61 protein-coding genes (2 of these 61 only partly in view) are annotated in these 57,671 nt (G+C 38.7%); 48 read left to right on the forward strand and 13 right to left on the reverse strand.

Translation table 11 applies throughout. The annotated features are described in order from the left end of the window. The 4 genes from L3V41_RS12100 to L3V41_RS12115 all read left to right on the forward strand — a co-directional run. A protein-coding gene (locus L3V41_RS12100) for a LysR family transcriptional regulator (protein ID WP_062569256.1) crosses the window boundary here: on the forward strand, window positions 1–80 show its 3' portion. It extends 796 nt beyond the left edge of the window; 80 of the gene's 876 nt are visible here — the last part of the coding sequence; its start codon lies beyond the left edge, outside the window; it ends in the stop codon at window positions 78–80. Between the two features lie 82 nt (window positions 81–162). Continuing rightward, window positions 163–723: an RNA polymerase sigma factor gene (locus L3V41_RS12105; protein WP_062569255.1), complete on the forward strand. Its 561-nt coding sequence runs from the start codon at window positions 163–165 to the stop codon at window positions 721–723. Next, a complete protein-coding gene (locus L3V41_RS12110; RefSeq protein WP_237127816.1) occupies window positions 720–1,790 on the forward strand; it encodes a FecR domain-containing protein in 1,071 nt (356 codons plus the stop codon). Before L3V41_RS12105 ends, L3V41_RS12110 begins: the two co-directional genes overlap by 4 nt. Before the next feature lie 8 nt (window positions 1,791–1,798). Next, window positions 1,799–4,810, forward strand: a complete 3,012-nt coding sequence (locus L3V41_RS12115) for a TonB-dependent receptor (protein ID WP_237118433.1) — start codon at window positions 1,799–1,801, stop codon at window positions 4,808–4,810. Between the two features lie 60 nt (window positions 4,811–4,870). Here L3V41_RS12115 and L3V41_RS12120 read toward each other — a convergent pair whose 3' ends face one another. After that, a complete protein-coding gene (locus L3V41_RS12120) occupies window positions 4,871–5,269 on the reverse strand; it encodes a biopolymer transporter ExbD (RefSeq protein WP_237127817.1) in 399 nt (132 codons plus the stop codon). Window positions 5,270–5,557: 288 nt separating this feature from the next. Here L3V41_RS12120 and L3V41_RS12125 point away from each other — a divergent pair, with 288 nt between their 5' ends. From L3V41_RS12125 to L3V41_RS12185, 13 genes are all read left to right on the forward strand, one after another. After that, a complete protein-coding gene (locus tag L3V41_RS12125) occupies window positions 5,558–6,535 on the forward strand; it encodes a catalase family peroxidase (RefSeq protein ID WP_237127818.1) in 978 nt (325 codons plus the stop codon). 188 nt (window positions 6,536–6,723) lie between these two features. Further along, window positions 6,724–7,173, forward strand: a complete 450-nt coding sequence (locus tag L3V41_RS12130) for a GNAT family N-acetyltransferase (protein WP_237127819.1) — start codon at window positions 6,724–6,726, stop codon at window positions 7,171–7,173. Between the two features lie 347 nt (window positions 7,174–7,520). After that, window positions 7,521–7,823 carry a hypothetical protein gene (locus L3V41_RS12135; RefSeq protein WP_237127820.1) on the forward strand — a complete coding sequence of 101 codons (303 nt, stop codon included), beginning with the start codon at window positions 7,521–7,523 and terminating at the stop codon, window positions 7,821–7,823. 108 nt (window positions 7,824–7,931) lie between these two features. Beyond that, window positions 7,932–8,276, forward strand: coding sequence for a DUF6508 domain-containing protein (locus L3V41_RS12140; RefSeq protein WP_237127821.1), 345 nt, complete (start codon window positions 7,932–7,934; stop codon window positions 8,274–8,276). A 394-nt stretch (window positions 8,277–8,670) separates the two neighbouring features. After that, entirely contained in the window at window positions 8,671–9,696 is a 1,026-nt protein-coding gene (locus L3V41_RS12145; RefSeq protein ID WP_237127822.1) for a hypothetical protein, read from the forward strand. Next, window positions 9,696–10,052, forward strand: coding sequence for a hypothetical protein (locus tag L3V41_RS12150; RefSeq protein ID WP_237127823.1), 357 nt, complete (start codon window positions 9,696–9,698; stop codon window positions 10,050–10,052). The genes L3V41_RS12145 and L3V41_RS12150 overlap by 1 nt, the downstream gene beginning before the upstream one ends. A gap of 419 nt (window positions 10,053–10,471) precedes the next feature. Beyond that, window positions 10,472–10,822 (forward strand): hypothetical protein, encoded by a 351-nt coding sequence (locus tag L3V41_RS12155; RefSeq protein WP_237127824.1) that lies wholly within the window; start codon window positions 10,472–10,474, stop codon window positions 10,820–10,822. 125 nt (window positions 10,823–10,947) lie between these two features. Continuing rightward, window positions 10,948–11,583, forward strand: a complete 636-nt coding sequence (locus L3V41_RS12160) for a DUF4272 domain-containing protein (protein WP_237127825.1) — start codon at window positions 10,948–10,950, stop codon at window positions 11,581–11,583. Window positions 11,584–11,719: 136 nt separating this feature from the next. Then, entirely contained in the window at window positions 11,720–12,154 is a 435-nt protein-coding gene (locus tag L3V41_RS12165) for a GNAT family N-acetyltransferase (protein WP_237127826.1), read from the forward strand. 164 nt (window positions 12,155–12,318) lie between these two features. Continuing rightward, a complete protein-coding gene (locus L3V41_RS12170) occupies window positions 12,319–12,648 on the forward strand; it encodes a hypothetical protein (protein ID WP_237127827.1) in 330 nt (109 codons plus the stop codon). 715 nt (window positions 12,649–13,363) lie between these two features. Beyond that, entirely contained in the window at window positions 13,364–13,783 is a 420-nt protein-coding gene (locus tag L3V41_RS12175) for a hypothetical protein (protein ID WP_237127828.1), read from the forward strand. A gap of 115 nt (window positions 13,784–13,898) precedes the next feature. Continuing rightward, a complete protein-coding gene (locus L3V41_RS12180) occupies window positions 13,899–14,804 on the forward strand; it encodes a hypothetical protein (RefSeq protein WP_237127829.1) in 906 nt (301 codons plus the stop codon). A gap of 240 nt (window positions 14,805–15,044) precedes the next feature. After that, the gene (locus L3V41_RS12185) at window positions 15,045–15,257 is read left to right on the forward strand and encodes a hypothetical protein (RefSeq protein ID WP_237127830.1); all 213 of its coding nucleotides are present in this window, start codon (window positions 15,045–15,047) and stop codon (window positions 15,255–15,257) included. Between the two features lie 237 nt (window positions 15,258–15,494). Here L3V41_RS12185 and L3V41_RS12190 read toward each other — a convergent pair whose 3' ends face one another. The 6 genes from L3V41_RS12190 to L3V41_RS12215 form a co-directional block, all read right to left on the reverse strand. Then, on the reverse strand, window positions 15,495–15,938 hold the full coding sequence (locus L3V41_RS12190) for a PA2169 family four-helix-bundle protein (RefSeq protein ID WP_062569411.1): 444 nt from the start codon (window positions 15,936–15,938) through the stop codon (window positions 15,495–15,497). 198 nt (window positions 15,939–16,136) lie between these two features. Beyond that, window positions 16,137–17,075 carry a LysR family transcriptional regulator gene (locus L3V41_RS12195; RefSeq protein WP_062569248.1) on the reverse strand — a complete coding sequence of 313 codons (939 nt, stop codon included), beginning with the start codon at window positions 17,073–17,075 and terminating at the stop codon, window positions 16,137–16,139. Window positions 17,076–17,091: 16 nt separating this feature from the next. Then, the gene (gene aceK, locus L3V41_RS12200) at window positions 17,092–18,816 is read right to left on the reverse strand and encodes a bifunctional isocitrate dehydrogenase kinase/phosphatase (protein ID WP_237127831.1); all 1,725 of its coding nucleotides are present in this window, start codon (window positions 18,814–18,816) and stop codon (window positions 17,092–17,094) included. A gap of 101 nt (window positions 18,817–18,917) precedes the next feature. Continuing rightward, window positions 18,918–19,391, reverse strand: coding sequence for a DUF4124 domain-containing protein (locus L3V41_RS12205; RefSeq protein ID WP_193987395.1), 474 nt, complete (start codon window positions 19,389–19,391; stop codon window positions 18,918–18,920). Window positions 19,392–19,455: 64 nt separating this feature from the next. Beyond that, window positions 19,456–20,949 (reverse strand): DUF3413 domain-containing protein, encoded by a 1,494-nt coding sequence (locus L3V41_RS12210; RefSeq protein ID WP_130150032.1) that lies wholly within the window; start codon window positions 20,947–20,949, stop codon window positions 19,456–19,458. 5 nt (window positions 20,950–20,954) lie between these two features. Beyond that, entirely contained in the window at window positions 20,955–21,167 is a 213-nt protein-coding gene (locus L3V41_RS12215; protein ID WP_054554702.1) for a DUF1414 domain-containing protein, read from the reverse strand. Between the two features lie 63 nt (window positions 21,168–21,230). Here L3V41_RS12215 and yejK point away from each other — a divergent pair, with 63 nt between their 5' ends. The 4 genes from yejK (at window position 21,231) to L3V41_RS12235 (ending at window position 24,414) form a co-directional block, all read left to right on the forward strand. Further along, window positions 21,231–22,247: a nucleoid-associated protein YejK gene (gene yejK / locus L3V41_RS12220; RefSeq protein WP_193988910.1), complete on the forward strand. Its 1,017-nt coding sequence runs from the start codon at window positions 21,231–21,233 to the stop codon at window positions 22,245–22,247. 184 nt (window positions 22,248–22,431) lie between these two features. Then, window positions 22,432–22,797, forward strand: coding sequence for a cupin domain-containing protein (locus tag L3V41_RS12225; protein WP_237127832.1), 366 nt, complete (start codon window positions 22,432–22,434; stop codon window positions 22,795–22,797). A 211-nt stretch (window positions 22,798–23,008) separates the two neighbouring features. Beyond that, window positions 23,009–23,878, forward strand: a complete 870-nt coding sequence (locus tag L3V41_RS12230; RefSeq protein ID WP_237114152.1) for a PhzF family phenazine biosynthesis protein — start codon at window positions 23,009–23,011, stop codon at window positions 23,876–23,878. Window positions 23,879–24,102: 224 nt separating this feature from the next. Next, a complete protein-coding gene (locus L3V41_RS12235; RefSeq protein ID WP_062569241.1) occupies window positions 24,103–24,414 on the forward strand; it encodes an EthD family reductase in 312 nt (103 codons plus the stop codon). A gap of 109 nt (window positions 24,415–24,523) precedes the next feature. On the opposite strand, the gene rne is transcribed toward L3V41_RS12235, so the two are convergent. Continuing rightward, window positions 24,524–27,670, reverse strand: a complete 3,147-nt coding sequence (gene rne, locus L3V41_RS12240) for a ribonuclease E (RefSeq protein ID WP_237127833.1) — start codon at window positions 27,668–27,670, stop codon at window positions 24,524–24,526. A gap of 617 nt (window positions 27,671–28,287) precedes the next feature. Between rne and rluC the strand changes: the two genes are divergently transcribed. Together rluC and L3V41_RS12250 are read left to right on the forward strand one after the other, a co-directional pair. Further along, on the forward strand, window positions 28,288–29,256 hold the full coding sequence (gene rluC, locus L3V41_RS12245) for a 23S rRNA pseudouridine(955/2504/2580) synthase RluC (protein WP_237127834.1): 969 nt from the start codon (window positions 28,288–28,290) through the stop codon (window positions 29,254–29,256). Beyond that, entirely contained in the window at window positions 29,243–29,935 is a 693-nt protein-coding gene (locus L3V41_RS12250; RefSeq protein WP_237127835.1) for an HAD-IA family hydrolase, read from the forward strand. Before rluC ends, L3V41_RS12250 begins: the two co-directional genes overlap by 14 nt. Here L3V41_RS12250 and L3V41_RS12255 read toward each other — a convergent pair. Continuing rightward, window positions 29,883–30,479, reverse strand: coding sequence for a nucleoside triphosphate pyrophosphatase (locus L3V41_RS12255; protein ID WP_062569237.1), 597 nt, complete (start codon window positions 30,477–30,479; stop codon window positions 29,883–29,885). The genes L3V41_RS12250 and L3V41_RS12255 overlap by 53 nt on opposite strands. 141 nt (window positions 30,480–30,620) lie before the next feature. On the opposite strand from L3V41_RS12255, the gene yceD reads away from it, so the two are divergent. From yceD to L3V41_RS12325, 14 genes are all read left to right on the forward strand, one after another. Beyond that, a complete protein-coding gene (gene yceD / locus L3V41_RS12260; protein WP_062569236.1) occupies window positions 30,621–31,145 on the forward strand; it encodes a 23S rRNA accumulation protein YceD in 525 nt (174 codons plus the stop codon). A gap of 10 nt (window positions 31,146–31,155) precedes the next feature. Next, window positions 31,156–31,326 (forward strand): 50S ribosomal protein L32, encoded by a 171-nt coding sequence (rpmF, locus tag L3V41_RS12265; RefSeq protein ID WP_062569235.1) that lies wholly within the window; start codon window positions 31,156–31,158, stop codon window positions 31,324–31,326. An 11-nt stretch (window positions 31,327–31,337) separates the two neighbouring features. Then, complete coding sequence (gene plsX / locus L3V41_RS12270; protein WP_062569234.1) at window positions 31,338–32,366, forward strand: phosphate acyltransferase PlsX; 1,029 nt, start codon at window positions 31,338–31,340, stop codon at window positions 32,364–32,366. 70 nt (window positions 32,367–32,436) lie between these two features. Further along, entirely contained in the window at window positions 32,437–33,363 is a 927-nt protein-coding gene (fabD, locus tag L3V41_RS12275; protein ID WP_193988904.1) for an ACP S-malonyltransferase, read from the forward strand. Between the two features lie 11 nt (window positions 33,364–33,374). Continuing rightward, window positions 33,375–34,121, forward strand: a complete 747-nt coding sequence (gene fabG / locus L3V41_RS12280; protein ID WP_062569232.1) for a 3-oxoacyl-ACP reductase FabG — start codon at window positions 33,375–33,377, stop codon at window positions 34,119–34,121. 238 nt (window positions 34,122–34,359) lie between these two features. Continuing rightward, on the forward strand, window positions 34,360–34,596 hold the full coding sequence (acpP, locus tag L3V41_RS12285) for an acyl carrier protein (RefSeq protein WP_016707440.1): 237 nt from the start codon (window positions 34,360–34,362) through the stop codon (window positions 34,594–34,596). 117 nt (window positions 34,597–34,713) lie between these two features. After that, a complete protein-coding gene (gene fabF / locus L3V41_RS12290) occupies window positions 34,714–35,952 on the forward strand; it encodes a beta-ketoacyl-ACP synthase II (protein ID WP_054554715.1) in 1,239 nt (412 codons plus the stop codon). Window positions 35,953–36,009: 57 nt separating this feature from the next. Further along, the gene (gene pabC / locus L3V41_RS12295) at window positions 36,010–36,822 is read left to right on the forward strand and encodes an aminodeoxychorismate lyase (protein ID WP_237114147.1); all 813 of its coding nucleotides are present in this window, start codon (window positions 36,010–36,012) and stop codon (window positions 36,820–36,822) included. Beyond that, window positions 36,819–37,799, forward strand: a complete 981-nt coding sequence (gene mltG, locus L3V41_RS12300) for an endolytic transglycosylase MltG (protein ID WP_237127836.1) — start codon at window positions 36,819–36,821, stop codon at window positions 37,797–37,799. The genes pabC and mltG overlap by 4 nt, the downstream gene beginning before the upstream one ends. A 15-nt stretch (window positions 37,800–37,814) precedes the next feature. Then, a complete protein-coding gene (tmk, locus tag L3V41_RS12305; protein ID WP_237114145.1) occupies window positions 37,815–38,441 on the forward strand; it encodes a dTMP kinase in 627 nt (208 codons plus the stop codon). A 1-nt stretch (window position 38,442) separates the two neighbouring features. After that, entirely contained in the window at window positions 38,443–39,336 is an 894-nt protein-coding gene (locus L3V41_RS12310; protein ID WP_237127837.1) for a DNA polymerase III subunit, read from the forward strand. 8 nt (window positions 39,337–39,344) lie between these two features. Then, window positions 39,345–39,671 (forward strand): PilZ domain-containing protein, encoded by a 327-nt coding sequence (locus L3V41_RS12315; protein WP_062569227.1) that lies wholly within the window; start codon window positions 39,345–39,347, stop codon window positions 39,669–39,671. Window positions 39,672–39,684: 13 nt separating this feature from the next. Further along, a complete protein-coding gene (locus tag L3V41_RS12320; protein ID WP_193988899.1) occupies window positions 39,685–40,464 on the forward strand; it encodes a YchF/TatD family DNA exonuclease in 780 nt (259 codons plus the stop codon). Then, a complete protein-coding gene (locus L3V41_RS12325; RefSeq protein ID WP_237127980.1) occupies window positions 40,464–42,320 on the forward strand; it encodes an alkaline phosphatase D family protein in 1,857 nt (618 codons plus the stop codon). Before L3V41_RS12320 ends, L3V41_RS12325 begins: the two co-directional genes overlap by 1 nt. 62 nt (window positions 42,321–42,382) lie before the next feature. On the opposite strand, the gene L3V41_RS12330 is transcribed toward L3V41_RS12325, so the two are convergent. From L3V41_RS12330 to L3V41_RS12345, 4 genes are all read right to left on the reverse strand, one after another. Then, complete coding sequence (locus L3V41_RS12330) at window positions 42,383–43,693, reverse strand: O-antigen ligase family protein (RefSeq protein WP_237127839.1); 1,311 nt, start codon at window positions 43,691–43,693, stop codon at window positions 42,383–42,385. Between the two features lie 64 nt (window positions 43,694–43,757). Further along, entirely contained in the window at window positions 43,758–44,303 is a 546-nt protein-coding gene (locus L3V41_RS12335; RefSeq protein WP_062569225.1) for a hypothetical protein, read from the reverse strand. Between the two features lie 21 nt (window positions 44,304–44,324). Further along, window positions 44,325–46,331: an EAL domain-containing protein gene (locus L3V41_RS12340; protein WP_193988896.1), complete on the reverse strand. Its 2,007-nt coding sequence runs from the start codon at window positions 46,329–46,331 to the stop codon at window positions 44,325–44,327. Then, window positions 46,315–47,013 carry a transglutaminase-like cysteine peptidase gene (locus L3V41_RS12345; RefSeq protein ID WP_193988895.1) on the reverse strand — a complete coding sequence of 233 codons (699 nt, stop codon included), beginning with the start codon at window positions 47,011–47,013 and terminating at the stop codon, window positions 46,315–46,317. The genes L3V41_RS12340 and L3V41_RS12345 overlap by 17 nt, the downstream gene beginning before the upstream one ends. Window positions 47,014–47,272: 259 nt before the next feature. Between L3V41_RS12345 and L3V41_RS12350 the strand changes: the two genes are divergently transcribed. The 11 genes from L3V41_RS12350 to L3V41_RS12400 all read left to right on the forward strand — a co-directional run. Next, window positions 47,273–47,992, forward strand: a complete 720-nt coding sequence (locus L3V41_RS12350) for a sugar phosphate nucleotidyltransferase (RefSeq protein ID WP_346656322.1) — start codon at window positions 47,273–47,275, stop codon at window positions 47,990–47,992. 82 nt (window positions 47,993–48,074) lie between these two features. Next, complete coding sequence (locus tag L3V41_RS12355) at window positions 48,075–49,418, forward strand: UDP-glucose/GDP-mannose dehydrogenase family protein (RefSeq protein ID WP_062569221.1); 1,344 nt, start codon at window positions 48,075–48,077, stop codon at window positions 49,416–49,418. A gap of 15 nt (window positions 49,419–49,433) precedes the next feature. Then, window positions 49,434–50,261: a glycosyltransferase family 2 protein gene (locus L3V41_RS12360; protein ID WP_062569220.1), complete on the forward strand. Its 828-nt coding sequence runs from the start codon at window positions 49,434–49,436 to the stop codon at window positions 50,259–50,261. Window positions 50,262–50,365: 104 nt separating this feature from the next. Then, window positions 50,366–50,683, forward strand: coding sequence for a DapH/DapD/GlmU-related protein (locus L3V41_RS12365; RefSeq protein ID WP_237127841.1), 318 nt, complete (start codon window positions 50,366–50,368; stop codon window positions 50,681–50,683). Beyond that, a complete protein-coding gene (locus tag L3V41_RS12370; RefSeq protein ID WP_062569218.1) occupies window positions 50,676–51,128 on the forward strand; it encodes a hypothetical protein in 453 nt (150 codons plus the stop codon). Before L3V41_RS12365 ends, L3V41_RS12370 begins: the two co-directional genes overlap by 8 nt. Then, window positions 51,128–51,634, forward strand: a complete 507-nt coding sequence (locus L3V41_RS12375; RefSeq protein WP_062569217.1) for a glycosyltransferase — start codon at window positions 51,128–51,130, stop codon at window positions 51,632–51,634. Before L3V41_RS12370 ends, L3V41_RS12375 begins: the two co-directional genes overlap by 1 nt. A gap of 94 nt (window positions 51,635–51,728) precedes the next feature. After that, window positions 51,729–52,802, forward strand: coding sequence for a hypothetical protein (locus tag L3V41_RS12380; RefSeq protein ID WP_237127842.1), 1,074 nt, complete (start codon window positions 51,729–51,731; stop codon window positions 52,800–52,802). Further along, complete coding sequence (locus L3V41_RS12385; RefSeq protein ID WP_062569215.1) at window positions 52,795–53,967, forward strand: O-antigen ligase family protein; 1,173 nt, start codon at window positions 52,795–52,797, stop codon at window positions 53,965–53,967. The genes L3V41_RS12380 and L3V41_RS12385 overlap by 8 nt, the downstream gene beginning before the upstream one ends. Continuing rightward, window positions 53,964–55,871 carry a sialate O-acetylesterase gene (locus tag L3V41_RS12390; protein ID WP_237127843.1) on the forward strand — a complete coding sequence of 636 codons (1,908 nt, stop codon included), beginning with the start codon at window positions 53,964–53,966 and terminating at the stop codon, window positions 55,869–55,871. The genes L3V41_RS12385 and L3V41_RS12390 overlap by 4 nt, the downstream gene beginning before the upstream one ends. 11 nt (window positions 55,872–55,882) lie before the next feature. Continuing rightward, complete coding sequence (locus L3V41_RS12395; RefSeq protein ID WP_237127844.1) at window positions 55,883–56,929, forward strand: acyltransferase; 1,047 nt, start codon at window positions 55,883–55,885, stop codon at window positions 56,927–56,929. A 457-nt stretch (window positions 56,930–57,386) separates the two neighbouring features. Beyond that, window positions 57,387–57,671, forward strand: the 5' end (the start) of a protein-coding gene (locus L3V41_RS12400) for a choice-of-anchor A family protein (RefSeq protein WP_237127845.1). Its footprint extends 1,944 nt past the window's final position; the window shows 285 of its 2,229 coding nt (coding positions 1–285); it begins with the start codon at window positions 57,387–57,389; the stop codon falls past the right edge of the window.

Consider the following 57,671-nt stretch of genomic DNA (forward strand, 5'->3'; position numbering starts at 1 on the left):
GGTTTTTAAAACCTCAAAATAGTTTAGTCACTCGAAAAACAGAGATATTTTATAATTTTATGAAAAGTTTATTTACTTAGAGAACAGAAAATTAACAAATTGTCTTGTAATTAAAATGAAATCTCGTACCCTTAGTTATAAAATAACAAGTGCGAGTTACGGATGACGGAGCAGACAGGAATTATTACCGCATTTACTGATATATCAAGCAAACTCAGACGATTTGTTGCACGTATTGTCAGCCCTGATGATGTTGAAGATATAATTCAAGAAACGTTTATTAAAAGTTACGAGGCTGATCTTAAGCAAAATATTGAATATACCCACAGTTATATGCTTAAAACTGCTAAGCACTTGGCATTAAATCACGTTGCGAAATGGGATAATAAATACAAAGAGTCCCTTGACGAGCATCAACAAGTTACCAATCAGATGCGCTCAATGGCACTTGAAGATGAAGTCACCTCAAAAGAGCGGTTTTTATTTTTTTGTCGCGTGACTAACGAATTGAGCCCTCAAGTTAAAAAGTGTTTTATTTTAAAAAAGGTCTATGGTCTAAGCCAAAAGGAAATCGCAATTAAAATGAAGTTGAGCGAAAGTACAGTTGAAAAGCACATCGCCAAAGGGCTCTTGCATGCATTGCATGCTATGAAAGCACATGACACTCAGCAACTAAATCAATTAAATACCACAGATGTAACCGCCAAAGAGGTGAATAAATGAGTAATGTTCATCCTTTTTCGTCGAAAGATATGATTCAAGCTCAGGCGAGTCGTTGGGTAAGCGCAATTGACAGAGGCTTATCTGATAAAGAGGTGCATGAGTTACAGCAATGGGCAAAACAAAGCAGTATCCATCAAGATGCGTTATTTGAACTCGCTCAACTTTGGGATGAAATGAGTGTGCTCAATGAGCTAAGTAGCCTTTTTCCTGAAAAAACTCAACATAAACAACCTGCGGTTTTTGGCTTGGCAACCGCGGCAAGTTTTCTAGTTGTGATGTTACTAGGTTGTGTTTTACTGATTTACTCAAGTTATTGGCAATCAGCTGAAGACGACCATGCGAAATTTACAAAGATTTATCGAACCAAAGTCGGTGAGCAGGCAACCTATGTCTTGCCAGACAGCACGATTGTTCAGCTTAACACCAATACAAAGCTAGAAGTGGTGTACACGGGCGACCGTCGTCAACTTATATTGAATCGAGGCGAGGGGCGTTTCAATGTTGCCAAGGATGCGAGCAGACCTTTTACAGTCATTGCTGGGGATAAGTCTTTTACAGCCCTTGGCACCGTGTTTAATGTTCAACGCAATACCTCATCAGATCTTGAGTTGGTAGTCACAGAGGGCAAAGTAATGATAGCTGAGCCACACACGCTTGTTGATGCAAATGACTTTGAGCATTTAAAAGATGCTTCAAACGAGAGTCTGTCGATAAAAAAACTCCATGCGAACGTGGTTGTCTCGGGTGAAAAAGCGCTTATAAAACACAGTAAAACAGAGCCTGTTAAACAACTGTCGATGGATGATGTACAACGAGATTTAGCATGGCAGCATGGCATGATTATTTTTAATGGTGAGCCTTTAGGTGAAGCGCTACAAGAGGTTAGTCGTTACACGGCTACCCGTTTTGAATTGACTGATCCTGATTTAACTTCTTTAAAAGTTGCGGGCGTTTTCAAGGCTGGCGATATAAAAGGATTACTTGAGTCGTTACACGCTAATTTAGCGGTTAAACATCAACGCTTAGGCGAGCATCGTGTTAGTTTAAGTTTTGAAAGTAAAAGCTAATTTCCCTCATGAAAAAAAATGATTTTCACGTTGTTAATGTTAATCACAAAAAATTAAATAAAAAAAAGTTAAATTTACATAGTGGATTTTTCTTTCTGAACTGTTTGATTAAGTTGCGCAGTAAACAATTGCATTTATTTCCAGCGTCGATGGCTGTCTACGGCTTATGTATGGGGCAACCAGCCATTGCTGCTGAAAAGCAAATGCTGCAATTTGATATTAAAGCGCAACGAGCAGATTTAGCCTTGATTGAATTCGCTAAGCAAACAGACCAAACGGTTATTTTCTCTTTTGAGCTTGCTAAGCAATATCAAGCACAGTCGGTGTTTGGTTTTTATACCAAGCTAGATGCACTTGAGACCATGCTTCAAGGTACAAAGCTCGATGCGGTTGTTGATCAAACTGGTTTACTGAGTATAAAACTCAAACAAATCAATAGGAAAGATAACAACATGAAAAACCTTTCAGGGGTCAGTGCTGCAGTCGTGCCGTTACTACTTGCAAGCAATAATCAGGCATTTGCAGCAGAACAAGCTGCAGAAGAAAATATCGAGAAAATCGCTGTTGTTGGTAGTCGTGTAGCAGGGCGCTCAGTTGAGGATTTACCGGTACCCGTTGATATTTTAAGTGCGGAGGCACTTGAAAATACAGGACAAACAGAAGTGGGTCGTATGCTTCAAGCTATCGCCCCTTCTTTTAACTTTTCCAGCTCGTCTATCAGTGATGGTACTGATGCGCTGCGTCCGGCAACATTACGTGGTTTAGGACCCGACCAAACCTTAGTGCTTATCAATGGTAAGCGTCGTCACCAAGCGAGTATTATCCACATTAATACGTCAGTAGGTCGTGGTACCGCAGGTACTGACATGAATGCTATTCCTGCGGCATCAATTAAGCGCATTGAAGTTTTACGTGATGGTGCGGCCGCACAATATGGTTCAGATGCGATTGCCGGTGTTATCAATATCGTGTTAAAAGATGCTGAAGAAGGCGGTAAAGCAGCCATTAATTATGGCGAATACTCAGAGGGTGATGGCGAAACCGTTAATATTGATTTTAACAAAGGTTTTGCCCTAGGTGATGATGGTTATTTAAATACCACAATTAACTACCGTGATCGCGCTCCAACCAACCGTGCTGGCCTTCATGGCTCATGTCAATTTTATGGTTGTACGGAGCTTGATGACGGCACTTTACTTGCTGGTGACCCACGCGAACTCACAGCACCGCGTGATACATTTAGAATTGGTGATGCTGATTCTCAGCAATTTGCGCTAACCGTTAATACTGGTTATGAACTTGCTGGTGGTGAGCTGTATGGTTTTATCACTTATTCAAACCGTGAAAATGAATCAGCGGCATTTTTCCGCCACAACGCCAATGCGACTGGTAACCCTGTATTACAAGACGGTGATGCAACAATTCCAATGGGTTTCTTGCCGAAAATTAATACTGTTATTGATGACGTGTCTTATAACGTAGGTTTTAAAAAGTCGTTCGATAATGACTCAAGCATTGACTTATCTTACACCTATGGTGAAAACAGCATTGATTACACCACAAGTGACACAATTAATGGTTCGTACGCAAACTTACTTCGTTATGAGCAAGGTTTATCAGCAGATGAAATTCGTGCCACTATCCCGCGTTCAGCGTTTGCATATGGCCTAGAATTATCTCTACAAACACTTAATCTCGATTACACAAAAGATTACGATAATTTTTCATTAGCATTGGGTGCTGAAATCCGCACAGATGAATTCCGCATCTTAGAGGGCAGTGAATATGCTTATCGTGATTACGACACCGTTGATGGTGTAAGCATTTATTCAGGCCTCAGCGGCGGTGTAGGTAGTGAAGATGCAGCTAGTGGTACACAAGGCTTTGGTGGTTCAGATCCTGCGTCATCTGTGGATGAATCACGTGATGTGATCTCATTTTATGCGGATGCTGAAACTTACGTGATCGATGATGTTATTATCTCAGGCGCGCTTCGTTACGATAACTACAAAGGCTTTGGCGATACTGTTAACTTTAAGCTAGCGGCTAATTGGTCGATTACTGAAGATGTCTCTTTACGCGGTGCATTGAGTACAGGTTTTAGAGCACCGTCTATGCAACAGCTTTACTTTAATAACATAAGTACACAGTTTGTTGTTGGCGATGATGGCAGCTTAGTGGCTGAACAAGTGGGTACCTTTAGAAACGACAGTACACTCGCGCAATCGATTGGTATTCCTAAGTTAAAAGAAGAAAAATCGCAAAACCGTAGTTTAGGTATTGTGTATAACGTGACTGACAATATCAACGTAACCATTGACTACTATTCGATTGATATTGATGACCGTATTGTTATTTCTAACCGTTTAGGTAAAGGTTTATCAGATACACTTGATGCTGCACTTGTCAGCTCTGGCGCAGGGGCTGGTCAGTTTTTCTTAAATGGTGCGGACACAGAAACAGAAGGTGTTGATTTAGTTGCTACATGGAACACTGAAGGCCTTGGCGGCACGCTCGATTTCACTTTTGCTGCTAACTTCACCAAAACAGATGTGGTTGATTTATTTACGCCATCAGGCAGTGGTCTTGAAACGATTCCTGTTGAAGACGTGTTTTCTGCTCAAGAAACGTCAATTATCGAAGAGTGGCAGCCAGAAGATCGCATTAACTTAAGTGCACTTTACCGACTTGAAGACTGGACAGTAAACTTATCACTGAATCGCTATGGTGAGTACACTGTGGAAGACGGTGGACGTCAAACATACGGTGCTGAAATCTTAACGGATGTGAAAGTGAGTTACTTCTTTGATGAAAACTTATCGTTTAACATTGGTGCTAATAACCTATTTGATGTTTATCCAGATAAGAACACCATTGGTAATTCGCGCTCGGGTACGATTGTTGATGCAAACGGCAACACAATAGTGTCAAGCCCTGGTGTATTCACTTACTCTCGTCGCTCAGCACCATTTGGTTTTAACGGTGCATACTACTACGTAGGTGCAGAGTACAAGTTCTAAACTCTCTTTAGATTCCTTTATTATTATAAACTTGCAAAGGGCCGTTAGGCCCTTTTTTAGTTATAAAGACGTGCCTATAGAGATTGGAACATCTTGATATTGTTTTATTTTATCAAGCAAGGTGACCATGGTTTTGTGACTACTTTGCTCACTTGCTGTTACTTGCACATTTGTCATTTCAAATTGTGCGGTAAATAACGCGAGGTTAGCGATTATCTGCTCTGGTGTTATAAGCCGGTTTGCAAAGTAAATACTATCATTTTCAGTGATAGTAAATTGCGCTTGTTTTTTCGGGTTATCAAAAGTTGGTTTTGCCAAAGGGCGATTAATTTCAATAGCGTGCTCTTTAACAAACGAGGTTGTTACGATAAAAAATATAAGCAAGATAAACACAATATCGAGCATGGGGGTCATATCTACATCAGCGTTTGCAGTGGTTTTTTTATGTTGTTTCACCATAATTAGGTCCTTGTTGTTTTTGGCCAAGACACAAAATTTACGATTAAGTGCACTAGCCACAGTCGTGTTATGAACACGGATTATTTTTAAATTGCTGGGCGCCACAGCAGTTTTTCGGATCCTAAATTTAAAGTTAGCAGCTTTTAAAAATACGGTAGTTAAATAATTATTCTAAGTTTATTAAATGTTTGTAGCGTTTTTGTTGGTAGAGTTTTTTATTAACTTTAATGAAATCATAATGAGCTTTGTTGGGTCATCTCGATGTAACTAAGTTAAAAGGATGGATAAATGCTAAAAATTAAGTCTTTGGTTTGTGCTGTATGTCTTGTTTTACCCGCAGCAAGTTTTGCTGAGCAATCAGTAAATGGGCAAGATTTCATAAATTTATTTGAGAAGCTCTCGGGTAAGCAGCCAGGTATCAGAAAAGGTCACGCCAAAGGTGTGTGCGCTGTCGGCACATTTACACCTAATCAAGCCGCAAAACAGTATTCAATCAGCCCTTTATTTAATGCGCCGTCTCAAGCCAATATCCGTTTTTCTATGGGCGGTGGAAACCCTCACGCTGATGAAACATCACGTTCACCACGTGGTATGGGGGTGCAGTTTGTTTTAGAAAATGGCGATGTGCACAATATTGCAGGGCTTACCACGCCTGTTTTTGCAGGTAACAGCCCTGAAGCATTTTTTGGTTTGCTAAGCACTTTATTACCTGACGAAAAAACGGGTCAAATCGATTTTGCAAAAGTGAAAGCATACAGGCAACAACACCCGAGTACCTTAGGGCAATTTAATTGGCTACAAAGCCATAATCCGCCTGAATCGTATGTATCTTCGCGTTATTTTGGTGTGCATACCTTTTACATGGTTGATGAAAAGGGCGCTAAGCATGCCTTTAGATGGACTATGGTGCCAGAAGAGCCAGAACAAGTGCTAACAGAGGAGCAAATGAAAACATTACCCAAGTCATTTCTGGCTAAGCGGCTTGAAAAGGATTTAGCGAAAGGGAAGGTTCATTATCGTTTTCAAGCAGAGTTAGCCGAGCCAGGTGATGTATTAACGGATCCCTCAGTTCGTTGGCCCGCTGAACGCACAACAATTAATTTAGGAAAGCTTACGATAGAATCTACGGGCGAATCAGGTTGTGACCTCACTAATTATGACCCAAACCTATTGTCTGAAGGCTTTATGCCAAGTGATGATAAAGTACTTAAGTTACGCTCAACAGCCTACGCTATTTCATTTGCTAAGCGTTTAACGGGGCAATAAATAAAATTAAATCGCTTGATGTAGATCCCTTGAACTTGATTTCCAAAGGAACTTGCCGATCTATCTACCAAGCGATTTTAACTAAAGGTTCCCGCACACACTCAAAGGCTTATCCTCTAATTAAGCATTGTTTTTATTCACTTTACCCATATATATACTTTTCTTGAAAAGAATATAAAGGGAGGTTTATGAACGTTACTTTGCGTGATGTTACGAAGGACAATTGGGTGGATGTAATTCACTTAGAAATAACTAAAGAGCAAGAGCATTACGTCGCGTTAAATTCAGAGTCTATCGCTGAATCTAGCTTTTATCCTCATTATGTTAATCGAGCAATATATCGCGAAGATGAAGTCGTCGGTTTTATTCAATACTACCAAGAACTTGAAGAAGGACTCCCTGATGAGTTTTACATTGCTCAGTTTATGGTTGATGTAAAATATCAAGGCCAAGGTATAGGTAAAATCGCAACAGAATTAGTAATTAACGAGATGAAAGTCATTCCAGAGTGTAAAAAAATAACCATACTCTACATGCCAGGTCATCATGTGATGCGTAAATTCTATTCACAGTTTGGTTTTGTTGTGACGGAAGAAGACGATGAAGATGGTGTTGTAATGGAGCTTGATGTTAAATAATTCAAACGGCTCTTAGATAGTTTATTATGTGAGCAGTGTTATCATCAAACTTGATTTAGTCTTGTCAGGTTTGATTGATAGTCCTTAATAAAATCTGATATTCCGCTAACGCATTTTTCGTCTCGCAGTGTTGTAAGCTAACTTATAACACTGCTATATAATTAAGTAGTAGGAGCCGTGTTTTCTTTTTCCTGAAAATCTTTAGCACCAATAAAATTTTATAGTTGGCAATGCATTATGTTATTTGTTAAAAATAGATTTATTAAATACAAAAGCGTGACATCGGCAGAAAGATGCACGACGTGCACTACAAAATTGTTATACATTTCTATAGCCTAGTTAATAACATGTCTGAAGAAGCAGCGAAAATCGCAAAAAACTTGTTGAAAAGTGATGAAAACTACTTAGAAAACGTAATTTCACTGTGGCGTATTGGTAACGAAAAATATGGGCAATGTTGGGACACTGAATATCATATATTCGGTGTTATTGAATCAGAAACAGACCATTTGCCTTTAAAGCATGTTCGCCCTAATTGCTCTGCTGATTTTCTCATAAAAGCAGACAAGGAGTTGACTGAAACAATACAATATTATCGTACCGATGTAATTAAAGCCTGTAGGGACATTATCAGCAGTAAAAACGTATAATAAGTTAAAAACCGTGGACGCAAAACAGCAGGCTTGCGCCCATTCTTCATTCAGTTCTGCCTGCTATTTCTCGCCGTTTACGCGGCGTTAGGTGTTCATGGAGGATGGATGTTTTCAAAAAGTGATGTTGAAAAACTTGAAAAAGACTATAGGCAGGCTAAGGAGGCGTTACCTGATATAGATAACTCAGGTGGTTACCCTAAATATCCTGAAGTTATTTCTAAATTTATGAAGGTTCTTTGTGCTCCCCCATGGTTAAAAATTGATTATGACCCACGAGAAGTAAAAAAGATAATGTCCAATATTGATAATGCTTCCCCTGATAATTTATGTAATGTACTTACAAATGCGAATCGGATTGAACGTTTCGGTGATGGGCAATGGGCTGTACTTTTAGAGGGAGATTTTTTTCCTTTAGTTATATCCCGTGCATACGCGCTTACAAAAACTTAACAAAACTATTTATTCGGGCGCGTAAAGCTTGGCTCGCGCTCGTTTTTGCCAAGTATTATTTGCCGTTTATTACGGCGTTGGTATGACTCCCAATGTTAAGTTAACACATTGAACCTTGCTTAACTTTTTAAGCCATAATCTTAAAGTCTAATTAGAGCGAGTTAATGATAGGACGAAGCAAGTAATGTCGTCGGTTTTCATGCTCGACGAAACATTGACAATATTTACCTCTCTTTTACTAAGATAAGCTTGTTGAATAAGTAATACTATGAACCGCAGTAAATAGCCGTGGTTTATTATAAGGTGATGTAAACTGATATGTTTGACCTCAAAATAGGAATATGTAATGCTCAATGTGCTTAATACACGGATGAATAAAATTTAAGGAATAAAAATGACAAACAGCTTTATTACCCCCAACGATTATGCGATTCACATTGTCGAAAAACGTATGACCATCGACGCACTTATTATCGTACTTTACAACGCACCTACAGAACAAACTTTTGATCATTTTAAGTTTGTAAACTCTCACCTAGTGGATGGCTTTGTAAAGCCTGGTCAAATAGTGCTTATATCTCCTATAAATAGCCAAGAATGCACTGAGTTTGAACAACAATTTCAGAAATACGCTGATGAAGTAGATAAAAAGCTACGAGAATTAGATGAACATGAGCGTGAAATATTAGCCAAGCGTTATGAGTTGCTTAGCAATGTAGCAAAATATAATGGCATGCTTTTAGGTTTTGCTAATAATTCATGGACAACTCATGTTACGCAAGTCAAAACTATTCTAACTGATTTAGAGGCTGCATATGTAAATAGTTACAATCGCCACGGAAATTTAAAAAATTCACAGTTTTTACAAAAGCGAAAACTGATGTTTACGCGATTAGATACAGCGCTTAGTCGTTTTGCTCAGCCTACGTTAGGAGGTGCTTTAGCCGCCGGCAATATTCGTCAAAACTTGGGGTTGAGCTCTAAAAGTATGATCCATCATTGGAAGTCACAAGGAGGGACCGCACAGAGTATTCCGCATTTTGCAGAAAATTATAAAACTGTCGCAAACATGGCAAAAAATCTTAAACGAGTTGGCTATGTTGGTATTGCATTAACGGGTGTTGAGGCAAGTGCAAATATTGTTAAAGCTTGCACTGAAGATAATACTCAAGCTTGTACTAAAGCTAAATATGTTGAAAGTGGCAAAGCTATTGGGGCAGTAGGCGGCGGAGTTCTGGGAGGGGCTGTCGCTACTTGGGCGACTTGCTCAATTGTATTTGGTTTACCATCAAGTGGTACAAGTTTTTTTTGGTGTGCAGTTGTAGCAGGAGGCAGTGGAGGTTATGTTGGTGGAAAATATGGTGGGGAGTTCGGTGGCTCTAAAGGGGAAGTTTTGTATGAAGCTAATGGTATAAAATAATGCATTTGATTGATCCATCTTTCATTCAAGTCGTTTCAGCATACTTTTTTTTCGGTGGTTGTATAGGTATTTTTATTTGGATTGGTCTGGTTATTTATTTAAAGGGTAAGTGGTTACCTTTACTCGAAGATATTCTTGATGATGGTGTTAGGTTTTATAGCCTTAACATCTTTTTATCCGCTAGCGGAGTTCTACAATACGCTACAGTTTTTATTTGGTCCTTTCATGCTAAGCGTTTCGGAATGTTTGAAAAAAGGCAGCGTGTACCTAAGCACATTAAAAAGTGGTTTGTTTTTACTTTTTTTTGGTTCATGTTTAGTGGAGCATTAATGGTAACATCTGCTTTCATGACTTAAGCGTGTGATAGGTATAAAAACTTGTAAGATAAATGGACTTCTTACATTTATAGAAATAAAGGTCGTATTTAAGAATTCAATTATGAATAAGTTTTTAGTTGGTGTCGATTTAGTTCATTCATTAATTTAGGTTTTTAATTTTTGCAAACATGGTGAAAAACTTTAATAGTTTTTTAATAGCTATTTTAAATGATGTTGTTCTGCCAAAGTGCATAGGTTGTGTACTTCGATGGTCTTCAATATAGGCGACTTCCTTGAATTCTTTATGTGGATTTAGCCCGTTAAAAGTATGCGCCTCTGCTGTTTAGTTATTTGACAAATTAATTATGGCTCTAGCTTGTAGCTAACCCACGAAAAGCTCAGTTTATCACCGTATGGAAGTCATTATGTTTATGTGCACTTAAAGTTGGGAGTTCAATTTGACCTATGAATCTCCAGAAGAACTAGAGTTTTTTGAAAAAGGCTTTGGGTATTCGGATGAATATGATCATGATGAAGGTTTATTTTCATTTGTCATGGCGTATGACAATGTTAGTAAATTGATATTTACTCATTCTCCATTTGGAAATAATTCAATTAGTGTTAAGTTATTTCAAAATGATGAGTTGGTTTTTCATGTTTATAAAGAAAATTTAAAAAGTGTTGAGTTTCAATCATGGGGAGGTGAGCAAGTCTTACGGATTTATCTTGATACCCCTACAGATTATAATGATTTTTTAATTTACTTTAATCCAAGGCCGAGGCTAAAGTATTGCGAACCAAATATGTGAATGCGCATATAACAAGCTTTCAAGTGGGCCACGTAACTGTTGACTCGTTTCGCTTCACATTTTAGCCAACTATTTCTCGCCTCTTAACGAGGTGTATATATTTAGGGAGGGGATTGAGAGAAGTTATGGATACTCTGGCAATAAAGAAAAATAGTGAAGATATCGTTTCAAATTTTGATGGGGAAATCTGTGATTGGCTTCCTGTCTATGAAATTACAGAAATGAGATCAGATAATGAGATAATAAGTAGATCTCTAATTATGAATGCAATGATCAATATTGCTTTCAATGCCCCGATTGTCCACATAAAAAACTATATTGATGATAACCAACTAACTGAACACTTGTCTGAAGTTGAGAAATATATACTCACTCAAACCCAAGAGACGATAAGTGAACAAGATAAAATCAATTTACATTGGTACCTTGAGTCACTTTGGGCTTTGATTTGGGTTATGAATAAATTCGATGATCTCGATTTTCCATATCCAATACCAGACAATATGATTAATTATTGCCCTAATCTCCAGCAAGGTGAAGGCCCAGAGAAATTCACAAAAAATATTACAATGCGCTCATTTGAAGAAATATATCGAATGAGAGATGTATATTATCGAGCCATGTGGAGTTGTAGACATTACCAGCTTAATGGCGAACCCCATGAAAACTTTAATATGAGCATAATCATGGAACGCCGTCGTGCGCTAACTTGGTGTCTTGACAAAACATCAGATTGGGATGATATTCCTCAAAATACATAGAAAAATATAACTACGCTATGTCTTGGAACTGCATTCCTTCGTTGCTATTTATGCACTTCGCTGCCGCTCCATTAACATAAATTACAATTACAGCCTGCTCTCTTGTGATAGCGACGTTATGTACTTGGAGTAAAACTTGGACGAAATCGTTATTTCACAGTTAGTTGAAAGTGATCGAAATGCTGTGTTTGACTTGCTTCAAAACGAACACGTTATGAGGTTTTTGGGACCTAGAAGACCTTTGACTGATTCGGAAACTGAGGCTTGGTTTGCTAAAGAGCAGCAGGCAGAAACTAGGTTCGCTTTCAGAGATGTTGAAACTAACGAAATTATTGGTTTCTGCGGAATTACACTACTTGATGGCGATCTAGATTTTGGGTATTTCATTCGTCAGAAGTTCTGGGGTCAAGGGTTGGCGCTTCTAATGTGCAAATTAGCAATCGCTAAACTTGCTCAATTCATTGATTTGACAAAAGTTAAAGTTTTCATCTCCTCAGATAATGTAGGTAGTCAAAAAGTGGCGCATAAACTTGGCTGGCAAATAATATGCGCAACTGACAACGGGTTTTAGTCAGGACACTTATATCAAATATGCACATAATAAATTACTTAACAGGGACACCTAACGCTTGGCGTCTTCTGTCGCAATTTCAGTTTCGTGTTTATGGCACAATAATTAAGGTTGGCGGCATAGCGTTATCGCATGTTAGTAAGGCGTTATGTTTCTAGACAAATATGCGTAAACTTTTAGTATATGCTTATATTTTAAAAAGTTGGAATGTTATGGCGTCTTATACCTTACATATTGAGCGTGAAAAGCAAATCTCTGAGGTTGAGTGGCTCGCAATTTGTGCAAACGATTCATCGTTAACGGTTCAGCATGTTGCTAAAATCAAGAATCCTCAGACGGGAGAAACTATTGAAATTCAAACTCCAAACAGTTGCGTCTGGACTAGCCCAATTTTAAGAAGAAAGTACAACTTCACATATGCTAATGGCAGTATTAGCTTCGGTAGCGATAAAGTTCAAATTAAAAAAGCTAAAAAAACTAGCTCAGTTACTTAGGGCAAAAGTCATTGGTGATGAAGGTGAAGAATATTAGAAACATACAAATTAATTAAACAATGGACGTAAATCAGCAGGCTTATGCTCACTCCTCACTTAGTTTAGCCTGCTATTTTTCAGCTTTTATTAAGGCGTTATGCGTAAAAGAGAACCATGGGCTACGTAGAAGCAAAAGGTGTAATTGTTAGCGTTTCTGAACAAGAAAACGTAACAAGAGTTGTGAACGAATTCGACAGGATGGGTATAGGGCCAGTGGCTCCAGCTGGTTTGTATATCGACCCAAAAACAGGAAACGAAAATTCCAATTGCATCGCGTAATCGCCAACGATGGTCTTGTGTACACATTCGAAACATTTAAGAGTACACATCTAAACTAAAGGTTGGGGATGTGTTCTCTTATAGAGGTTGGTGGCTACCAGAGGCTATGGAAGCAGCACTGGACCAAAAAGAAAAATGAATTAAGAAGAAATATCCAGACAATGGCAACCACGAGCATTGCTTGTTTACGTGGGACACAATCGTATCCTATGCCAAAAATAACGAAGGATATTTCTCAGAGAAATACGGATGGATAACGAATGAATCATTTGAAAAGTATATTCATGGTGATGTTTACCACATCAGACACAAAACTGTATAACAAGGTGCTCGTTCTGATGCACCTACGCCGCGTTTCGTTTGCACCGCATAGCTTGGTTGTTAGGTGTGTATAAATATGCAACCTAGATTAGAATTCAAGTTTTTGCAATCTGACCCTTCGAAAATATGGGTAAAAGCATGCAATGACGCTTTCGCAGGAGAAACAGAGCAATATATAAATGCTCAGTTATTGAAAGAATTTGCTAATAAATTATCAATGTTTCCTGAATCTAACTCAGATGAAGTAACCTTCAGGGTTGGCGACATTGACTCAAATTATGGGCATTGCGACCTTAAATTTCACTGCTTCGATTCCGCTGGTCATACCGCTGTATTAGTTTCAGTATCAAATGACAGTGGATGTGTTGCAAAGTTTACTGTTCAATTTGAAGCTTTAGCATTGGACAACTTTGTATCCTCAATCAAATTAGCTTTAAAGTCGGGTTCAGGTGTTTCAGATCTAATTGGCATCAATCCATATACACAAAACGTGTAGTTACACCTAATAAGTTAATTAAACAGTGGACGTAAACAGCAGGCTTGCGCTCATTCTTCGCTTAGTTTAGCCTGTTTTAAGAGGCGTTATATGGTAGTCGTAAACTGGAGAGATTATGATTTTAGGTGATATGGGTAGTTATATGTCAACAATTGATTACGTTTCTGAAGCCTATAAAAAAGACGCGCTTTATGCAAATTATGTTGAACGAAGCTTAGCATTCACGACTAACCAATTAAATCTTCTAAATAAAGAGCTTGAAGAAAAAGGCAGGTCAAGTTTTTGTGCAGAAATAAGAGTTAAGAACTCTGATGTTATAAACTCAGAAGTAAATGCATTTGCCTTTTATATTAACTCTGGTGTGTTTTCTACATGTTATAACATGGATCTTCGTAAATATAAAAATGCATTGCAAAGTGAGTATATAAAAGGCGTTCTGCATACTAATCCAATTGAACTTCCTTTCCAATTTATAGTTTTTCATGAGATAAACCATATAAGACGTGCTCATGCTGAAGTTGACAATAAGCTAGTCAGTAAAGATTTATATGTAAAATCTACAGAAATGGATGCTGATTTAATAGCCGTGGCAATGTTATATAGAGGCCTACAAAATTTATGCAGGGGTAAACACGTAGATGATGCGGAAGTTAGATGTTTAGCGATTATATCTGTTATCGAAGTTTTATGCTCAATGAAGCAATATTCAGGTGGAAAAACATATCAGACTGAAGGTGAAAGGTTATCGGATATAGTTTTAAAAATGTCTCATTTGAATGAGGACCCCACATTGGGTATGCCTGTTGATGTTAATTGTAGTAGTGGTACCACGAAGAAAAATTCCATTTATATTCGTGAGTTTATGTTACGTATAAAAAATTTATGGAGTCAGGAGCAACCAGCAGTTGAACTTATAAACGATTTATTTACGTATATATTAAGTGGTAAATACTCTGGTACTATTTCTGCTTGGAATGAAATTAAGCATGAAATAGGTGAGACTTCAAAAACTACTGTTTAAGTTGATTGTATAATCCATAAAACAAGCAACTTAAACGGAACAAAAATAGTTGCTTATGTTCCGCTTTGTTGCACACTATAACCAAAATTTTTGACCGTTTAAGCGGGACGTTATAAGTTTAGGAAGGTTCAGTGTCATTTTTAATTTTTTTACTTTCCAATGGTGTAGAAGAAAAATTGCACCTTACCTCGAAAATGTAAAAACAAGCAGAGATTAGTCGGGTATAAAGTAGTTCCGTTTATGAAGGGATACGGATTTACTTACAATAAAGAGTTTGTGGAAGCTACCAAACAGATTTACTTTGTGCTGCAAAAAGAAACAGATGATTTAACTGGTGCGATATCAGAGCTGTTTATTGCTAATAACATCAAAACTTGTAAAGGATTAACAATGGATAAGGTTCGGACAAAATATCTTATTGATAAATTAGTCAAGCCAAGTCTAGATAAATGAACTTACAACAAGGCATTTTTGATTAGATGTATAAAGTTTGGCCGACGGTCATTCTATGATAATTCTAGTCAAGCTTACTATGTCCCATATGGGGCGTTGTTGATTTCTAAGTAGTCGAACAGTTCAAAATGGTACATAGCTGTCTGTTAGATTAATGGTTAAAATTTCAGATAAAATACAAACCAATATCTAAATAGATAAAAGCCCAGCTGAACTGGGCTTTGATTAGTTAGCAAGTTAGTGTTTTTTAAGCTTACTCATTTCAGCGTGACAGCTTTGAATAGTTAGCAGTGTTTTTGATAACGCTGCTTCACAGTCGTGTGGCTGAGGCTTGTCGAGTGCGTGCTTAATTTCAGCAAGTGTTTTGTCTTCAACTTCTTCAAGCTCATCAACATAGGTTTTATCTTTATCAGCGCCAAGTTTAGTGATTAACGCGGTATAGGCTTTACGTGCTTCTACAGCAAATGCAGAGCCATTTTCGCGTTCACCGGTTTCATTGATGGCGTAAGGTTGTAAGCGCTCTATACTTACTTTACGAGCATCTATCATGCGTTGAAATAGTGCAATTATGGCTGGATCTTCAACCTTTTCCTGTGCTTTTTCATAAAAATCGATACCACTGTTCATAACTTGAATGATATCTGCAATATGATGAACGTCATGTCCTTGATGTGTTTGCATAATGACCTCTTTAAAATTTAAATTTAATAACTTAAAAACAATGCATATAAATTAGAGCAAGACACGTTCCATAGTCGTTAATTATTTATAAGCTTTTTATTTTCAAAGGCTTGAAAAATTATAAAGAGATAAGAAAGGGGCTGATGTGTCCTCGAGAGAGCAAACATCAGCAATAATTACAAATTAATAGGTAAAATGTTACTTAAGCTCATCTGCTACTTCAGCCACTTTTTGACGTAACCATATATGACTGGCATCACGGTGTAATAAAGGGCTCCAGATCATATCGAGCTCAAATGGAGGAATAGGGAAGGGTGGCTCAAGAATCGTTAAACCAGGGTCATCTAGGTATATATTGGCAGCTTTTGAAGGCAGAGTTGCAACCAGGTTTTGTTCTTTTGCTAAGTGAATGGCTACATGATAATTACGTGTGAAGGTTGCAATATTCCGGTGCTTACCAAAATGAGCAAGTGCTTCATCTACCCAGCCAAGCTTTTGTACATCTTTAGGATCCATACCCACGCCAACACCAAATCCTGTTTTACTTACCCAGATATGGCGGGCTTTTAAATAGCTATCAAGGCTAAAGTCTTCAATAATAGGATTATCGGCTTTTACTAAGCAACAAAAGCTATCTTTCCAAATCTGCTTATAATGAAATGATTGTGGTAAGTTTTCAAAGCGATTTATAGCCATATCAACTTTACCGTTTTCAACATCATGAAAGGTCACATCGCTTGGTGTTAAGATATCTAATGTTGTATCCGGTGCTTCTTCGTGTAATTTACTCAGTAAGCGTGGTGCGAGGGTGCTTGCAGCGTAGTCACTGGCCATGATACGAAAGACTCGCTTACTTTGCGATGCTTCAAATTCGCGGTTAGGGGCAAGCGTTTCTTCTAACGTCATTAAAATGCCGCGGATCACAGGTTGCAGTTCTTTAGCACGTTCAGTTGGAACCATACCTTCACTGGTGCGAACTAAGATAGGATCGTTAAATAAATTGCGAAGACGCTTGAGGCCGTTACTCATTGCTGGCTGAGTTATACTCAGCTGGTTGGCTGCTTTTGTTACATTACACTCCCTAAGCAGCGTATCGAGGTAAACAAGTAAGTTTAAATCTATTTTACTTATATTCATTGCATGTCCTTAGTGTTTACCAATAATGGATAAACCGTTGTCCGGCAGGGTACGGGTAAATATGACTCACCTTGCCTTGTTTTATATTCTTTTGCGCTTGTTGCCAAAACTCTGGGTCTTCAAGCTCTGGATGAGTACTCAGCAAGTATTGCTTATATACAGGGTTTGCCGTGACAAAGGTGCATAATTGTTCAGGGAAAACATCTTGTGGCGCAACTGAGTAGCTTTGCTCATTTGTTAGATAATCATCATATGATTTTGCTTTTGGCAATGCTCTAAAGTTCATATCAGTTAAATACTGAACTTCATCGTAATCGTAAAAAATAACGCGATTGTGTTTACTCACCCCAAAGTTTTTTAAGAGCATGTCACCTGGAAAAATGTTGACGGCAATCATTTCTTTAAGAGCTTGGCCGTACTCTTCAATGGCTTCAAACGCTTGTTGCTCAGTGGCATTCTCAAGGTACATATTAAGGGGGGTCATTCGCCTTTCAATATATAAATGTTTAATAATCAGCCACTCGCCCTCAATAATCATCGAAGAGCCAATTGTTTTATGTAACTCTTCAAGTAATTTACTATCAAAGCGAGCAAGAGGAAATACGACGTTCGAATACTCTATTGTATCTGCCATTCGACCAACGCGGTCATGGCTTTTAACGAGTTGGTAGCGTTTCAATACGGTATCACGGCCAAACGGTTTGCTTTCGCCAAAGGTGTCTTTAATCACTTTGAATACGTAACCAAACGAGGGAAGAGTGAATACCATCATCACCATCCCCGGTGTACCTGGGGCTATAATGAGGTTGTCTTTAGAATGGTTTAAGTGACTTAAAAATTCACGATAGAATTCTGTCTTGCCTTGTTTGTGAAAGCCAATAGCATTGTATAGCTCCGCTAAGGTCTTATTTGGCATAAGTTGGTTTAGAAAGCGAACGAGTGCCGATGGCGCATGGGTTTCAACCATGAAATAAGCACGTGCGAAGCCAAAAATAACTCGCATTTGTGATGACTTGGTCAGTAGCGCATCCAGATACAGGCCTTTGTCTTCATGGTGTAAAACGGCAATAATGAAAGGCTGCACACCACTTTGTGACACCACACGACCAACAATGTAGGCAGCTTTATTACGGTAAAAAGGTGCTTGCAGGATATCAAAACGCATTTGCCACGCTTGATGATGTGTATCGGGTGCTTGTTTATAAAAGGCCTTTACCAGTAGGCGGATGTCGCGTTCTAAATCCACGAATGGCGCCTTAAAATCAAATTGGGTGATGATTTTGCGAATAGTCGGTCTTAAGCCATCAACAACAGGAAAATAGCTTCTATATTCAGCCTCAACAGGAAGCGCAGGTGCATCAGCGAGTGTTGCTTCGACGAAAATAAAATTATTGTTAAAATAGCGACGATGAAATAGTCGACAAAAAACGGAGTTATAAAATGTTTCGGCAAGTTCTGCTTGTGGGTGGAAACTTAAAAAATGTTGATAGATTTGCTTGGTTTCTAACCAGCATGTTTGATCAAGCTCGATGATTTGCTGCTCGTTTAACGATTTTAGTTTTGTAATTGTTTCGTTTACCCGATCATCGTAATGGCTGATCCTGAGTTTGCTAATTTCATTAATCTTTTGCCAATTTTGCTGAGCAAAGGCATAGGGGGCTTTAGCTGTTATTGCTTGAAAAAGTTTATAGTGATTGCGAAAGCCAGATAAAATTAGCTCTGCAATATGTTGTGGTTGCATATAAACCCCTTCTTAAAAACTCAATACACTTATATTAGAGCTTTAACTCTAGCGTGTTAAGAATATGTTATTTAATCATGAAACCCAATAGTTAAACATAACTAATTATATCGCTTTAACTTTTTTTCTAATCCAGCGAGTTTTTTAGTTAACACGTCAACATCTTGTTTGTATTGCTTATTAATTGATTTTAGCTGTTGCTTGATGTCTTTTTCGATTCGCTTTTTGTCTTGATCAGATAATATTCTGTTAAGGCGTTGCTCTTGCTGAAATTGGGCGCGATCACGCTCACGGTCTAAAATGGCAAGCTTGTGTTTATTACTGCGTATTTCAGCCTCAAGGTTACGAACAATTTGCTGGCGCTCTAATTCGTTTAACTGCTTAACAAAGTCTTTCGGTGCTTCAATATTAGGGTCAGTTACATTGATGGTGTGTTTAGTTGCGCGGCTACCGCAAGGTTGTTGGCTAAAAATAGTGCCTTTATCTGTCGTACACTTATAGTATTGAGCTGCAAACTGTTTTGTAGGGTAGATAAAAAACAGAAAACTAAATAAAAAAAGGATTACGGCTTTCATGACATCCATGTCCTCTAAATTAATAGTGTTGAGTAACTATAATTAAGCCGTCATTTTTAGCATATTAAGGGGTAAAGCGTTTTAGTTTTTTTATGCTCTGTACTAAAAATGGAATGTCGAGTCCTTGCTCAATAGCAAAACCCTGTGCGGCCGATATATTTTTAAAGTTGCCATCTGAATCTATTAGTGTGATCCGATCCTTTTTAAATGCAATAAAGACATTTTGAGAATAGTTTACACCTGTGTCGTCATGGCGTTTATACAAATTACTACCCAGCATTGTTTGTTTAGCTAAGCTTTGGCAGCCAAGATATTGCCCAATGCTTGTTGCGATAATATCACTTGGCTGAATAAGTCCGTCAGTTTGGACAACTTTTTTATCTGAGCTATAAAGTCTTGAGGTTGTTACTATACCGTTGTTTTGCTGTGCTAGGCTAAATGCAAAAATGGTGGTTGCATCTTCACGAACGTTGGTTGTGTTCGACGCATTAATAAGTCTAACGGCGGCATCTGACTGAGTAATATTCACATAATCGAATTGATTAAAGCCTTCTACATGCAATGAACGTTTTTCATTAACCCATAGCGGCAATTGCTGATTAGTAATAATAGGGGCTTTATAAAAAGCAGGTAAGCCGTATAACAAACTAAATAGTGTGTCTTCTGTTTCAATAGGTTGAAGAAATAAGTCCGTTTTGCGTAAAGTCGGCTCACCGGCTACAAACTGCTCTAATGCTTGATTATCTGAAAAGACTAAAATATCTACTTTAGCGGCAGTCTCTACACTACATTGTTCAATAGGCGAAGGTGGTAAATAGCCGACGTTATGAGGGTCGAGCCTTACATCGTGCGCTTCTTTATAGCTTTCTATATCGAGTAAGTCGTTTTTAGCTAATAAGCTTTTGGCTGTTGTTGGGTATGACAGCGGGAGTACATTATCTTGTTTGGTAATATCAAACTTTAAGTTAGCATCAGCCCAGATATGAATACTATGGCTGAGTGCAAAACACACTAAAATAGTGCTAGTTGCATAACGTGCGAATTTGTATTGCTTTAAACGGGCAAGGTGATGCCAAGTATAATTACTCACAAGTAACTGAAACGCGAGAATAAGCAGCACAATACCGCCTGCAAGTAAGGTTGTAAGTGCAGGAGAGCTGGTTAAACGATGCCATAACAATGAGACAATTTCAGGTAATGCAGACGAGTTTAAGTGATACCCTAAATTAAAATAGACATAGGCATCAAGCGTTAAAAGTGATGCCCCAACGGTGGCTATTAGAGCGGCCATACCGCGTATGTGTCGCGGGTATGGAAAGACTAAACTTAATGGAAATATCGTTAAAACAAAGGCAATAAAAGTAATAAAGCTTGTATGACTTAACCAGGTTACCAACATATACACAACCCCCATAAAGGTGGTCGGTGCGCTGTCTGCAAATAAATAACTCAGACTAATAAATAACACTAAGCCGATATTTGCGAAGGTAAACCAGTGCCCCCAGCTTAAAAGCTGACTTACTTTTGATGAGAATTGACTTTGTTGCGATAAATTCATAAATATTATTTAACCGACTGTGCTAATGCTTTTGCAAAGTTGTCGGCAACAGCTTGTCTTTTCTCTGACGGGACATGCTCTTTTAAAATATGCGTGATAGAATTTCCTAAACACATAAGACTTAAATCAACAGGCGCTTTATGCTCTGTCAGTACATCAATCAGCTGATCTACGATTTGTTCTACTTGGTCATTGGAATATTTTGATATGATAGGCATCAGTTGGTTCGATAAAAAGAGTTATATTCCCGTATTTTAACACCAGAGGCGTGAAAAACAAAGATGACAATAGATGTTAAAAAATTAGTCGTTCATTATGTAGACAAAAAGGACGACGATACAGAAATTCATTTACGCAATGATGAGATGGTTGTTAACGACAAAGTTGCTGTATTTATTGAACAGTTACACCATGCATACAATGGAAAACCGGGGAAAGGTTATTGCGCGTTTAGCGGCGATAAAAACAGTGTGGTTGCATCAGCGATGCAAAGCTACCGCAATGATGAGCTCGGCTTTTGGCATATGACCGAGCAAGCAACTAACGTATTAAAAGAAGAGCTCAATAAGTATGCCTTTAATGAAACAGGTTATTTAGTTTTTTGTCATTATCAGTATGTGGCAAGTGACTTTCTGTTGATTGCTATGATCAACATCAAAGAGCATTACTCAATTACGTCTGAGCTTGATTTAGCATCGTCGCGTCACTTAGATATTTCTCGTATGCAATTGGCTGCACGTGTTGACTTAACCGCATGGGATACGCAACCAGAGGATAATCGTTACATTTCTTTCATTAAAGGTCGTGCGGGTCGCAAAGTCGCAGATTTCTTTTTAGACTTTTTAGGCTGTGAAGAGGGAATTGATCCTAAGCAACAAAGTCAAGTGATGCTAAATGCCGTAGAAGATTATTTATCAGAACAGCAATACGATAAGTCAGAAAAAGACGAGCTACGCAAACAAGTTTTTGATTATTGTAATGACTGCGTAACGACAGGGGAAGATGCCAATGTTAAAGAGCTGTCGGCTACATTATCAAAAAGTGACGATAGTCCATTTGAGAGCTTTTGCCAGGAGCAGAGCTACGACTTAGAAGAGTCGTTCCCTGTAGATAAAAAGACCGTGACCAGCATGGTGAAATTTTCAGGTATGGGTGGTGGCGTCAGTGTCAGCTTTGAGCGTAAACATTTAGGTGAACGTGTAACGTACAACGAAGCAACTGATACGCTAGTGATAAAAGGCATTCCGCCTAATCTGAAAGACCAGTTGCAGCGCTTTATGGAGCAAGAAAAGGGATGAGCGAGCTTTAAGCTATTAGCTTAAAAGCGAGCTAAGAATGGCGGGTTTGAGTGCTTTATCGATCTTGCACATTTAATTTATTTAGTGCACTAGCACAGCAATTCAGTGGTCTGAGCTTATGGTTGGCGTGGACGAATTTACTACCATGCCAACGAACCGTTTGAATAATTATTAAAGGGATACTATGACTTATAAGGCAATAAATTTTAAAGATAAATTTTCTAAATTTAGTGATCATTGGTCGCCACGTGTCATAGCTGAAATGAACGACTATCAGTTTAAACTCGCTAAAGTTGAAGGAGAGTTTGTTTGGCATGATCACCCTGATACTGACGAAGTATTTATTGTCATTGAAGGTGAGTTAGACATTGAGTTCAGAGATGGTGCGGTAAGCCTAACATCGGGAGAACTGTTTGTCATTCCAAAGGGTGTTGAGCATAAACCTAGAGCTATAAGGGAATGCAAAATAATGCTTGTTGAGCCGAAAGGCGTTGTAAATACCGGTGATACAGGTGGTGAACTAACGGCTGTTAATGATATTTGGGTGTAGTTAACAAACTTGTTGATGTCAGATTCAAATGAGCAATAATTGGACCTCCCGATAGGTAGTATTGTATTTGATTATTAGACATTTTTTATTTACATACTTTATCAAAAACAGTCACTATGGATACTAAACTACAAGGAGCTAACATCACATTACGTTAGCATGAAGTAAGTACCGTGGCGATACTAACTCATTTTATTAAGAGAACCAGCTAATGGTAGTAACAGCATTTTTAGTTAACTCGTTTACTGCACAGGAGAGCGGTGGGAATCCTGCTGGTGTTGTTCTAAATGCCGATGCGCTTTCTGATAATAAGAAATTAGCAATAGCTCAGGAAATCGGCTTTTCAGAAACGGCGTTTGTTTCACGCGATCCTGAAGCTGATTTTGCGGTATCATTTTTTACCACCACTACTGAAGTCGATTTTTGTGGTCATGCAACACTCGCTGTGTTTTCAACTTTGTTTCGACATGGCCTTGTTAAAGCAGGCAGCTATACACAGAGAACCAAAGCAGGTTTACTTGGCGTTAGCATTGATGAAAGTGGCCTAGTTACCATGGAGCAAGCCTTACCGCAGTTTTTAGGCACGTTCAGATACGATGAAATAGCAAAACTAATCGGGCTTGATGTGAGTGTATTATCATCAACCAAGATGCCTATTGAGGTTATATCAACAGGCCTGGCAGATATAATTGTGCCTGTACCTTATGGAACACTCGATAAGATAAGTTGCGATGATTCTTTAATTGCTGATTTTAGTAAAATACATAATGTGGTAGGCATTCACGCCTTTGAGCTTGAAAACACGCAAAGCACTATAACCGCAAGTTGCCGCAATTTTGCGCCTTTATTTGGTATTTCGGAGGAATCCGCAACAGGTAGTGCGAGTGGGGCGCTTGCCTGTTATTTAACAAAGCATGTTTTTAGAAATTCGAATAATCACTTTGTATTTGAGCAAGGGCGAGCAATGGGCTGCTCTTCATTAATTACTGCGTCAGTTGAATCTAATAATAGGCAAATTAAGAAGGTTATTGTCGGTGGTACAGCTAATGAAATAGGCACAAGGCGTATATCTGTGAGCTAATTCTTTCACAAGGCCTTCAATTTAACACAGTATTTGTATTGCCTTTGTGTTTCTTCGTTAATTTACTATTGCTCTGTGGTCAGCGTTATCAACTAACTTAGTTTTTAAATCCTATCTTAAAAGACCATTGTAACTTTTCCCAACATACAGTAGGTTTATGTACCTTATTTAGGTTTTGTGTGTGTTCGACTCTAGGGTTAACTTTACAACTAAAGGTGAAAACAATGATAAAAGTAAGTGTTATGTATCCTAATAGTGACAAGGCATTCTTTGACATAAATTATTATGTAAATACTCATTTTCCACTCGTCTCAGGATTATTGGGGGATGCGCTGATTGGAGTCAGTGTTGATTCTGGTTTATCGGGCGGGACTATTAATGAAAAACCTGCCTTTATCGCGATTGGACATTTGATGTTTGATTCTTTAAAAGCATTTGAGGATTCGTTTAGCCCTCATGCAGAGGAGATCCTTGCAGATTTACCGAATTTTACAAACGTACAACCACAAGTTCAGATCAATAAGGTTGAAATTTAAGTTAGACCGTTACTACGCTTATTAAGTGCGTTGATATTTATGTAACTCAGTAAAAATAAAAAAGCCGCGTTATGTTGATAACGCGGCTTCATTTGTTTGCTGAGCTTAATTAGTCTACTAGCATTGTTTTCGCCATTTCAGCACTCGCTTTTCCTGCAGGCTTGATTGAACCAGCACGCAGGCCGCTGTCTGGAATAGTAACACGTTTATCATGTGCCATTGCCGCTGGAGTAGGCTCTGGCTCACTATCTGCAACTGGTGCAGGTTTAGCCATTACAGCGCTTGCTGAACCTTTCACTAAAATTGTTTTCTCATTTTTAGCAGGCTGTTCAGCTTGTGCTGACTCTCCAGTTTTTACTGGTTCTTCAGCTTTCACTGGTTCTTCAGCTTGTACTGGCTCTTCAGCTTGTACTGGTTCTTCAGCTTGTACTGGTTCTGCAGCTTGAACTGGTTCTTCAGCTTGTACTGGTTCTTCAGCTTGTACTGGCTCTTCAGCTTGTACTGGCTCTTCAGCTTGTACTGGCTCTTCAGCTTTTACTGGTTCTTCAGTTTTCACTGGCTCTTCAGCTTGTACTGGCTCTTCAGCTTTTACTGGTTCTTCAGTTTTCACTGGTTCTTCAGTTTTCACTGGTTCTTCAGCTTTTACTGGTTCTTCAGCTTTCACTGGTTCTTCAGTTTTAACTGGCTTTTCAGCTTTCACTGGCTCTTCAGCTTTCACTGGCTCTTCAGCTTTTACTGGTTCTTCAGTTTGAGCTTGCTTTGCCTTTAGTTCAGCTTCGTATTCAGCAGCAGCTTGATCTGCAACTGGGATGAATGCTGGTGCATCAGTTTTCTCATCACTCGATTTTTCATCGTGCTCTGGGCGACGACGACGTTGACCAGCGGCACGAAGGTGACGCGGCGAACGACGAGAGCGAGTACGTGGTTGGGCTTGCTCTTCTTCAGTTGATGTTTCAATCACTGATTCAGCTTGCTCAGCTTGTTTAGGCTCAGTGTCAGCTTTTACAGGTTCTGTAGGTGCTTGCTTTTCAGCAACAGGTTGTTCTGCCTGTTCAGTCTCAACAGCTACAGCTTCTTTTACAGGCTTAGCTGGTTTCTCAGCTTTAGCTGCTTGCTCAACTGTTTCAGTCGTAGTGTGTACTGTATTTGCTTCATCTGCGCTTTCGTCTGTTACGCGAACTTTTTTGCGTAAGTTACGACGTTGACGACGAACCTTAGGCTTTGTCTCTTTTGGTTGCTCAGATTGCTTTTCTTGTGCAGTGTCTTTTGTCGTTTGTTCAACATCATCATTACGTTTTTCATTACGTTTTCTGTTGTTAGAATTACGACGACGCTTGTTGCGATTCTCGTTTCCTTCTTTTTGCTCAGGCTTATTCGAAGTGTTTGTGCTTTCTTCTTTAGCTTGCGCATCATCAGGACGTTTATTACGAGAATTGCGACGACGTTGATTGTTACTACGACGACGGTTGTCGTTGTTGCGACGATTATTGCTACGTCTTTGCGCTGCTTTTTTCTCTTCTTGCTCTTTTTCTGCTTCATCTTCGGCATTGCTGAATAACGACTTGAAGAACTTACCAATCGCAGCAAATAAACCACCTTCAGGTTTCTTAACTACAGGAGCCGGTTGCTCAGCTTTTGGTGCCGCTTGAGGAGCTGGTGTTGTAGGCATAACCACACCTTTCAACACAGGCTCTTCACGAACAGGTGCAGAAGGTGACTTAGCCATCTCGAATGATTCTGGTTCAGGCGCAACGACTTGTTCGTAGCTTACGGTTTCAATCGTTTCATCTTTACGTAAGCGAACCACTTCATAATGAGGTGTTTCTAAATGCTGATTTGGAATAATTACGACATCAACATTATGGCGCTTTTCAATACGGTGAACGCTACGGCGCTTTTCATTTAACAAATAAGCGGCAACAGCAACAGGTACTTGCGCATTCACTTGCGATGTGTTGTCTTTAATCGCTTCTTCTTCAAGTAAACGAAGAATTGAAAGGGCAATAGACTCATTTGAGCGAATAGTACCTTGGCCGCTACAACGAGGACAAGGACCTTGGCTTGCTTCACCTAATGATGGACGTAAGCGTTGACGTGACATTTCAAGTAGACCAAAGCGAGAGATCTTACCAATTTGTACGCGAGCACGGTCTGGACGCGCCGCATCTTTTAAACGGTTTTCAACTTCACGTTGGTGACGAGGTGGAGTCATATCGATGAAATCAATAACAATAAGACCACCTAAATCACGTAAACGTAATTGACGGGCAATCTCGTCAGCCGCTTCTAAGTTTGTATTAAGCGCAGTTTCTTCGATATCGCCGCCTTTTGTGGCTTTTGATGAGTTGATATCGATAGATGTTAATGCTTCTGTTGGGTCAATAACAATTGAGCCACCTGACGGTAAGCGAACTTCGCGTTGGAAGGCTGATTCAATTTGGCTTTCGATTTGGTAATGCGTGAATAAAGGCACATCACCTTGATACAGTTTCACACGGCTCATGAAGTCAGGGCGGAAGCGTTCAATGTGCGCTTTTGCTTCTTCAAATACGCGTGCTTTATCAATTAAAATCTCACCAATATCACGACGTAGATAGTCACGAATAGCGCGGAAAATAACGTTGCTTTCTTGGTGAATTAAAAATGGAGCAGGGCCGCTATCGGCAGCTTGCTGAATTGCTTCCCAATGAACTAACAGTGCTTTTAAATCGTACTCAAGTTCTTCAAATGATTTACCAACACCGGCTGTACGAACAATTAAGCCCATGCCTTTCGGTAATTCTAAACGGCTTAGTGCTTCTTTTAATTCAGTACGCTCGTCACCCTCGATACGGCGTGAAATACCACCAGCACGCGGGTTGTTTGGCATCAGTACCAAGTAGCTACCAGCAACGCTGATAAAGGTTGTTAACGCAGCACCTTTTTGGCCACGTTCTTCTTTATCAACTTGGACGATAACTTCCTGACCTTCTTTAATTACGTCACGAATATTCGGACGACCTTGGAAAGTATAACCTTGCGGGAAGTAAGTACGTGCGATCTCTTTTAATGGTAGAAAACCATGTCTTTCAGCGCCATAATCAACGAAGGCTGCTTCAAGAGATGGTTCGATACGGGTGATTTTACCCTTGTAAATGTTGGCTTTTTTTTGTTCGTGACCTGGGCTTTCGATATCTAAATCATATAGGCGCTGGCCATCAACCAGTGCAACACGCATTTCTTCTTGCTGCGTCGCATTGATTAGCATACGTTTCATATTGTTACTCTACTAATTCTGTCGCTGACATGACGATTTATCTCGTCTGTTCAGTAGCTTTTGACGGTTATTTTTGTGCAATCTCACGACTGGTTAAGGTCAAAAACCTTTATTGTATGCATACATTGAGCGTGTCTATGGTGTGGCTGACAATAACATGCTGTCACGTTATTAAATTCTTTTCGGTGCCAAAACTGCCGTTCTTATCTACGGCTCTTTATTACGAGTTCTGTCCAGAAGTCGACCATGTTCAAATTGTAATTCAATGTCTTGCTACAACTGTAAATTCTGAACGACGTTTTTACGTCGTCACTATCAGACAATTTATCTGTTCAATTGCTTTTTTAATCATTAATCAACATTCGTGCTCAAATTATGCAGGCAATATATTACGCGCATCGCCGATAATTGAACGCTCGTGTTGGCTGGGTGGTTATAAAAGCTTTGGAAAACTTAGCGCGGATCTGTATGATCGGCAACCCAGAATATGCATCACGAATGTATTAATGTGATAAAAAGCACCGTTGTTAATTGCAAACTTACGTTGCGTTAGTGATTATCCCACTATTACAACCGCGTTAGCAACTAAATTATTTACTTAAATCAGTGATTAGGCAATGTCAGAAAAAACCGGCTTACAAGTATCATTCGTTACCATCAGTGAAGACCATTTGGGTCAACGCATTGATAACTTTCTTATAACTCACCTAAAAGGTGTGCCTAAAAGTGCAGTGTATAAAATTCTTCGTAAAGGCGAAGTGCGAGTAAATAAAAAACGTATAAAACCAGTTTATAAGTTACAACTTAATGATGTTGTCAGAATCCCGCCAATTAAAGTGGCTGAAAAAGAAGAATTTGTACCTAAAAAGCTCGACAAAGTTAAACAGCTTGAAGACGCTATTTTATTTGAAGATAAGTATTTGATGGTGATTAATAAGCCTTCAGGTATGGCCGTGCATGGCGGTAGTGGCCTAAGTTATGGCTTAATTGAGGCACTGCGTGTACTTCGCCCTGAAGAGCGTAGCTTAGAACTTGTTCATCGCTTGGACCGTGACACTTCAGGCTGTTTGTTGATTTCTAAAAGGCGTTCAGTGTTGACTGATTTACACAGGCAGCTACGTGAAAAAACCATGGAAAAGAACTATTGGGCATTAGTGGATGGTCAGTGGGATGCAAAAACCAAAAATGTCACCGAGGGTCTTCGTAAAAACACGTTGAAGTCTGGTGAGCGCGTTGTGCGTGTTGATAACACGGAAGGTAAACCATCGCATACTCGTTTTCGTGTGCTTGAGCGTTACGCAGAGTGTTCATTAGTGCAAGCGTCTCCAGTTACGGGTCGTACTCACCAAATTCGTGTGCATACACAATGTAAGGGGCATCCTATTGCCTGTGATGATAAATACGGTGTCGCAGAGTTTGATCAATACGTGAATAAGCTGACTGGTTTAAATCGTTTGTTTTTACATGCCCATGATTTAAGCTTTATGCATCCTAAAAACGAAACAACCATGCATGTTGAAGCGCCATTAGACAAAGCGTTAAGTAACTGTATTAAAAAACTACGTGCTGATAATGAACAAATTTAAGCTGGTTATTTTTGATTGGGATGGCACAGTAATGGACTCTGTGCCGAAAATTGTTACGTGTTTGCAAAATACTGCCAAACAGTTGGGTATCGATATACCAACAGAGCAGCAAGCAAAAGATGTGATTGGCTTATCGCTAGTCAAAGCGACTGAAGCACTTTTCCCTGCCCATTTACACTTAAATGATGAACTAGTCGCAGGCTATAAAGCGCAGTACCGTGAGCTAGATGTCACACCTACACCGTTATTCGCTGATGTAGAAACGGTATTAAATCAGCTAAGCGACGCAGGTATGCAATTGGCAGTGGCTACCGGTAAAGGGCGTGAAGGTATCGATAGGTTACTTAAAGAATCAGGACTTGGTAAGTACTTTGTTAATATAAAGTGCTCTGATGATGCTAAGTCGAAGCCATCACCAGATATGCTTGAGCAAATTTTACGCGAGCAAGACATAGCTAAGCACGACGCTGTGATGATTGGTGACAGTCAATTGGATATGGCAATGGCTAATGCTGCGGGTATTGCCTGTATTGGTGTCAGTTTCGGTGCACATAGTAAGGCGCAGTTAGAGCAACATACGCCGTTATGTGTTGTTGATTCATACCAACAATTGCTACACGTTTTAACTACGCCTCCTGAAGCATCAGCACATCAACATCAAATTCAGCCAGTAGTTTAGTTAGAGTGATCAGTGGCAGACCTATCAGTGTATTTGGGTCATCGCCACTGAGCTTTTCAAATAAGCAAATACCTAACCCTTCGCTTTTAAAGCTGCCTGCGCAGTTATAAGGCTGCTCAGCATCGCAATAAGCATTTATTTGCGCAAGTGTCAGTGTTTTGAATGTCACCTCAAAAGGCACCACAGTGGTAATCGCTTTATTGCTTTTGATATCAAAAACACTCAAACCCGTTAAGAATGTCACCGTATGACCACTGAATGAGGATAACTGTGCAACTGCATTGTCTTTAGTGTGGGGCTTTCCTAAAATCGCATTGTCAAATACTGCAACCTGATCAGAGCCTATTACTAAACCTTCATCAAAATGCTGTGTTGCTACACGGGCTTTTTGTTCGCTTAAACGCTTTACCAGTTGCTCAGGTGTTTCACCCGCGATAGGGGATTCATCAATTTCTGGAGAGAAACTTTGAAAAGGTAAGTTGAACTTAGTTAATAATTGCTGTCTAAATGGTGAGCTTGACGCTAATATAAGTGTTGGTTTCATAAAAAATTCTGGATGAAAATTGTATTTTGCCAAGGATAAGTCACAATGAACCCGAAAACAAAGCGGAAGATCGTTAAAAACCGACTAAAAATGGTTTTTTACTTTGACTAACTTACTAACTATCTATATGATGCAGCCCCTATGCAAAAGGTGAAAATTCCCATCACTCTTCATCCCAGCAAAGCAGCACAACATCGTTTATCTTATGACGGTATTGTTCCGCTTGAAAAACTTTCTCGTTTAGAGCAAGTTGTGCAGGAAGAAGCAGGTGAAATAGCGGTAAAGATTCATTGCAAAATTGATGATCAAGGTTTAGTAGTGATAAGTGGTAATTTATCAGTACACGTAACCGTAACTTGTCAACGATGCAATGGTGATTTAGGGTTGGATTTGGATCAAGACTTTGTGTATTCGCCAGTCGGTTTGGATGCAGAGTCAGATCATCTTCCTGCAGGTTACGATGAAGTAGAACTGGACGAAAACGGTGAAATTAACGTGTTTGAGTTAATCGAAGACGAATTGATTTTAGCTATTCCAATAGTGCCTACACACAACGAAGCCTCGTGCAGTTATTCATCAGAGCCTTCAAGCTTTGGTAAATTAGCAGCAGAAGATGACAAACCAAATCCATTTGATATTTTGAAACAACTTAAGAAAGATTCTTAGGAGAAGACTAATGGCTGTACAAAAAAGCAAAAAGTCTCGTGCAAGACGCGGCATGCGCCGTTCACACGATGCGATCAATGGTCCAACTTTAACTGTAGATCAAGTTTCTGGTGAGACTCATCGTCGTCACCACGTAACTGCTGACGGTTACTACAAAGGCGTTAAAGTAATTTCTAACTAAGAGATTGCTATATGCTGACCAATCTAACCATAGCGTTAGATATGATGGGGGGCGATTATGGCCCCCGTTCATCTATCCCCGCTGCCGTCAACGCGGTAAATGCTAATACCAACTTAAGACTCATCTTATGTGGTAATCAGCAAGTTATTCTAAAAGAACTCGAAGCACTCGATTCGTTATCTCATCCTCGTTTAATTATTCGCCATTGTAGCGAAGTTGTCACAAATGCGTGTGAGCCTGCTTCAGCGGTTCGTTCTAAAAAAGATTCATCAATGCGAGTTGCCCTCGATTTAGTTAAATCGGGTGAAGCGCAGGCCTGTGTAAGCTCCGGTAATACGGGCGCGTTGTTTTTTATGGCGCATTATGTATTGAAAATGCTACCAGGCGTAAAGCGTCCTGCCCTTATTTCTGCTGTTCCAACTGAACGGAAAACACCTGTTTACTTACTTGATTTAGGGGCGAATGTGCATTGCGATGCGCAAACGCTTTATCAATTTGGCATTATGGGTTCTGTGGTAGCAGGGCAAGCTCTTGGTTGCGAAAACCCAAGAGTCAGTTTATTGAATATTGGCTCTGAAGACATCAAAGGGCATGAAGGAATAAAACAAGCTGCACAGTTAATGCAGCAGTGTAAATATCTCAACTATACAGGGTATAGTGAAGGCAGTGATATTTTCAGTGGCAAAGCCGATGTAATTGTGTGCGAAGGATTTGTAGGTAATGTGGCACTTAAAACCTGTGAAGGTATTGCCAAGCTTATTATGCATAAACTCACCAAAGCCTTACACAAGCATTTCTTATACAAAAGTTTGGCTTTTTTACTGCGTCCAGTAATAAAAAAGCTCTACAAACGGGTGAACCCCGACCAGTATAACGGCGCAAGTCTGGTAGGATTGCGCGGTATTGTTGTTAAAAGCCATGGTAATGCCTCTGCGAAGGCGTTTCATGCTGCTATTGATGAAGCCGCGCGGGAAGTCGAACGCCAACTCCCTGAAAAAATCGCTGCGATTTTTGAGCAAACACATCCAACAACAAAGTAGTGCAGCATAGTTAAAACTTGTTATGCTGCCTGCTAGAGAATATTTTTTTGTTTAATTATAAGAGCTAAGTATGGCACATAAAATTGCACTCGTATTCCCAGGTCAAGGCTCACAAACTGTGGGTATGTTATCTGAACTATTAGCTGATTCACAAATTGCTAAAGCAACATTTGCTGAAGCATCTGAGGCTCTTGGCTATGATCTCGCTGCGCTTGTACTAAATGGTCCAGAAGAAGAATTAAATCAAACCCATCGTACACAACCGGCACTTTTAACTGCCAGTGTTGCTATTTACCGTCAATGGTTAGATGCAAACCCTGATGCTGAGGTTGTTATGGCTGGTCACAGCTTAGGCGAGTATTCAGCGCTAGTGTGTGCTGGCGTCGTAAGCTTAAGCGAAGCCGTTAAACTCGTTGAAAATCGTGGTTTATACATGCAAGAAGCAGTACCTGCGGGTGTTGGTTCTATGGCTGCAATCATCGGTTTAGGTGATGATGAAATTAAAGCAGCGTGTGAAGCATCAGCCAATGGTGAAGTTGTTTCACCAGTCAACTACAACTCACCCGGTCAGGTTGTTATTGCAGGTCATAAAGCCGCGGTTGAACGTGCATCAGAAGCATGTAAAGAAGCAGGTGCTAAACGCGCTTTACCACTGGCAGTAAGCGTGCCTTCTCACTGTGAACTAATGAAACCAGCCGCTGAAAAATTAGCTGCTGATTTAGCTGCTTTAACATTTAATACACCTAAGTGTGATGTAATCAACAACGTTGATGTGAAAGCAGAGCAGTCAAGTGAAGCAATTAAAGATGCATTAGTACGTCAACTTTACAGCCCAGTACGCTGGACTGAGACAGTACAAGCATTGGTTGCACAAGGTATTACACAAAGTTATGAGTTTGGCCCAGGTAAAGTATTAACGGGCCTTGCGAAACGAATTGATAAAGCAATGGTATGCGCTGCGGTTAATACGCAGGCTACGATTGATGAAGCGAAATAAGTAGGAATAGAATGACAAATTTATTTTCTCTTGAGGGCAAAGTTGTCCTAATCACTGGTGCAAGCCGTGGTATTGGTAAAGCGATTGCAGAGACGTTAGTTGCACAAGGTGCAAAAGTAGCGGGTACTGCAACAAGCGAATCAGGTGCTGCTAAAATCAGCGAATACCTAGGCGACAATGGTAAAGGTTATGCACTTAACGTAACAGATCCTGAGTCAATTGAGGCAACACTTGCTGCTATAAAGGCTGATTTAGGTGATATCGATGTATTAGTTAACAATGCCGGTATCACGCGTGATAACTTATTAATGCGTATGAAAGACGGTGAGTGGGATGACATCATCGATACTAATCTAAGCTCAATTTTCCGTTTATCTAAGGCTGTTTTACGTCCTATGATGAAAAAGAAAAATGGCCGTATCATTAATATCGGTTCTGTTGTGGGCACGATGGGTAATGCGGGTCAAGCTAACTATGCTGCAGCCAAAGCTGGCGTAATTGGTTTTACTAAGTCATTAGCGCGAGAAGTGGCATCACGTGGCATTACAGTAAACGTTGTTGCACCGGGTTTTATTCAAACCGATATGACCGACGAGCTGACTGAAGAGCAAAAAGCAGCTACGCTTGCAAATGTACCTGCAGGTCGCCTTGGTCAACCTGACGAAATCGCAGCAGCTGTGTGTTATTTAGCATCCGATGCAGCGGCGTATGTATCAGGTGAAACATTGCATGTAAATGGTGCGATGTATATGGTTTAATGAATGTTAGCTTAAAAAAGCTAACGAAAGTTTATCGAAAAATATTGAATTTTTTGTGATCTTGCTTTAAACATACTTGAATTCGCTGTGAAAATAAGCGATAAATGAACAAATACCAATCAAGAGGTTTGACCAGATAAGTTATTATCAGCAAATCCTTGAATCACAGAATTATGCGGCGTAAACTACGCCGCAATCTGAAAATAACGCATTGGCGTTTTTAATAAAGGAAAGAAGAATGAGCGACATCCAAGAACGCGTAAAGAAAATTATCATTGAGCAACTAGGTGTTAAAGAAGAAGAAGTAAAACATGAAGCTTCTTTCGTAGATGACTTAGGTGCTGATTCACTTGATACTGTAGAACTAGTAATGGCTCTTGAAGAAGAGTTCGACACTGAGATCCCAGACGAAGAAGCTGAAAAGATCACTACAGTTCAAGCTGCAATCGATTACGTTACAGCTCACGCTGAGTAATTTTACGCATTTTGATTTTAAGGGCAGCATTACGCTGCCCTTAGTCTATCTGAAGAATGATACTAATAAATTTGGTATACACCCCACCTAAAATAATTTCCTTATTGGAGGCAACCCGTGGCTAAACGTCGAGTCGTCGTAACTGGCTTAGGAATGTTGACACCGCTAGGTAATGATGTTGAATCTACTTGGCAAGGTTTGTTAAACGGTAAAAGTGGTATTCAAACTATCACGCATTTCGATACCTCAAGTTTCGGCACCAAATTCGCAGGTTTGCTGAATGACTTTGATGCATCAGCTTACATGTCACCGAAAGATGCAAAGAAAATGGATTTGTTTATCCAATATGGCATTGCAGCGGGTGTACAAGCACTACAAGATTCAGGTCTAGAGATCACTGAAGAAAACGCCACGCGTGTTGGTGTAGCAGTGGGGTCTGGCATCGGTGGTTTAACTTTAATTGAAGAAAACCACATTAAACTATTAAACAGCGGTCCGCGTAAGCTTTCCCCGTTTTACGTGCCTTCGACCATTATCAATATGATCTCTGGTCATTTATCGATTATGCACGGTTTACGTGGTCCTAATATTTCAATCGTTACAGCCTGTACCACAGGCCTACATAACATTGGTCATGCTGCGCGTATGATTGCATACGGCGATGCAGATGCAATGGTAGCCGGTGGTGCTGAAAAAGCGTCTACACCAATTGGTATGGGTGGCTTTAATGCTGCACGTGCATTATCAACTCGTAACGACGATCCACAAGCAGCATCACGCCCTTGGGATAAAGACCGTGACGGTTTTGTACTTGCTGATGGTGCAGGTGTAATTGTACTGGAAGAGTATGAGCATGCAAAAGCACGTGGCGCGAAAATCTACGCTGAACTGGTCGGTTTTGGTATGAGTGGTGATGCCTATCACATGACGTCTCCACCGGAAGACGGTGCAGGCGCAGCCCTTGCGATGGAAAATGCACTAAATGATGCACAAGTTAATGCAGACCAAGTGGGTTACATTAATGCTCATGGTACATCGACTAATGCAGGCGATAAAGCCGAAACTTCAGCCGTTAAAACTATTTTTGGTGATGCGGCGAAAGATGTGATGGTAAGTTCATCTAAATCAATGATGGGTCACTTGTTAGGTGCGGCAGGCTCGGTAGAGTCGATCATTACTATCTTGTCACTGGTTGATCAAAAAGTAAGCCCTACGATCAACCTTGATAACCCTGATGAAGGCTGTGATTTAGATTATGTACCGCACACTGCACGTGACGCTAAATTGGATTACGCACTATGTAATTCATTTGGTTTTGGCGGTACTAATGGCTCGTTGCTGTTTAAAAAGGTATAATTCTTTTTAACAACGGACTAAAAAGAAGAGCCCAGTTGTTTAACTGGGCTTTTTTGTATGAGCAAATTAAAACAAACAATAAAAATAACCAATTCAGACTCCACAATAAGCACCCAAGATCGTGGCTTAAATTATGGTGATGGCTTTTTTACAACAGCTTCTATTGTTGATGCTTGCATTGAGCATTGGGACTTACATAAAGCGCGTTTAGTTGAATGCGCTGAGCGATTATTTTTCCCTGAATTAGATTTAAACGAAATAGAGCGAGTAGTTAACAAAGCAATTTGCGATACACAAACTGGGATATTAAAAGTTGTCATCACCCGTGGCGCAGGTGGACGGGGTTATGGTTTACCTGACGAGCCAACTGTCCAAGTGCTGATCAGCGTATTACCTCAGGTTTCACATTATAAAAATTGGCAAGAGCAGGGTGTAAGCCTAGCAATCAGTGACGTCAGGCTTTCACATCAACCTTTACTTGCTGGACTAAAAACCTTGAATCGCTTAGAGCAGGTGCTTATCAAACATCACATGCACTCCATCGAGTGTGATGACGTTATAGTGCTTGATTATGATGACAATGTGATTGAGTGCTCTGTAGCAAATCTATTTGCGATTAAAGACGGTCAAATCGTTTCCCCCAAGTTAGACTGCTGTGGCATCACAGGGGTTTATCTACGCGCTTTATGTGATAAGTTAGCCATTAAGTTTAAAGCAATCCAAGTTGATGAGTTTTTAGCGATGGATGCAGTGTTTATGTGTAACAGTTTAATGGGCGTGGTTCCTGTAGCAAACATTGCTGATACACAATTTGATATTACGCGCAGTAAAGCATTATTAAAGGCGCAATTTGCCAAGGAGAGTCAGTGATTAAAGTCATTGTTAGCGTGCTATTATTAGCATTGCTATGTTGTGGTATTGGTTATCAACAACTTCAATCAGCATTGAAAATGCCGTTAAAAGTTGAAAACAATACTTTATTCAAAGTAGAGCGTGGCACTGGCTTTAATCAGCTTTGCAAAGCATGGCAAACAAATCACTGGGTTGATAGCTGCTTTAAGTTTCAGGTACTCGCTAAATTAGATCCTACGCTTACTGATTTAAAAGCGGGTCTTTACGAGCTTAACTCTCGCTCAGTGGTCGATAATATTCGCCTTATAAATCGGGGAGCAGAAGTTAGCTTTTCTTTTACAATTATTGAAGGTCAGCCACTTCGTGACGTCGTTGCCAATATTCAAAAGCAAGCGTATTTAACCCAAGATTTAGATACAGAAAATTTAGCGACGCAGATAAGTAGCACACAAGAAAATTTAGAAGGCTGGTTATTCCCAGATACTTATCACTATCATAGTGAAGATAACGCAAGCAGTATTCTTAAACGTGCATACAGTAAAATGCAGCAAGAATTAGATGCTGCGTGGCAAAATCGAGCGCAAGATTTAGTATTAAATTCGCCCTATGAAGCGTTGATCCTAGCTTCTATTATTGAAAAAGAAACAGGCCTTGCAAGCGAGCGACCTATGATTTCAGCGGTGTTTACTAATCGCTTGAAAAGCAATATGCGACTGCAAACTGATCCAACTGTAATTTATGGTATTGGTGCTGATTTCGACGGGGATATTAAGCGTAAAGATTTAACCACTTACACGCCGTATAATACATACAAAATTAAAGGACTACCGCCAACTCCGATTGCAATGCCATCTCGAGCTGCTTTGCTTGCAGCGGTTAACCCGCCTGAGTCTGAGTATATATATTTTGTATCGAAAGGGGATGGTAGCCATCAATTTTCGAAGACATTACAAGAGCATAACCGTGCTGTGCAGCAGTACCAGTTGAACAAATAACCAGAATAGAGTCATATGACAGCGAAATTTATAGTGATTGAAGGCCTAGAAGGTGCTGGAAAATCAACGGCAATAGCCGTATGCCAAGCTTATTTAGAGAACAAACAAGTCGATTTTATGAATGTGCGTGAGCCTGGTGGCACACCAATGGCTGAAGAACTTCGCAATATTGTTAAGCAAGACCACACAGAACAAGTAACGGGTGAAACTGAGTTATTGATTATGTACGCTGCACGTTCTCAGTTAGTTGCAAATGTGATTAATCCAGCCCTTGAGAAAGGCACTTGGGTTTTGGGGGATCGCCATGATCTTTCATCACAAGCCTATCAAGGTGGTGGTCGCGGTATTGAGCAGGCTAAGTTATCATTTCTAGCTGATATGGTATTAAAAGGGTTAAAACCAGATTTAACCCTTTATTTAGATATTGACCCTGCTATTGGTCTTGCTCGTGCCAAAGGCCGTGGTGAGCTTGATCGTATCGAGCAAGAGGCGCTAGGCTTTTTTGAGCGTACTCGTGAACGTTACCTTGAAATTGCTAAAACTGATAGTAGTATCAAAACAGTGGATGCCAACCAAACAATGCCCGAGGTGCATGCGGCAATAATCACGGTGCTAGACAACTTTTTTGCAGGTTTAAATTAATATGCCTTTGCCATGGCTTGAAGGTCTGTACCAGCAATTAGCTCAAAGCTTTTCGCAGCAGCGTTTTCATCATGCACAGCTGTTTAATGGTGATAAAGGGGTTGGCAAACACCATTTAGTCGATTCACTCGCTGATGGTTTATTATGTGCTTCACCTGTGCAATTAAGAGCGTGTGGTCATTGTAAAAGTTGTCAGCTTAATCAAGCAGGAACGCATCCAGATAAGCGAATTGTGAGAGTTGATGGACAAACAATTGGTGTTGATGAAATTCGCGATATTACTCATTTTATCAATCATTCCGCGGCACAAAATGGCAACAAAGTAGTTGTTCTTGAACAATGTCATAAAATGACCACCGCGGCAGCAAATGCCTTATTAAAAACACTTGAAGAGCCAAGCTTGAACCGTTATTTACTTTTAACCTGTGAGCAAACAGCTTTATTGCCCGCGACTATTCTAAGTCGCTGTGCAGTGCAGGAAGTCAAAGTAGATAGTTCAATTACGACACAATGGTTAGCCTCTTTGAGTATTCCTAATTACTCTTGGTTAGTATTATTTGCTAGTCAACCGCTTTTAGTGGAACAGTGGTATAAAGAGCATCAGTTAGAGTCTGTTGACTTACTTTATAAATTTGCAACTGAGATAAAAGACAGCCATAATTTCAGCACGTTAGTCGATATATTAAATAAAGAGCATAGTCTTGTTAATGTATTTGCTCTGTTTTTAACTGAACACCTTAAAACGCAATTAGTATTAGGTATGGACTTTTTTAGCTATCAAAAAGCACAAACTGCACTTTCTGAGTTTCTTTATAATAGTTCTCATGTGCTTGGCTTAAATATGTCACTTGCCATTTCACAGTTAGCGTTGACTTTACGTGAGAGCCAAAAATAGGACATAGTGTGCAAGAATTACTAGTAGATATTGAAGACTTAGACGAGCTATATCGCTGTTACATGCCTTACTTGAAAAACGGTGGTTTATTTGTTCGCACGAATATGCGTTTTGAAATGGGGCATTCGTTAGCATTGAAAGTCACATTGCCTGATGCCCTTGAAGATGATGTAATTACAGGTAAGGTAACATGGATTACACCTCAAGGGGCTCAGAGCTCTAATCCTCCCGGAATTGGTGTAAGTTTCATTGATGATAAAACCAATTTGAATGCTAAAATCGAAAAACTACTGGGGACTATGTTAAACTCAGGCAATCCGACCTATACCATGTAATAAAAGTTGTACCATGATTGTAGATTCACATTGTCATTTAGACCGCCTTGATTTCGATAAACTCGACCTAAACTTAGACCAAGTATTAGATAGTGCTCGCGCTAAGAAAGTTGAACACTTTTTATGTGTAAGTGTAACTTTAGACCAGTTTCCAAGTATGCTGGATAAAATTAAGAACTATCCTGATGTTTCTGCATCATGTGGTGTTCATCCCCTTGATCAAAAAGATGCGCTTGATAAGCAAAAACTGATCAATCTTGCCAGTCATGAAAAAGTTGTTGCGATTGGGGAAACAGGGCTTGATTATTATTACTCAAAAGATACTCATCTTGTTCAACAAGAAAGTTTTGTTGGCCACATTGAGGTTGCAAATGAGCTTAATAAACCACTTATTATTCATACCCGAGATGCTCGAGAAGACACCATCAATCTAATGCGAGCACACAACGCAGAAAAATGCAGTGGCGTATTACACTGCTTTACAGAAAATTGGGATATGGCCAAAAAAGCCATTGATATGGGCTTTTATATTTCAATTTCGGGTATTGTAACCTTTAAAAATGCTGTTGAGTTAAAAGACGTTGTTAAGCAAATTCCGCTTGACCGTTTATTAATAGAAACAGATTCTCCTTATTTGGCGCCAGTCCCATATCGTGGTAAAACAAATCAACCTGCTTACGTTGAAGATGTTGCTTATTATATTGCACAGCTGAAAGGTCTTAGTTTTAACGAGTTAGCCGAAGCAACAACCAACAACTTTTATTCGTTGTTTAAGCAAGCTAAGAGGGCTTGATAGTGAGCGGTGTATCGAATTTACCTCAGTTAATAATGGGGCCAATGGTACGCCGAGCAGATGCAGGGCGAGTGTGCTTTCAGTTTGTTACCACCACGCCTTGCCAATACCGAATTGAGTTTACAGCTGTTGAAACTTTTTCTAACTTTGAGTCTATCCAACTTGGTCAAAATATCTATTTAAACTTCATCAATGTAATGCCTGCCAGTGGCGAATTTGCGGTAGACTCACTGATTTTTTACTCGTTACATGATAAAGAAAAAAGCCTTGATTTGTCAGCATATTGCTATGAACGTGCGGAATCTCCTGCATTTGTGATCCCTAATAGGCTCGATAGAATTCTTCATGGTTCGTGCCGTAACCCTCATCACCCCGCAAAAGACAGTCTCGTTGCCGCAGATAATTGGCAAAGTGAACAGCGTGATTCACTTAATGCGGGTGCTGACTTATTACTTTTATCTGGCGATCAAATATACGCGGATGATGTTGCAGGGCCCATGCTACTCGCGATTGAGAAAGTGATTAGCTTATTTGGTGTATTTGAAGAGCCAAAGCTTGATTTAGCGCTACCTGAAGGTTTTGAGCAGCAACTTTACAAACGTCATTTATACTTGCCTAAAGTGCCTTGGCAGAAACGCAGTAAATTTGGTGTTGGTTATTGGCTTAAAAAGGATGAACCACATTTTTCAAGTTTAAAAGCCGAAAACCACTTAATTCATTTTCAAGAATTTATAGCACTTTATTTACTGAACTTCAGCGCGGTTACTTGGCAATTAATTAACTTTGAATCAATCGAATGTCCTGCATTGCCCCCTAAATGCGCTAATTTATTTAAACTTGAGAAGCAAGCACTTGTTGGCTTCGCAGAGGGTCTTAGTCAAGTGGAAAGGCTGTTGGCTAATGTGTCTACATTAATGATGTTCGATGATCATGATGTTACGGATGATTGGAACTTAACAGCAGGGTGGGAGCAAGCCATTTATCAGCACCCAGCCAGTAGGCGTATTGTAAATAATGGCTTAATTAGTTACTGGTTAATGCAAGGGATTGGTAATGATGCCGGTGACAAAACATTTGATCTTTTATCTGCATTTAAGCGCAGCTTTTCAACTAATCAATGGAATTTTAAGAGGTTCGATAAGCACATTTTAGATTTTAATCATTGGCACTATGAACTAAATACCATACCCAAAGTGGTGGTACTGGATACCCGAACTCACCGTTGGCGCAATGAGCAAAACTTTAATGAACCTTCAGGATTACTTGATTGGGAGAGGCTTACTGAATTAGAAGAAAGCTTATTATCTCATGATAAAGTGATTATTGTTTCCCCAGCCCCTGTGTTTGGTGTTAAATCAATTGAAGCAATCCAAGCGATTTTTAATTTTTGTGGTCAGCCTTTACTTGTCGATGTAGAAAATTGGATGGCCCATGAGGGCTCTGCCAAAAAGTTGTTGGATACATTCCGTCGTGAAGATACGCCAAAAGAAACCTTGATTCTTTCTGGTGATGTACATTACTCCTTTTGTTTTTCCGTGCAAAAGCGCTTTGGTAAACATAAAAACCGTATTTGGCAGCTAACTGCAAGTGGCATTAAAAATGAATTTCCTCGAAAGCTTATCAATGTGTTAGATAAACTAGATTCAATTCTCTATGCGCCGAAAAGCCCACTTAACTTCTTTACTAAACGCTGGCAAATGGAAGTTGATAAGCACAAAACGAAAGGAGAAGGGCAGAAGTACTTGGTTAGTGATGCGGCGATCAGTTTAATTGAGCTCGACAGTGGTTTATTAAAACGCTACGAGCTCATTCATGCTGATAATCGCATCACAGAGTTTGATTTAGAAGAGCAGTAATTTGAGTGAGCGAGTTCTATCAACTCAGCAAATTTATCGAATTGATATCGATTATAACCTTTCTACTTTTTTCTTTCTCGCTTCGGTGCAGGCAATTGATTAGTTAATATAGCTAAACATAAAATAACTATAAACATGATTGAGTTTGCACCAGCTTGAAGTGAGTAGTCCACTGATGAATGTAGCATCATTGCGACAATAGCTGTAGCACAGCCAAAAGCAACACCTTGATACAATGCTGTTTTGCGAGTTCGCATTGTATTGATGCATAACCACAAGCAATACAAAACAAGACCTCCTAACAATAACGTTGTAGGTATGCCTAGCTCAACTGCAAACTGTACGTAATCGTTATGGGCGTTGTCGTAGTATCCAGAGTAAGGCTGAGATTGGTATGCAGGGAACGCCGTATAGAATGTACCACCACCAGAGCCAAGCAATGGTTTATCTAAAATAAGTGGCACTGAATCGCGAACTACTTCATCACGTGTTTCAGATTGTAAGCTGGTTTCACTTATGCGTTGCTTGACTTTTTCGACATCAAAGATTGCCCCAACTACAATTAAATCAATTATAAAAAAACTGATGATAAGTGGCTTAAATGCTTTGGGCTTTTGCTTATAAGTAAATAATGCTAATAAGCTAACTATGATAAGCGCAATAAAAAATGCTGAATTACCCATACGGCTTCGAGTCAAAATCAGCGCCACAATAATGATAATTAAAGATATACGCAAGATTATTTTAGAGCTTAGTAGTATTTCAGCCAGCGCACGTAATCTTTGTATAAAAGAGAGCTTATAGCTGTTTTTTGTACGGTTTAATTCACTAATCAATAGACCAATTCCTAGGCATAAACACAGAGCTAAATAATTAGCTAAAAAATTAGAATAAGTAAACGTGCCGATGGCGCGATCTGTGTGTTTATAACCAAAGAAGGGGCTTGCTATGTTTGGTGATAAATTTAAGTAGGTAGCATATAAAGCCTGAAAAACACCTGCGAAAATGACAATGTAAATTAACTTTTTAATCCTTTCTGCGCTATTGCAATAAATAAATATTAACCAGCTTAACATAAGCAAAAATGTGCTTTTTAATAACATTTGTTTAGTTTGAAATGGATCAATACTAATGCTTAACAGCTGAAGCAAGCATACTAAAATGACCACACTTAAGCTTAAAAGTATAGGCCAACCATAACGGGGAGGTAATAGCATTTGGTCACTATTTAAAGCACTGTTAGCAAGGTGTGTAACAAAATTAAAGCAGATTAAAATGCCAATAGCTAAAACTGCCCATGGCCGGTAACTACCTAAGGGTAGAGGAAGTAAAAATAGGATTAGACAAATAAAGAAGAAAATAAAACGATTCAAAATATACTCGAACAAAGTAAAAACGCAGCCGATTGGCTGCGTTTGCATATACTAATAGTACAGATTAATTAGCGACTTCAGAAATACCGGCGTCCCCACCTGTACCACCTGCACCAGGAGGTGTAGGCAGAGTCGGTAAGCTAACTACCGGTGCAGCAGTCGTGCCAGCACCAGGGCCTGCTGCTGTTGCTTCTGAAGCGACAGTTGGATCAATACCTGCTGTGATTGCAGAGAGTGTGATTGCATCACTATCAAAACCTGCATCTGAAAGTGCCGCTAAGAAGTCAGGAACCAACGGGCTATCAGCACCAAAGTTTGCAACAACGGCCGCAACCATTGCATCCATATCTGCAGAACCACACGCACCATTGAGTAGCTCTTCGTCTAATTTAACTTCTTCTTTGTTCTTACAAATCTGTCTAACCGCTTCAACTAAATCTTCACGTAATTGCTCTGCAGACGTATCTGTTGTTGCGTTATTAAGAATGTCAATAATGTTATTTACGCTCACTTCTTGAACTACAGCATCATTGTCCGTTTGTGCGTAGGTTGGAAGAGCTGTAATAGCAGTTGCGCTAGCGACTAAGCCAGCTAGAATTAATTTTTTCATTTCTCGTCCCTTGGTTGAGTACTAATTGCAAAATTTTAGCGCATCGGCGCAAAAAGTAAACTCTTTATTCACGCCATTAGTATTAGATTTAATAATTTTTGATGGAGGCAGTATCAAATTACCTTGTACACCATCGCATCCTAAGTTCTCAAGTATTTCTAAAGTATCAGCTTTTTCAACTAAACAGGCTAAAACTTTAATACCAAAACCGTGGCAAATATTATTAACGGTTTGGATATAAAACTGGCTTTGTGGGTTAGTAATTAAATCTTGAATATAGCTACCATCGATTTTAACATATTCTATATCAAGACCTTGTAAATACTTGAATGAGGTCAAACTTGTGCCAAAGTGCTCAATACATACCCCAATACCCAGCTCTTTAATAGCATCTATATGTAAAGATGCTACATGTACATTATAAAGCAAGCTTATTTCGTGAAGCTCAAATAGCAAGTTAGTTTTAATAACCGGCTTAGTTTCGGAGAATAAAGTTAACCACTCTATAAAGCTTGTTGAATACAACGAAGCCTTACTGATATTTAATGCAAAGACTTCATCTGGGTATCGTTCTTTAATATTGACAAAGTTCAGTATAATTTTTTTATCGAGTTCTTCAGTTAGATTTAACTTTTCAGCCATAGCAAATAAGTGCGCATTATTTACCTTTTCGCCTTCGTGAATGAAATGTGCAAAAACTTCAAAATAACATAGAGAATTAGTCTTGTTGGCTTGTTTTACTGGTTGAATAGAAAAGCTAACGTCACCTGTAGTTATGATAGTCTTGATCAGTGTTCGCCACTGATTAACGCTAAATAATGACTTTTTATCACTGCAGGTTAAATTATTATCTTCGCCTGTTGTACAACCAGTATCAAGTAAAGAAAGTACTTCACGAATGCTTGCGCCTTTATTAATTGCAACGAGAGACAAGTTAGCATAACCGTTGATATGCAGGCTGTTTTCTTTTTGGCTTAAGTTATCATTAAGGTCTAAACGCACCTTATTAACAAATACAGAATCGTATGGGGCTAATAGTATGAAAGTACTGCCGTTTAGTCTAAATATTGATGAATTTGGTAGTTCGCTGGCAGACTGCTTGAGCAATTCAGCAGCGTCAATGACGTGTTGGTCGCCGTCATGATAGCTTACTACTTGGTTTATGTTATTCAATGAAGGAAGGGTGAGCATCATTGCCGTTATGGGCGAATCATCCGAGATATTATTTACTACAGAATGAAAGTAATTCTCAAATGACTTGCGGTTACCGAGTCCTGTTATTGAGTCGATGTATACTTCTTCTGTGAGTGTTTGAGTTTGTTTCGTCAATGAATCAAAGGTACTCTGTAAATTTTTAACCATATTGTTAATGGCTTGAGTGACGGTGCGTAACTCACGTGCGACGGGTATCTCTTCATTAAGAGTAAAACGTTTTCGAGTGACTAACTTAGCTTGATTTTCAACTGCTTTTAAAGGCTTGAATACAGCCCGTAAAATTAAAAATGCAACAGCTAAGGATGCAGCAAGTAGTAGGAATGAGCTATATAGGCTACGCAGCATGTGTTGCCATAACGTCAAGTATGATTGGCCAGTATGGCTAGAAACCTCGAGTGTACCTGCAATTACCCAACCACTATTTATTTCAGATTGCATTGTCGGCGCATTTAATTCAAAGAGATTAATGAACCAGTTAGGTACCGACTCAACGCGTTTCGGGTTTTGTAACTGAAATACAACATTATTCTGCACATCAGTAAATTTTATTTCGCTGTAATAGCCAGAATCAAAAATAGCAGTCGCCATAGTTTCTGCAATCATTAGGTTATCATCTTCTAAATAAGGTGATATGGAAAGCCCCAGACTGGTCGCTGTATCTTGTGCATGGCTGGCCATTTGTGTTTGCAGATAATGACGGGTCGTATCTACGTCAGTAAAAACACGTACAAAAAAAGAAATAACTGAAATTAAAATGATCAAGCTATATACTTGGGTTTTTAAGCTCAATCCATCTTTAAAGATTCGAGACATAACTACTAGTTCCTTTATTGTTACTATTGGAAGGTGCAAGCTCACCTTGTTCAATTCTTTCTAGCATGGTATTCCAAGCTGAAACGCCAGTACTATTCTTAACCTTGTTTCCTAAGCCCTTGGATTTGGCCAACCATAGGCCTTGACCGTTAAAACTGTATATCGGTTTTAAGTCGTTACGTTTGTTTGCCGGTACTAATTTTGTATCAAAGTTGTCGAGTACGAGTGGAATTTGGTTAAGTTCTTCGAAGTATATAAGCACCATGTGTGGTTGATTAACTGTACGCTGGCGCACGTACATCAGTCTTATTTTTTCTTCTGGGACGCCGAGTGCTATTAATGTGAAGTATTTAGCAATAACATAGTCTTCGCAATCGCCCATGCCTACACCTAGGCTTTCGAGAGGTGTCGCCCAATAATCTTTTTTCTGCCAAAGCTCTTCATCTGTTTTGTAATTTATATGTTTGTTAAAAAAGTCATTTACTAAATGAATTTTTTGCCATTCGCTTTTATTCGTAGAGTCATCGATAAAATTTAGCCATGTTTTTATTCTGTGATGGCCTGTATCTCCATATAACTGTTTGGCACGGGCAATTATATCGCTGTTACGCAAATGCAATAGCATGTCTTGTGCACAAACAAAAAAAGACACGAATATAATTATGCAAAATCCTATACGCACAATGCCATCTCGAATAAATAAACAGAGGGATTATATTCTTATTAAAAATAAAATGATAGGTTATAAAAAAAGCAAAAGTACGAATGTTAACCTTTTGGTAACAAAAAACAATCTAAAAGGCTTCTTTTTTATATTGAGCCGTTGCACCTGTTGTGTATAATAACGGTCCATATGGATAATAGCGCTTCAAAGCTCAGCTGAGCCTCATAAGTTCATCAGCGGCTGGCTATGTGGTAAGAAGTAATTAAAAGGATTTCAAGTGAAAGTTTTAAAAGCCGTCTTGCCTCTCGCTGGATTGCGAGCACGAATGTTGTCTGCAACAAAATCAACGCCTAAAGAAGTGCTAGCACTAGTTGACAGACCTCTCATCCAACATATTGTAAACGAAGCTGTTCAAGCCGATATTAAAGAAATTGTACTCCTCTCACACGCTTCAAAAAATAGCATAGAAAATATTTCTGGTATTGAATTTGAAGCCAAGCTGGAGGCGCGCTTAAAGCGTACTGTGCTTGAGAAGGTCCGTTTAATTACCTCTAAAGGGGTGAGTATTATTTCCATACGTCAACCGGCACGATTAGGACTTTGCCATGCAATACTTGAAACTCATGCGATTATTGGCCATAACCCATTCGCTATTTTATTACCTGATGTGATTGTTGGTGAATATAAGCCAAACCTTGAGGTCAATAATTATGGTGAAGTGGACTTTGACGATAAAACAATCAAAGCAGCTGAAAATGCAACTATCACTCACATACTGGAAAAGCCAATCTACGGCGATATCCCTAGTAAAAAAGGTCGATACGCTGTATCACCCGCCATTTGGAATCTATTAGAAACTACTCCTAGAGATCTGGGAGATGAAATTCAATCAACAAAAGGGTTGTTGCAATTACGTCATGTTGAAAGAATTGAAGCATATTATTTAACAGGTAAGTCACATCACTGTGATTCACAATTTTGGTCACATGCTTGCTAACGTAGAGTATGCAATCCGGCCTTATTAGGCGAAGAGTTTATAGAATGTGTATAAGAGCTCATCACATCACAAGAGGGATAAAATGAAAGTAACTTTTTACGGAGTTGGGTATGTTGGCTTGGTTCAAGCCGCAGTTTTTGCTGACGCTGGTCATGATGTGTGTTGTGTGGATATTGATGAAACACGCATAGAAAATCTCAAGAACGGCATAATTCCAATATACGAACCTGGGTTGACGCCTTTAGTCCAAAAGAACTTCGAAGAAGGCCGTTTAACTTTCACTACCGATCCTAAATTTGGGGTTGAGTTTGGTGACTTACAGTTTATTGCTGTTGGAACTCCTCCTGACGAAGATGGTTCTGCAGATTTAAAGTACGTACTAAAAGTAGCGGAGACAATCGCTACTTATATGGAACAGCCCAAAATCATTATTGATAAATCGACGGTTCCTGTCGGCACAGCTGATAAAGTAAAAGAGACTGTACAGTCGATACTTGATCATCGTGAAAGCAATTTAACTTTTTCAGTAGTATCAAATCCTGAATTCTTAAAAGAAGGTGCTGCTGTCAATGACTGTAAGCGCCCAGACCGTATTATTATTGGTACAGACTGCACTGATACAGAAGAACAGATGCGTGAACTTTATGCACCATTTAATCGAAATCACGAAAAAATTATCGTCATGGATATTAAAAGTGCTGAACTAACTAAATATGCAGCTAACTGTATGCTTGCTACCAAAATTAGCTTTATGAATGAAATGGCAAATATCGCTGAGCGTGTAGGTGCTGATATTGAACACGTGCGCCATGGTATCGGCTCAGACCCTCGTATTGGTTATCAGTTTATTTATCCTGGCTGTGGTTATGGAGGTTCTTGCTTCCCTAAAGATGTTCAGGCATTGGTGCGAACAACTGACAGCTTAGGCTATGACTCACAAATTTTAAAAGCTGTTGAAGCCGTTAATTATGCGCAAAAGCATAAATTATTCGAATACATTACGAAGCATTTCGGTTTATTAAATAATCCTGATGCTATAAAAGGTAAGGTGTTTGCTTTGTGGGGCTTGAGCTTTAAACCAAACACGGATGACATGCGAGAAGCACCAAGTCGAGTACTTATGGAGCAATTATGGGCTGCCGGTGCAAAAGTGCAAGCATATGACCCTGAAGCGATGGAAGAAACGCAGCGCATATACGGCGCACGAAATGATTTAAGCTTTATGGGAACCAAAGAATCAGCATTAAATAATGCAGATGCTCTCGTTATTTGTACTGAGTGGCAAAATTTTAAAGCTCCTGATTTTTCGTTGATAAAGTCATTACTAACAACTCCAGTTATCTTCGACGGACGTAATTTGTTCGAACCTAAGAGGCTAAAAAATAAAGGCTTTAGTTATTATTCTATTGGTCGAAATATTTTATAGTATAAGGGTCTTAAAATGCTGACAGTTATAATACCTGCATATAATGAAGAAAAATGTATTGAAAGGACGTTATCCGAATTAACGAATTTTTCGAGTTTGGAGGTTGAGGTAATTGTCTTGCCAAATGGCTGTATTGATAATACAGCCGAATTCGTTAGAGCAAAATTTCCTTCATTTAAAGTGGTCGAGCTTGATACTGGCTCAAAAATCTTAGCTATAAATAAGGGGCTTGAAATTGCTCAGTTTGAACATGTGCTTGTTCAAGATGCTGACGTGATTATCAGCACAGAAAGTATCAGAAGTATTTTAAAATTTATTGAGAGTGAACAGTATTTGTTTGCCTCACCGACCACTAAAATAGTTCAAGATGGCAGTTTCTTAACTAATATGTACTACAGTTTTTTGAAACTTACTCCTGCTTACCGAGTTGGAATGGTTAATTCCGGTGCATACCTTATTTCTCCACAGGCACGCGATATTTTAGGAAAGTTTCCACAAGTTATTGCTGATGATGGCTATGTTAAAGGAACCTTAGGTTCAGCTAATTTAACTACGATTCCTTCTTGTTATTCAGTCGTAATGAGTCCAAGAACAATTTGGTCTCTTATTAAAATAAAAACGAGAAGTAAATTAGGCAATATGGAACTAAAGAAGAAGTTTACTTCGCCTACTACAGGCGGTAATAGCTTTTCTTCTTTGTTTAAAATAGCTATCAAAGAGAAAGCGTTATTTCAGTTTTTGATTTATGCGACGGTCATTTCAATAGCGACATTTCGTGCTAAGTTGCAAATTAAAAAATTAAAGACAATTAAATGGGAAAGGGACGAGAGCACAAGAATATGAAAAGATTCATACACGTCTATGTACGACATTTTATACTATCTATTATTACGCTCTGGTATATCCATTTTTATAAAATGAATATACATAAAAGCGTTAGAATTTCATTGAAAGCAAAGCTAGATAAGACAAACCCGAAAGGTGTTCATATAGGAGCGGGGACTTATATTGCATTTGGGTCGGTAATTCTAACTCATGATATGTGCCGAGACATACATAAAGACGTGAGAATAGGTGAAAATTGTTTCATTGGTGGTAACTCAATCATCATGCCAGGCGTTACTTTGGGCGATTCATGTATTGTTGCGGCAGGCGCTGTTGTGACAAAGGATGTAGGTTCAGGGACAATTGTAGCAGGAAATCCTGCTGTTGCCATTCGTACAAATATTAAAACAAAAGCTTTAGGGATATTAATTAATGAGTAAGAAGCTCATAGCAATTGCATCAACGGGTGGTCATTATGTGCAATTGAGTAGAATAATGAAACAAGCTAACTTTAACTCTAATGACATTTTATTTGTGCGCACGAAAGTTAACGCGCACGATACACCTTCTTTTGAGAATGAAAGCTTAATTGAGGATGTGTCAAGAGACACATTAATCCGATCTCCCATAATTGCGTTTCAAATGTTAAAACTCGTCTTAAAGCATAAACCTAAGTGGATAATAACCACAGGCGCGATGCCTGGGTTAATTTCTATTGTAATTGGCCGACTATTACTAAGAAAAACCATGTGGGTTGATAGTATTGCTAATACAAAACAATTATCCGCCTCGGGAAGAATAGCAAAGAAATTTGCTCATAAAACATTAACCCAATGGCCAGATTTAGCTGGTGATAATGTTGAATATAAAGGTCGAGTTATATAATGAAAGTGCTTGTAACTGTGGGTGCGCAATTACCATTTAAACGATTGGTAGAGGCCATTAACGATATAAATAAATCACTAAACTTGGATGTTTTTGCTCAAGTTGGTGAAGACTCAAATGCTTATGATGGTATTCAAGTGGTTGATTTTTTGAGCTCTAATGAGTACAAAGCGAAACTTGATTGGTGTGATATTGTTATTGCTCACGCTGGTATGGGAACCATCATTCAATGTTTAGAATTGAATAAAAAGCTTATAGTTGTACCGAGGTTGGCTAAATTTGGTGAGCACAGAAATGATCATCAGCTCGATACTATCGCAAGATTTGAACCGTTAACCTCATCAATAAGCTTAATGAGGGTGTGCCGTGATGTAAAAGACTTGCAACAGACCCTAGAGGAAATCGAGAAGCTAAGCGAGAAAAATGATTTCTTCACGACTGAAAAAGAGAAAGATACTGAGAACCTAGGTGTATATATTAAAAAAATGATAGATGATGAAGTATAAATTATCTTTGTTAATTGACTCGCTGTTATCGTCGGGTGCTAATTTTTTAATCACGTTTCTTTTACTTAAGTATGAGGGAAATGAGTCAGTAGTCATGTTTGGTGTTGCTATGACTCTGTCATTAATTTTCTTATCTTTTCAAAGAACAATCGTGCTCATTCCTTTTAATTTAAAAGAAGATAAGTGCAGTAAAGTAAGGATAATAGAGTTTCTAAGTTGTTCATTTTTCCTCTTAGTGCTATTTTTAGTGTTAATTTTCATTAGTACCTATTTTGTTTTTCCATATCAAGAGCAGTGGTTGTTAGCGCCTGTTTTATTCGCCTTTTTGTTTATACATGAATCATTTAGATATCTACTTATGGTGAGTAAGCTGTACTTTTTGCCTGCGTTGGTATCTGTTGTTTTAGTATCTACTTTTGCAGCTTCTTTATTATTTGATGGTTTATCTATAAAGCTCTTGATAAACACTTATTTATGTTTATTTGCGCTAGAGTTAATAGTAATCGCTCTTTTTATTACTTTTAAAAAAGCTAATACCGATGAGCATGAGTTAGACATTTTTTTTTGGTTTCGTGATACAAGAAATTTACTAAATCGAAATGTTCAATCCATTTCTCAATTACTACTCGTACATTCTCCATTTCTATTAGTATCGGCTTTGTATCCAGCAACAGTTTCTTCTGTTCTATTTATAGCTCGATCAGTATTTCAGCCAGTACAAATATTGATCAAATCAGTTGAGGCAATTGATCAAAGAAAACTCGCTAGTATAAAAGATAATGCACACATATTTGTAAAGAGTTTGTTCAAAAAGTATATGCTTATTTCTTTAGCCGCCTCTTTAATTTGTTTATTAATAGCTGTTTATCTATTTCCTGTGGTGTATGGCGAGCAAGCTGTTCCTAAGCTAGGTGATTTATTGTTCTGGGCAGGTATTTTAGTTTGTTTATCATGCTCAAGAAGTGTTGAAATGCTGCTCGTGAAGAAAAATATGTACAAAAAAATGAACTCACTATACCTGTTATCAGGTTTGGGTGTCTTATCTCTTTTACTATTGAATTTGTTTCTTCATTTACAAGTTTCACCATCACTTAATATTTTTATAGGGTGGTTGTTTTTGGCGATTACTTATTATTTGATTGTTATGAAAGGAGTCGATAATGAATAGGGTAAGACTCTTTAACTTATTTCTTTTTTCAATGTTTATTATCTTTTCTTTATTTGTTTTTAGAATACGCGAATACGGAAGTGATAGTGTCGATTTTCAAATCGTTTTAAGACTAATGGCATGGGGAGGAGGTATTTTAATCGCATTTATATATTTTTATAAATTCGGTTTTAGGGTGTCTAACAATCATGAGTTGTTATTTGTTGCTTTTATTCTCTTAGCTATTTTGATGCTCCCTTTTTCAATGCTTCCTTTTCGTAGCTTTGTTGTAGTACTTTCATATGCAGCTTTTTATTTTTATTTTAAGTATGTAAAAAGTAGGTTTGGAGATGACTTTTTACTTTATTCAATTTCCCTGTCATTTTTTATAGTTGTTTGTTTTTCTTACTTTTATTATTTGGCTTTGCCCGATTTGGGGAGACACATCTATTGGTTGAATGATGTTTTATTTGTAAGCCCTCGAATGAGTGGCGTTTTCTCTACCTCGAATGCAATGGGGGGATTCTGTGCCGTATATTGCCTGTTCTTGTTACATGCGTTTAATAAGAAAATTATCTCAAAATCTTTCTTTATTATTGCATTTGGGTTGTCTTTGATAGCGTTACTATTGAGTGATAGTAAGACTGCTTTTATATCATTTGTTTTTTCTTCTTTATTTTTATACAGAAGAAATAAGTTTATTCTGTTTGCAATTCTATCAGGTGTAATTTTAACCTCATTATTAATAATATACGCTACATTTGACTTTTATGGCTTCCTTGAACATGTATCTCGCCACGGTGATCCTGAAGAAGTTCTCACTTTCACGGGCAGAACATATATCTGGCCTGCTGTCTTTGATATGGCGCTTGAGCGGCCTTTTACCGGCTATGGTATAGGTGTGACGTCTTTGGCTTTGCCAACGTTAGAAGATATTATAGGTTATACACCCGCTCACGCTCATAACTTAATCTTACAAGCTTTTTTCAGTCTTGGGCTTGGTGGCATGTTATGTATAACTGCAATTCTTGGCTATAATCTGGTTGTAAAATGCAAAAATAGATTGGGTAACTCGATGGCGGTTTATATTGTTATTACCTCTTTATTTGAGGCCTCGTTTTTATCCGGTGTAGCTGGCTATTCTATTATTCCTGTAATCTATATGGTTTTAAGTAAAGAAAAATGAGACGTTATTTAATTTTATTTTTACTTCTTTTTAGCTCATCTAATAGCCTGAGCGCTATTGATGATTATAATTTAGTCTTAGCATCAGGTCAGTCATTAAGTATAGGGCACACTGATCAAGACTTGAATCCGATAATTTTTCCTAATGAAGTTAATCCTAACAACGTCTTTCTGTTTAATGGTGTCAGGACCACTGCACCTCGATATTATCAAAGGTTAGTAGAAAATGACGTAAGATTTTTGGAACCTTTGAAAGATGTGACTAGACAAACACATGCATACTCAATGTTCAAAATGTTGGAATATTTATATGCTCTTAAGAACAAACCTTTCCCTAAGTTTGTTTATGCTCCACATGGTCGTGGAGGGCAAAAGATAAGTAAACTTGAATATGGCACAGAACCATTTGAAAATGGACTTACGATGCTAAGGGCTGCAGAGCGGTTGGCTGCGCAAAGTGGCGAAAGTTTTAATGTCCCTTTTATTACTTGGATACATGGTGAATCTAACGCAAATTCTAATTTACAGGACTATAAGCAAAAGCTTAGTAAGCTCTATAACGCTTATAAAAATAAAATACAAACTACCACTTCTAAAACCCGTAATCCAATATTATTCATGGACCAAACCGGCGTTAGTTATGGGCATGATATTGCTATCTCATTATGGGAGTTTGCGAATGACCATGAAGCTGTCTCTTTAGTCATGCCAAAGTACTTTCTAAATAGAAATTACTTTAATAGGCCTGATGAAAGAACTCACTTAAATACAAAGGGGTATATTTTACAAGGCGAGTATTTTGCGAAAGCTATCTTTTCTACATTTGAATCTAATAAGAAATGGAAACCACTGCAACCAGAGTCTTTAGAAATAGCAAATAATAAAGCTTTTGTGAAATTACATGTTCCAGAAGGAAGTTTGACTATTGATACTCAAACTTTACCTGAAGCACCTGGTTACGGTCTAAAGTATATATCGCCAAATAACATAGAATACATTCCGCAAGTTTCCATACAAGGTGATACGTTAATACTCGAGTTTAATACTACACTCGAGGTGGGGGGGGAAATAGACAGTGGCTTTACCCTAGATGACAGGTATAACACTGCAAATCAGAAAACCCCTGTGACTAATATCAGAGATACGTCGACGTTAATTTCTTCTGTTGATCAGCAACCACTGCATAATTGGCTAGTGCAATTTTCGATAGAGATTACCCCTCAAACTCCCGGCATGTCTTCTTCTGTAAATCCAAGTGGCAACAGTATATGGCATGATGGCGATATCGTCGCTGATATGTCAGAACCCTACTCTATTATCGGCGGAAGCTATAATAACAGGGATTTGAACTATGCTTTATATCGTGTCAGTTTTGATGCTGAAATTGAATCGGGTACGCCAATTTTTTATATCGGAGATTCAAGCATTCCAATTACAAAAGAGGGGGAAAACTCATTTGTAGCAATCGTTTGTGAACCTACAGAAGATATGGTTTCTGTGGTAAGCACACAAACTATGTTTACCGGAGCGATGCAATCCATTTCTTTAAAACCGATATTATCCGAAACTAACTTTGACCAATATGATGTTGAAGAGCTCGGTGATAATATTTGGCCTAATAATGTGACCGTTGAGAATTATGAAGCAGATGATTTTGTAGTCACTGGAGACTATTTTATCAAAACGAAGTTACAGTACCCGATATATTTACTTGAATATGAAGTCCAAGTGAATGAGGGGTCAGCATATATCAATATTGGCGATTTTCATAAGAGCATCAATGATACGGGAGTATTTTATAGTAGGGTACCTATTTGTAAGCCTGAGTTTGGCCGTTTAAGATTTTCTTCAGGTAAATCAGGCTTTTCAGGGAAAATTAGTAATATTGAAATTGAACCAATTTAAAAGGTCATAGTTTGTTTTATAACTCAATTAATAATTTCCGTGCGATAGCCATTATGTTTATCGTTTTCGGTCATTCTTTCGATGTTTCTGGTGTCGCTTTAGATAGTCTTTGGGAAGTTTTTTTAAGAAACCTGCTATCTGGTGGTACCATTCTTTTTGTTTTCATTTCAGGCTTTCTTTTTGAAGTTGTATTTTTGAGAAAGTTTACTTTTCCTAAGTTTTATTTCTCCAGAGCTTCAAAGCTGATATGGCCATATTTATTATTGTCAATCATACCAATCTGTTTATATATCTATGTAGCTAACCCAATTTCAGATGGCTATTTTCTGCCTAAATCTGAAGGTGCAATATCACAGTTTATGGTACCTTTTCTAAAATATGAAGTAACAGGTCGCTTTATGACCGCTTATTGGTATATTCCTTTTGCGTTACTGTTATTTTTACTCTCGCCATTAGTCGTTCATATACTAAAAAAAGGTTTTAAGTTTAAGCTGTCACTGATTCTGATTCTTTCATGCGTGTCAATTTTGATTCATAGACCTGTCGATAATATGAATCACTTGCATTCTGTTGTGTTTTTTTTCCCTGTTTACCTCACCGGTGCTGTGGTATCTCAATGTAGAGAATCCTTGTTAAAGGCATTTCAGGGTAATCGGTTTTGGCTATTATTTTTATTATCGATCAGTTTCACGCTGATCCAGACCTATTTAGGTGATGTGGGAAGCTACCATAAGCCATTTTTTGAGTTCAGAGGCATCGACTTGATGTTTCTACAAAAGCTACTCCTTGCTTTCTTTTTCTTCTTGCTATTAGAAAAGTATTCAAAAAGTAATTTGTTTTTTGACACTCTCGCGAGTACAAGTTTTGCAGTGTTTTTTATACATCCCTATCTAATCTTTATATTTAGAAACTTAAAATTACCGACCCCAGATACGGCGTTATTCCAGTGGCTCTACTTCATTGCTTTATCTATTATGTTTGTGTTACTTAGTATGCTTCTTGCCTTGTGCGCGAAAAAATTACTCAATGATAAGAGTAAATACCTCATTGGTTATTGAAAATACAGTTTCATTAGCTTGAAACTGATTCTAAAAAACTACCTGGTAAGTATTATCTGAAATAACAATAAAAGCTTGAAAACCTGTTGGTGATTGAATTGCTAACAGGTTTTTTAGATGAAAATATATCTTGTGATTGTTACCTAACAGATAGGTTTACTAAGATCTGCTAAAAATTTGGACTATCCCTTCCTTTATATTGTTAACATTAAATTAACTTTTATTTAGTGTTTTAGGGTGGGTTTTAAAGTTCTTTTATCCTGCTTTATTACCTAACTTACTGTTTTTTGCGTTTTGTACTTTTTTATGGAACATTAAAGTGGTACTTTTGTAGTGTCTTTTGTTTATTTGCATTTAATTTGTATATATAATGTGCTGCAATTAATTCAAGGACATGACTATAAGCTGAACACACAGTTTTTGCTGCTATTGACGCACTTTCATTACGAGGGAAATAATGACTAACTCATTACTAAAATTAACAAAGCTAAGCGCAGTGATTGCTATTAGTTTAGCTAGCTCAACAACTTTGGCCGCAGACTTAGGCGTTGCCAATAATTTTTCTGCGTTTGTTTTTGAAGATTTTAAATCTAATTCAGGTCGTGCTGAGGGCGCAATTGCAGCCGGTGAGATAAGTCTGAAAGGATACAGTGTTGGTTATACAAGACCCTACAATGCTGGCGAATATTATTTAATTAGTGAATCTAGTATCGCTTTCAAGTCAGGTCGTCAATATGTGGGC

This window comes from Pseudoalteromonas sp. L21 (assembly GCF_021728035.1).
Classification (GTDB): Bacteria; Pseudomonadota; Gammaproteobacteria; order Enterobacterales; family Alteromonadaceae; genus Pseudoalteromonas; species Pseudoalteromonas arabiensis.

Bases quoted from the DNA above. Each gene is read 5' to 3' on its own strand.
- plsX (WP_062569234.1), top strand. From the start codon at position 31,338: ATGCTGACCAATCTAACCATAGCGTTAGATATGATGGGGGGCGATTAT.
- L3V41_RS12370 (WP_062569218.1), top strand. From the start codon at position 50,676: ATGAGTAAGAAGCTCATAGCAATTGCATCAACGGGTGGTCATTATGTG.
- L3V41_RS12355 (WP_062569221.1), top strand. From the start codon at position 48,075: ATGAAAGTAACTTTTTACGGAGTTGGGTATGTTGGCTTGGTTCAAGCC.
- L3V41_RS12130 (WP_237127819.1), top strand. From the start codon at position 6,724: ATGAACGTTACTTTGCGTGATGTTACGAAGGACAATTGGGTGGATGTA.
- L3V41_RS12225 (WP_237127832.1), top strand. From the start codon at position 22,432: ATGACTTATAAGGCAATAAATTTTAAAGATAAATTTTCTAAATTTAGT.
- L3V41_RS12215 (WP_054554702.1), bottom strand. From the start codon at position 21,167: ATGCCTATCATATCAAAATATTCCAATGACCAAGTAGAACAAATCGTA.
- L3V41_RS12380 (WP_237127842.1), top strand. From the start codon at position 51,729: ATGTTTGGTGTTGCTATGACTCTGTCATTAATTTTCTTATCTTTTCAA.
- L3V41_RS12250 (WP_237127835.1), top strand. From the start codon at position 29,243: ATGAACAAATTTAAGCTGGTTATTTTTGATTGGGATGGCACAGTAATG.
- pabC (WP_237114147.1), top strand. From the start codon at position 36,010: ATGAGCAAATTAAAACAAACAATAAAAATAACCAATTCAGACTCCACA.
- L3V41_RS12190 (WP_062569411.1), bottom strand. From the start codon at position 15,938: ATGCAAACACATCAAGGACATGACGTTCATCATATTGCAGATATCATT.
- L3V41_RS12110 (WP_237127816.1), top strand. From the start codon at position 720: ATGAGTAATGTTCATCCTTTTTCGTCGAAAGATATGATTCAAGCTCAG.
- L3V41_RS12310 (WP_237127837.1), top strand. From the start codon at position 38,443: ATGCCTTTGCCATGGCTTGAAGGTCTGTACCAGCAATTAGCTCAAAGC.
- rne (WP_237127833.1), bottom strand. From the start codon at position 27,670: ATGAAACGTATGCTAATCAATGCGACGCAGCAAGAAGAAATGCGTGTT.
- L3V41_RS12385 (WP_062569215.1), top strand. From the start codon at position 52,795: ATGAATAGGGTAAGACTCTTTAACTTATTTCTTTTTTCAATGTTTATT.
- L3V41_RS12230 (WP_237114152.1), top strand. From the start codon at position 23,009: ATGGTAGTAACAGCATTTTTAGTTAACTCGTTTACTGCACAGGAGAGC.
- L3V41_RS12170 (WP_237127827.1), top strand. From the start codon at position 12,319: ATGCGTAAACTTTTAGTATATGCTTATATTTTAAAAAGTTGGAATGTT.
- L3V41_RS12115 (WP_237118433.1), top strand. From the start codon at position 1,799: ATGAAAAAAAATGATTTTCACGTTGTTAATGTTAATCACAAAAAATTA.
- L3V41_RS12175 (WP_237127828.1), top strand. From the start codon at position 13,364: ATGCAACCTAGATTAGAATTCAAGTTTTTGCAATCTGACCCTTCGAAA.
- L3V41_RS12125 (WP_237127818.1), top strand. From the start codon at position 5,558: ATGCTAAAAATTAAGTCTTTGGTTTGTGCTGTATGTCTTGTTTTACCC.
- L3V41_RS12120 (WP_237127817.1), bottom strand. From the start codon at position 5,269: ATGGTGAAACAACATAAAAAAACCACTGCAAACGCTGATGTAGATATG.
- fabD (WP_193988904.1), top strand. From the start codon at position 32,437: ATGGCACATAAAATTGCACTCGTATTCCCAGGTCAAGGCTCACAAACT.
- L3V41_RS12210 (WP_130150032.1), bottom strand. From the start codon at position 20,949: ATGAATTTATCGCAACAAAGTCAATTCTCATCAAAAGTAAGTCAGCTT.
- L3V41_RS12235 (WP_062569241.1), top strand. From the start codon at position 24,103: ATGATAAAAGTAAGTGTTATGTATCCTAATAGTGACAAGGCATTCTTT.
- yejK (WP_193988910.1), top strand. From the start codon at position 21,231: ATGACAATAGATGTTAAAAAATTAGTCGTTCATTATGTAGACAAAAAG.
- L3V41_RS12205 (WP_193987395.1), bottom strand. From the start codon at position 19,391: ATGAAAGCCGTAATCCTTTTTTTATTTAGTTTTCTGTTTTTTATCTAC.
- L3V41_RS12360 (WP_062569220.1), top strand. From the start codon at position 49,434: ATGCTGACAGTTATAATACCTGCATATAATGAAGAAAAATGTATTGAA.
- yceD (WP_062569236.1), top strand. From the start codon at position 30,621: ATGCAAAAGGTGAAAATTCCCATCACTCTTCATCCCAGCAAAGCAGCA.
- rluC (WP_237127834.1), top strand. From the start codon at position 28,288: ATGTCAGAAAAAACCGGCTTACAAGTATCATTCGTTACCATCAGTGAA.
- L3V41_RS12105 (WP_062569255.1), top strand. From the start codon at position 163: ATGACGGAGCAGACAGGAATTATTACCGCATTTACTGATATATCAAGC.
- rpmF (WP_062569235.1), top strand. From the start codon at position 31,156: ATGGCTGTACAAAAAAGCAAAAAGTCTCGTGCAAGACGCGGCATGCGC.
- L3V41_RS12255 (WP_062569237.1), bottom strand. From the start codon at position 30,479: ATGAAACCAACACTTATATTAGCGTCAAGCTCACCATTTAGACAGCAA.
- L3V41_RS12150 (WP_237127823.1), top strand. From the start codon at position 9,696: ATGCATTTGATTGATCCATCTTTCATTCAAGTCGTTTCAGCATACTTT.
- L3V41_RS12195 (WP_062569248.1), bottom strand. From the start codon at position 17,075: ATGAATATAAGTAAAATAGATTTAAACTTACTTGTTTACCTCGATACG.
- L3V41_RS12375 (WP_062569217.1), top strand. From the start codon at position 51,128: ATGAAAGTGCTTGTAACTGTGGGTGCGCAATTACCATTTAAACGATTG.
- L3V41_RS12160 (WP_237127825.1), top strand. From the start codon at position 10,948: ATGGATACTCTGGCAATAAAGAAAAATAGTGAAGATATCGTTTCAAAT.
- L3V41_RS12180 (WP_237127829.1), top strand. From the start codon at position 13,899: ATGATTTTAGGTGATATGGGTAGTTATATGTCAACAATTGATTACGTT.
- L3V41_RS12145 (WP_237127822.1), top strand. From the start codon at position 8,671: ATGACAAACAGCTTTATTACCCCCAACGATTATGCGATTCACATTGTC.
- L3V41_RS12335 (WP_062569225.1), bottom strand. From the start codon at position 44,303: ATGAAAAAATTAATTCTAGCTGGCTTAGTCGCTAGCGCAACTGCTATT.
- fabG (WP_062569232.1), top strand. From the start codon at position 33,375: ATGACAAATTTATTTTCTCTTGAGGGCAAAGTTGTCCTAATCACTGGT.
- L3V41_RS12320 (WP_193988899.1), top strand. From the start codon at position 39,685: ATGATTGTAGATTCACATTGTCATTTAGACCGCCTTGATTTCGATAAA.
- acpP (WP_016707440.1), top strand. From the start codon at position 34,360: ATGAGCGACATCCAAGAACGCGTAAAGAAAATTATCATTGAGCAACTA.
- L3V41_RS12185 (WP_237127830.1), top strand. From the start codon at position 15,045: ATGAAGGGATACGGATTTACTTACAATAAAGAGTTTGTGGAAGCTACC.
- L3V41_RS12140 (WP_237127821.1), top strand. From the start codon at position 7,932: ATGTTTTCAAAAAGTGATGTTGAAAAACTTGAAAAAGACTATAGGCAG.
- tmk (WP_237114145.1), top strand. From the start codon at position 37,815: ATGACAGCGAAATTTATAGTGATTGAAGGCCTAGAAGGTGCTGGAAAA.
- L3V41_RS12390 (WP_237127843.1), top strand. From the start codon at position 53,964: ATGAGACGTTATTTAATTTTATTTTTACTTCTTTTTAGCTCATCTAAT.
- L3V41_RS12135 (WP_237127820.1), top strand. From the start codon at position 7,521: ATGTCTGAAGAAGCAGCGAAAATCGCAAAAAACTTGTTGAAAAGTGAT.
- L3V41_RS12340 (WP_193988896.1), bottom strand. From the start codon at position 46,331: ATGTCTCGAATCTTTAAAGATGGATTGAGCTTAAAAACCCAAGTATAT.
- aceK (WP_237127831.1), bottom strand. From the start codon at position 18,816: ATGCAACCACAACATATTGCAGAGCTAATTTTATCTGGCTTTCGCAAT.